Origin of the sequence: Scytonema hofmannii PCC 7110 (assembly GCF_000346485.2) — a bacterium.
Lineage (GTDB): Bacteria > Cyanobacteriota > Cyanobacteriia > Cyanobacteriales > Nostocaceae > Scytonema > Scytonema hofmannii.
The window spans coordinates 57672-115342 of record NZ_KQ976355.1 but is presented as its reverse complement, the minus strand read 5'-3'; the positions used below and the strand labels follow the sequence as shown (position 1 = coordinate 115342).

The following is a 57671-nucleotide window of genomic DNA, read 5'->3' as shown; positions in this document are numbered from 1 at the left end:
ATCTAGAGCCAATTGGTATAGGAACTCCTTATGTAGAAAGTTTAACAAGCTATGTCACTCGACTAGCTGAACAACATTGCATTACTACTAGGCGGCTATTTCTAAATGAAATTGCCCCACTTATGAGTAGAGAAACAAAATTTTTAAAATCCAACAATTCCAGAGATGAAAGTATCAGTGAAATACTGAGAATTGGTAGGGATAGAACAACAACTAATGGCATGGGCTTGATTGCCAGTAATTTAATACATGCAATGTCTACTTTGACAAAACGAACAGACCTACATTTTCTTACCCTCACTCCTTGGGTTAAAGTCCTTTCCAAAAGGTGTTTACTTCGCCATAAACGTGCTTGGTGTCCCTTTTGTTATCAAGAATGGCGTGATAATAGTAAGAGTATTTATGAGCCACTTATTTGGTGTATCAATGTAGTTGAAATTTGTCCCATCCACAATCACACGTTTGTGTCTGTATGTCCTCATTGTTTGACTCAACAACTTGTATTTTCTGGCGATTCCCAACCAGGACACTGTAATAAATGCGGTAAATGGCTGGGGAGTTCCCAATATAAAAATTGTGAAGTAGATAAAATGAATACCAGAGATGAAATTGCTTGGCAACTTTACGTTGCTAACGAGTTAGGAGACTTAATCGCAGCTACATCAACTATCAAATCTACTCTCGATTCAAATCGAATTAGTAATAACATTACTACTTTTATTAATCAAATATTTCAATCAAATCAATCTGCTTTATCCCGTACCATCATTGTAAATGAAGCAACAATTGGTTTATGGCGCAAGGGAAAGGTAATACCTCAACTAGATAAGCTTTTGTTGTTAACTCATTATGCGAAAATCAAATTGCTAAATTTTTTGACAACAGATGTGTTGTTTTTTGAGAATTTTGTTCGCGTTCCGAACCCCAATCAAACTGAGAAGTCAAGAAAATCTTATAAGAGAGTAAGTTCAGAGAAAAAACAAGTTTTCAATATAATTCTTCAAGAAGTAATTAATGAATACCCACCGCCTTCTTTAGAAGATGTTGCTCTTCGTTTAAATAAGAGTTCAAATTTTTTACAGCATCATTTTCCCGAATTATCCCAAATCATTAAAGTTAATTATGCTGATTATAAAAGCTTGATTAGACACCAAAAAATTCAACCTGTTCTTGAACTAGCACTTCAGGAATTTCCACCTCCTTCATTTGGAGAAATTTCTCGACGACTAGGCTACAAAAATAACAGCTATTTATACAGATATTTTCCTGAGCTTTCTCGTTCTATCTCCAAACGTTACCAAGAATACAATAATGTAATTGGTAAGGAAAAAAGAGAACTTGTATGCCAAGAAATACAAAATACTGCTCAATTGCTTCATTCACAAGGACAAAAACCTACACAACGTCGGGTTACTCAACTTCTTACCAAGCCTGGTGTGATGCGTAACCTCTGGGTTCGGTCTTACTTACGTGAAGTTCAACAGTCTCTTGGCTATGATTAACAAGTTTAGCCACTAGCTATAAGTTATACGCTGATGATTACGATTATAAGCATAAGTTTGCCAAACTCAATTGGAAGCACAAGCATGCGAAAACGGCAATATTATCGTCACACTGACAAGTAACATTTTCAGCCTATCTTGCCCCTGGTGACAGCTTCGCTAGATCTGGCCCTTGTTAAGGCTTTTTAGTCATCAACAAGCACTGTGCCACTTGTAGTTTTTGTACTACAGTCATAGGCTTATTTTTCGTTCTAGTTGTAGCAAAATTCCACTTCGCTGGTGAGCCTACGAATGTGCCAGTTGCCTAGACATCGATTATTGCGCTCGCGCTCCCTCTCAAGAGAGCACGCAACCCAAAACCCCCAGTACGCGCCACTGAGGGGTTTTTGATTTGGTTGCACCTGACCACACGTTTTTTGACTTTTAATAATATCACGCTTGTTATGTTGAGTCAATCAACCCAGTCAAGTATCAATAAAGAAGGTTAAAACCTCTGGAGTTATTGGAATAGGGTATAGGGCGAGTGCTCAGGCGTGGAGTAGTTTGGCTATGGCTGCAAACAAGGGCTTAGCGAGCACTTTGGGTTGCTTATACCAACATCTGCATATTTAAATTGTTGAAGCAGTGTTCCATTCAGAATTAAAAAACATCAAATCTTGTGTATCAGATTCCAAGTGAGCCGCTTCGTTTTTTGATAGGTCATTCAGAGATAACCCTATGATAAGACTTTGCCCACCACTTAAAAGCATGAAACGACGGTGTTCTTTATCAGATTTTAATTGCCGGATTTCTCCTGAAGAGTTTAGCTCTTTAAACCATGAATGAATGTAAGGCTTAGTTAATCTATTACCCACCATTTTGCTCGAGGTAAGCAGGCGTACATTTTGTGAAACAGAGACTCCAAGTGTTGCTAGTGTTAAAATGTGACTCAAGCCTTTGTTATCTAAATAAGGGTCAAAGACTGCTTCAATTGTAGATGTGGCAATTAGTCCTACTAACTTGCTAAAATTTGTCGCAGGTTCATTTTGGTAAAGACGTATTGACGTTGGAGTTGAAGACCAGTCTATACGCTTACTCTCCGTGCGACCAATCTCCCGAACCGCCATTGTGATTGCTTGTTCCAGCCCTGCTAAATTCTCTGGAAATGCGGCAATACCAGCAACGTTTATACTATCACCAAAAAGTACACACCATTTTTCACCAGAATTGTCAATATTATAATCAATAAAAACCTTTTGGTTGTCGGTGACTCTTATAATAAATTGATTTTCACTGTTCCCCTGATAAATCTGCCATCCTTTACTTGCGTAGGCACTGAGATAACCAATCACATCTGCATGAGTTAAGCTTGGGGATGGGTAGCTTGGGAAGAGACTTTGGTTAGACATATTTATTTAAGTACCATTGGGTGTAGACGCTCTTTGCAGAGGGCAGTGTAGACTCTGGTAATGAATCGCTATTAATTTAGAGTAATGTATTATAGCTGATATCGGTGCATCTAGCGCTATCATAAGCAGAAACTATAAATGGGCGCTGAAATGGCGGTTTTGCGTGGGAGTCCGACAGAGCGATTGATAAGTCGGGATTATTTTGGGTGTCACTCATTCGGTAGAATAAGGGATTGAGTCACCTCCCCTGTCTTCCTTGGAAAATATAGTATATTACGCTCATAACACTACGATTGCAAGTGCCTAATTTTTCCTTTTAAAAAAATTATATTAAAAAATATGTCTTTATCCAGTAGGCAGCAGAAACAATTACTAGAAGCACTCATTGGGGCTTTTCCTGAACGAGCATCGCTAGAACAAATGTTATATTTTGAATTCAATAAAAATTTAGACGCAATTGCCGGAGGAGGTTCTTTAAGACAAGTTGTTTTTAATTTAATTCAGACAGCAGAAGCAGAAGGATGGGTTGAAGACTTAATTCGTGGTGCGTCTCGATCCAATCCTGGATATCAACAATTAACAACCATTGCTAATGAAATGTTAGGGTCGGATTCTAAATTGCAACCGAATATTTCATCAGCAAAAGGAAATTCTGTATCTATTAATGCTTCAGATACCACTTCAACAAAGTCTCAAATAGAGCCAATTGTCTTTTTCCTACGACTAATTCCACATTTTTTTATTGGATTTACATTAACATTAGAAAATCTAAGTTTTTTCCTATTAATAATAGTAGTAGTAATCTTCTTACTCTATCCAGAAAATTTCCTAAAATTAATAGTGTGGATTCTTGATAACCTCCAGGAACAAATCCATCATTGCTCAAATATATTTGAGACAATAAAATTTAAAAATCTACTAATTACGGGTCGATATTTGCTTGCTTTAGCATTAGGTGGTTCTTTTTTTGGAGGATTAGTTGCTAGTAGTAGTGGGTCAATTTTTGGTGCTGCTGGGGGAGCTATTTATGGATTAATTAGTCTAAATATAAATAATCCTAACATATGGAAGCAAGGTCAAAACGTAATTGCTTCTGCTTTAGGAGGAGCATTCCTTGGAGGGATAATTGGTCAAATACCTGGCTCAATCTTGGGCGCTATTATTGGTGCTACTTTTAAAATATTTACACTAATTTAAAATAAAGATTGAATAATTATGAGCAATTCACACAAATTAATTCTTTGGGGAATCTTATCCTTATTCTTTATTCTACTATATTATTTTCGGACTGGAAGACAGCTTCCTAACCTAACAAGTGTGATTAATATAGCTCTAGCTTCTGGTGGTTTTGTAACAAGCATAAGTTTATTTTGGCAATTAGTTTCATCAGCGAATCTTAGAACAATTCTTGAAAAGGAGATTGGATTTGATATAACTGCATTATATTTAGGAGTATTGGCTGCAGGTTGGGTTTCATTGCAACCCATAGCACAAATTTTTCAAGCTAGCTCCTTTAAGGGTATAGTGGAAGATTGTGAAGTTTATAATGGGAAAATATTACATTATAGATTATCATGCAATAATCAGATTTATCAAGTTGTGGTAAGGGAAGACGTATTTAATCAACTCACTTTAAGAAATAGAATCAGAAGTGTAATTCAACAACCTGATGATTTAATAGGAAGGAATGTGATTATAAAAGATATATCCCCTATTAGTATAGGCAGAAATCGTGAATTGAGAGTTAATGAGGTTCAACAAATAGTAATTAGCTAATTTCCCAGTGTAAAGTCTCCTTATGAAAATAAACCGTTTCGGGCGTGCAGAAATTCTCACTCCCGACCAAATTAATCTCTTATTTACAGAGGGCTTTGTCAAGCCACGCGATAAGGCATTGTTCGGAATGTGCCTTTACACCGCTTGTCGTATCAACGAAGCTTGTACCTTGCATCTACATGATGTGTTTGGGGCAAGAGGCGTAAGGAAGGTGATAGTATTCCAAGCGCCCAACACGAAAGGAGGCAAGGACACCAGAGAGGTGCAGGTACATCCACAGCTACGGCAATACCTTGAGGAATACAACCCGGATCGGCGCAAAGAGTTTCTTTTTCCCGGTAGGCATAACAGAGGACACATCCACACTGCCAGCGCTGACGACATCTTAAGAGAAGTTTGTTATAATACCATTTCTCTAAAACTAGACTACAGATTAAAAAAGGTTCGTATTGCGCTGTCTTCGCCACAACCTTCGGATGTGTAGTGTGAATTTAGAGAATTGGTATAACTTGGGCATTGAAGGCGTTAGCACCCACAGTTTTAGGAGGACAGCACTTACCAGGATGAGTGATGCTGGCGTACCATTGCGGCACATCCAATCAATCAGCGGTCATCGCACCTTAGCCGCTCTTGAGCGCTATCTTGGCGTAACTGACAAGCAAAAGCAGGATGCGATCTCTACCCTAAATTTTTAATGAGGTACCGTATAGGAGTAGGGAATGATTAACGTTTAAAACCCCTGTTTAATTGTCGCCCAGATCCCCTGAAATTTTTCGCTTTCCTAGCAACATGGCATTAATAACTCTAGGATTGCTTATACTCGTAGAACACTGCCAATAAGCAACCCACTATCACAAATTACCAACTAAGTATGAAATCATGCCACGCATCTTTGACAACATAGATTTGCAACTGCTACCAATTTTACGCTCGACGCTGAAAGTCTCGTATCGAGCGGATTTTTGCGTTGGCTACTTCAATCTTAGAGGTTGGCGGAAGATAGATGATTTAATTGAACAGTATGTTGGTAGCGAAAAGGCTTGTTGTCGTCTATTGATTGGGATGCAAAGTCTGCCTAGTGATGAAGTCCATGCAGCTTTCACCCTTGGCACTAGTGACGGGCGTATAGATAACAGTGCGATCGTTCGTTTCAAAAAACGGATGGCAGTTGAATTTCGCAAGCAGTTAACCCTTGGTGCGCCAACTAATCAGGATGAAGCGGGGTTGCGACGGTTAAGCCATCAATTGAAAACCGGGAAACTCGTTATTAAACTCTTTCTGCGTCACCCCCTGCACGCCAAGTTATATCTTGTACATCGCAATGACCCCAACACTCCAACCGTGGGATTTTTGGGTAGTAGTAACCTGACCCTTCCAGGACTGGCAAAACAAGGAGAATTGAATGTCGATGTTTTAGATCACGATGCCTGCAACAAATTACAAAAATGGTTCGATGACCGCTGGAACGAATACGGCTGTATAGATATTTCCAAAGAACTGGCAGAAATCATTGATGAGAGTTGGGCGAGGGAAGAATTAATACCGCCTTATCACATTTACCTAAAGATTGCTTATCATCTTTCTCATGAGGCGATCGCTGGAATTTCAGAATTTCGCATCCCCCGTGAATTTAACAACTTGTTTGAGTTCCAAAAAGCAGCCGTGCAGTTAGCAGCCCGTCATGTTACCAGACGCGGCGGTGTGCTGGTTGGGGATGTGGTTGGTTTGGGTAAAACTTTAGTTGGAACCGCCTTAGCCAAAATCTTACAAGAAGACTGTTTTTTAGAAACGCTAATTATTTGCCCTAAAAACTTGGTACAGATGTGGCAGGAGTATGTTGATAACTATCGCCTAATTGCCAAAGTGCTGCCCATTAGTAAAGTGCAGAATCAGTTGCCGGAATTACGTCGCTACCGAGTTGTGTTAATTGATGAAAGTCATAACCTGCGAAATCGGGAAGGAAAACGTTATCGAGCCATTGCAGAATATATTACTGCCAACGAAAGTAAATGTATTCTTCTCTCTGCCACTCCTTATAACAAAACCTACTTAGACCTTTCGTCTCAGCTACGGTTATTTGTCTTAGAAGACCAAGATTTGGGTTTTCGACCAGAAGCTTTTATAAGTGAATTGGGTGGTGAAACAGAGTTTATGAAACGCCACCAATGCCTTGTACGCTCGTTAGCGGCTTTTGAAAAGAGCGAACATCCTGATGACTGGAGAGAGCTGATGAAACGCTATATGGTAAGGCGAACCCGCTCGTTTATTAAAGAGAACTATGCCCACACAGACGAAACTGGACGTAAATATTTAGCGTTTTCTGATGGAAGAAGTTCTTATTTTCCAGATCGCATTCCTCGTACTCTCAAGTTTACTTTATCTAGCTCTGATACTGACCTTTATTCTCGGCTTTATTCTGAATCAGTAGTAGAAATAATCAATCAACTAAACCTACCTCGTTATGGGCTAGGAAATTACGTTGTCACTAAACACAAACAACCTCCCGCAGACACTGAGCAACGCCAGCTTAATGCATTATTTCGCGGCGGACGTAGGTTAATGGGGTTTTCGCGTACCAATTTATTTAAACGTTTAGAAAGTAGTGGGATTGCCTTTATTCAATCAATTGAACGCCACATTTTCCGGAATTTTATTTATTTGTATGCCCTAGAACAAGGACTTGATATTCCTATCGGTACTCAAGATGCTGAGTTATTAGACACAAATAATAACGATGAAGATACTGATTCCATAGCAGCCACTTTATTTGATACAGAAACCGAAGATGATGTAGATGATTCATCGAGGCAAGAGGAGAGAGAGGCAGAAAGTTTAACAGAAAAGAGTTTTCGACAAAAAGCCGAATTAATTTACACTGAATATGCAACCCGATATAAACGGCGATTTAAGTGGTTGCGTTCTACGCTATTTGATATTAAAAGATTAAAACGGGATTTACTGGCAGATGCCAAAGCACTGATTAATGTGCTGCAACACTGTGGGAAGTGGAACCCTAAAGAAGATGAAAAACTTGCTGTTTTGGTCGAACTGCTAACAAAAACTCACCCTGATAATAAAGTCCTAATTTTTACACAATTCGCAGATACAGTTCGCTATCTGGTTGATAATTTACAGGCAAGAAATATTAGTCATATGGCAGGGGTAACGGGTCAATCAAAAGACCCTACGGAACTGACAGGAAGGTTTTGTCCTGTGAGCAATGGAAAACGCGATCGCATTTCACCATCAATTGAGTTGCGAGTTTTAATTGCCACTGATGTTCTCAGTGAAGGTCACAACTTACAAGACTGTGCGATTATCGTCAATTGGGATCTACCGTGGGCAATTATCCGCCTAATTCAGAGGGCAGGACGGGTGGACCGGATTGGACAAAATGCAGAAAAAATCCTCTGTTATTCTTTCCTACCTGCGGAGGGAGTAGAAAGCATTATTAATTTGCGGGGGAGACTCCGCCAGCGACTGCAAGAAAATGCTGAGGTGGTGGGAACCGATGAAGCATTTTTTGAAGACGACGCTACTCAAGTCATTCTCGACCTCTACAATGAAAAATCTGGAATTCTGGATGGTGAAGAAGATACAGAAGTAGACTTGACCTCCGAAGCGTTTCAAATTTGGAAAAAAGCTACTGATGACAATCCAGCTTTGAGAAAGACGATTGAAGAAATGCCCAACGTGGTTTATTCTACCCGCACCCATATACCCCAACCTGTGCAGCCAGAGGGGGTACTTCTTTATATGAAAACTACTGAGGGTAATGATTCTTTGATTTATGTTGACCGCAAAGGAAATAGCGTCACTCAGTCGCAATTAGCAGTTTTAAAAATGGCGGCGTGTGAAGAAACGACTCCCGCCATTCCCAGAGATGAACAGCATCACGAGTTAGTTAAAAAAGGTGCTTCCCTTCTTGCTGAGGAAGAGAAAAATGCAGGCGGTCAACTGGGACGACCATCAGGAGCAAGGTTCCGCACCTATGAACGACTTAAGAGTTATGCTCAAGAAATGAAGGGAACGCTATTTGTCACTCAAGAACTGCTAAAGGCAATTGACGATATTTACCGTTACCCGTTGCGACAATCAGCAATTGATACTCTCAACCGTCAGTTAAGAAGCGGCATTAGTAATCAGCAGTTGGCTGAGTTAGTAGTGGCACTACGGATGGATGACCGTTTGTGTATTGTAAGTGAAGAGGTGGAGAAAAGAGAACCATCAATTATTTGTTCCCTTGGTCTGTTCTATAAGTAATCGTCGATGGCACTATCAATGCAAGTCTATGCAAATGAGATTTCAGGATAAATACTGATAACTTTGTGGCTTTCACAATTGTAATAAATTAGCTTTTTTTGAATTGCTCAACATAGTCAAAGTAGTGAAATACTTATATGACTTGCCATTTGAGTATATAACTTAAAACTCTTTAGAGTTGAAAGGTCTTGAAATTATGTTTTTTATGTGACCGTAGTTTAACCGGAATATTTCGGTGATTTTAAGTATATCTTTATATACTTTTAATTTATGAGGTAAGCACTGAAGCGCATAGCGACTTAAAGCACTAAGACAGATAAGTCACAGCTGTGAAAAATAACACTTCTAATATCCCCTATACGGGGGTAGGCACTACCATGCTCCCTATTATAAGGGGCTAAATTGCCATATCCGTCTATTTTTCTTGCCAGCTAAAAGGGTAAATTATGGTACTTAATTTTCAACGAACACGTGACTTACTCTATGACTTTAAATTTGAGGAGCTATTTATAGAGGAGTTAGGATGGTCACAAACTTCAAGGAAAAAAGCTGTTTCGTTGGAGATTGAGAACAAAACTTATGAATACCAGCGCATTGCAGAATTTTCGGGTGTAGGGGTTTTTGAAGTTACAGCAGCAGATGGTGTAATTCCAGAAGCTAAGGTTCGCGCTGCAATTCATCAAGAAATTACTAAGGACAAAGCTGAAAATCTGCTGATTTTTATTGACAGTCAACGTACTCGCAGTCTTTGGTATTGGGTAAAGCGGGAAGAAAATAAAAGCTATATTCGTGACCATTTATATGTAAAAGGTCAACCGGGAGATTTATTTTTAAGTAAGCTGGGTTCTTTAGTGATTGATATCACGGAACTTGAAGATGACGAATTATCAGTTGTAGAAATTGCTTACCGACTGCAAAAAGCTTTTGATGTAGAGCGAGTCACTAAACAGTTTTATAAGGATTTTCAAGAGCAGCATCAGCAGTTTTTAGGTTATGTAAAAGGGATTCATAATAAAAATGACCGACGTTGGTATACATCGGTGCTTCTCAATCGGATGATGTTTGTTTATTTTTTACAGCGGAAGAGATTTATTGATAATGGAGATTTAAATTATCTGCAAAATAAACTTGAAGCGAGTAAGCGGCGTGGTAAAAATCTCTTTTATAAAGAATTTCTTCAAGCGTTATTTTTTGAAAGTTTTGCTAAACCAGAAACAGACCGCGATGCATCAGTACAATCATTGGTAGGAAATGTAAAATATCTCAACGGGGGATTATTTTTAAGGCATCGTATTGAGCAAGAGTATAACATTACAATAGCGGATGAGGCGTTTGAACAAGTTTTCAATTTATTTGCTCGTTATTCTTGGAACTTGGATGACACGCCAGAGGGGAAGGATGATGAAATTAACCCCGATGTGTTGGGTTATATTTTTGAAAAATATATTAATCAAAAGGCTTTTGGAGCTTACTATACTAGACCACAGATTACTGAATATCTATGTGATAGAACGATTCACAAATTAATTGTAGACCGCGTCAATGATGCGTTATCTGATAGGTATAGACCATTCGAGGATATCAACGAACTACTCATCAAGTTAGATGCAAACGTCTGCCGTTTGCTGATAAAGAATATTCTACCTATGTTATCAATTCTTGACCCAGCTTGCGGGTCAGGTGCATTTCTCATCGCTGCTATGAAAACGTTAATTCAAGTTTATAGTGCGGTGATTGGCACAATTGATTTGATGGGAGATGCCAATTTAAAAAGGGAACTTGAAGATACAAGAAAGTTACATAAATCACTATCATATTATATTAAAAAGCGGATTGTTACTGATAATCTCTATGGTGTAGACATCATGGAGGAAGCAACAGAAATTGCTAAACTACGTCTTTTCTTAGCATTGGTTTCTTCTGCTCATGATGTGGATGAATTAGAACCTCTGCCCAATATTGACTTTAACATTATGGCGGGTAACTCGCTGATTGGGTTAATTCGAGTCGATGAAACCGCCTTTGATACAGTTGGCAATTCCAAGCAGGGAAATCTTCTTCAAGCTTTAGCAGCAGCTAATTATAAAGCCATCTTAGTTGAGAAGAATAAATCGATTGAACTTTACAAAAAACACGCTTTTATATCTGGTGAGGAACAACTTCCTGGCGAACAACAGGGAACAGAACAACAATCACGATTGCAAATGCTGCGTAGTCATATTGAAAAACTCAACCGAGAATCGCAAGAGAAGTTAAATCTTCTGCTGTTGAATGAGTTTAGCCAACGTTTGGGTATCAAGTACGAGGAAGTTCAGTTAACAGGTAAATCAAAGAAACGGGTGTTGACAGTTGATGATATCGCAGCCCTCAAGCCTTTTCACTGGGGTTATCACTTTGATAAAGTGCTAAGGCGTGGTGGATTTGATGCAATTATCACTAATCCTCCTTGGGAAGTTTTTCAAACTAATGAAAAAGAATTTTTTAATGAGTATAGTGATGTCGCTACAAGAAAAATGATGGATGTATTTGAATTTATTAAAAAGCGTGACGAACTTTTACAAGATGACGAGATACAATTAGCTTGGTTAGAATATTGTAGCCGTTTTTCTTACCAAAATGCTTACTTTAAAAGAGCAGAACAGTATAAAAACCAAACTTCCGTGATTAATGGTAAAACTGTTCCTAGTAAAAATAATTTATCTAAACTTTTTTTGGAACAATGCTTTAATTTATTACGTAATGCTGGACAATGCGGTATTTTAATACCCACAAGTCTATACAGTGACGCTGGTAACAAACAGTTGCGAGAAATGTTATTCCAGGGAGCTAAAATTTATACTTTGTTTGGACTTTCGAATGAAAGGTTTATCTTTGAAGGGGTAGATCACAGCTTTAAATTTTGTTTACTTTCTTTTGAAAAAGGTGGTTCAACTAATTCATTTCGTGCTGCTTTTAGAATTGTCCCAACAGAGGCTGTGTCTCCAAAAAATCTAAATTTATTTCTAAGTAGTAAGAATGAACACATAGAAATACCACTTACAGTAGTACAGCATTTTTCTCCCGATTCATTTTCAATCACAGAGTTTAAGCATCAAATAGATATAGACATTGCTGAAAAACTGTCATCGTTTCCTTTTATAGGTGAGCAAATAACCGGGAAATGGAATTTAAAGCTGACAACGGAATTTGATAAAACTGCCACTAAAGATTTCTTTTTATTGTCTCCTTCACCTCAAAATCAACCTCTTTATGAAGGTGGTATGATTCATCACTTTAAACATAATTTTGCTCCTCCCAAATATTATATAAATATTCAGAAAGGACGTACCAAGCTTGCGGGTAAAAAGAGTACAAACTATAATACACAACTTGATTGTGATGAGTATAGACTCATCCATCGTCGGATAGCTAGACAAGGACACACAAGAACTTTGATTTGCTGCATCATTCCTAAAAATACATTTTGCGATAACTCAGTTAATTATGCTGTTCCTAGAGGGTACTCAAAAAAAGAGTTGGTTTTTATATGTGCTGTCTTCTGTTCGTTTGTCTTGGATTTTCAAGTACGTGGTCGTGTGAACAATAATGTGACAATTGGGTTAATAAATCAACTATCCGTTCCACGTCTAACAGAAAGTGATCGCTACTTTAATGAAATAGTAGAACGTGCCGTAAAACTCATCTGCACCACACCTGAATTTGACGAACTCGCACAAGAAGTCGGATTAGGTTCTCACAAGCAAGGCGCAACCGATGAAACAGAACGGGCTAAACTACGAGCAGAGCTTGATGGAATGATAGCCCATCTCTACAATTTAACCGAAGAGGAATTTGCATACATCCTCAGTACATTTCCCATCGTTCCCGAACAAGTTAAACAGAATGCATTAAAAGCTTATCACGCCTTTGAACCTAAGTCTGGAGATACAGGAATTGTGGCATTAATTGAACAAGGTGAAAATCACCAACTAGAATTTAAGTCAACTGCACGTTGGAATTTGCGGGAGAACAAACAAGATAAAGCAATGGAACATGAAATAGTCAAAGCCATTGCCGCATTTTTAAATACTAATGGTGGAACTCTGTTGATAGGTGTTGACGATAATGGCGTACCAATCGGGTTAAATAACGACTACCAGACCTTGAAAAAGAAAAATAATGACGGCTATATGCTGTTTTTGAATAATGACCTACTACTGAGGGAGATTGGTAAAGAATTTGGTACTCTCTTCCGTATCACCTTTCATCAGGTAAGTGGACAAGATGTGTGTCGAGTCGTTGTCCAACGCTCACCCAAACCTGTGTACGTCAAACTTAAAGATAAAAACGGCAAGGAAGAAGAAGTTTTTTATATTCGTAGTAATAACTCAAGCATCAAGCTTTCAACTAAAGAAGCTGTGGAATATAGCAGGAACCGTTGGGGTTAAAATTCTGTTAATTACCACAATACCTTTGCCAATTGTGAAGAGAGGTGGTGGTAGTGAAGTGAAGTTAAAGAATGTAAGAAGTTTAGTACTACAACGAGACTTTGACGAAGGGGTATGCCAGTTGTGGGTGGAGAATCAATGGGCGTGCGATCGGTCTTCGGTGAAGGGGTATGCCAGCTGTGGGTGGAGAATCAATGGGTGTGCGATCGGTCTTCGGTGAAGGGGTATGCCAGTTGTGGGTAAAGAATCGACCAGGGGTGTGCGATTAGTCTTCGGTGAAGGGGTATGCCAGTTGTGGGTGAAAAATCGACCAGGGGCATGCGCTCGGCTGTTGGTGACGAAGGTGTAGGAACTAGCTTATGTAACTCGTTATTTTTCCCGGACGCCAAATAAGAGTGTGAAGCTTTACTGTAATTGCAGAACTAAGACCGATAAGCTTAACTCCCCGCAATCAAGTTGAGAAGTGCGGAAGATCGAACAAAAGTTGCCACAAAGTAGTGCGATCGCAATTTGAGGAAGTGCTTGTCCAAAATGCTTGCTGCTACTTGATTTGACCGATTAATCTAAAAATACGAGCTAATTCGGAGCTATTCAAAAGCTAAAAGCATGAATGCCGAAAAACAGCTTCTAGTAAGGATTGAAGTAGCCTAGATGCTACTATGGCAACCCAAAGAAAACCCGTAGACGTAAGTTACGTCGATCTAAGTACAGGCAACAAGCGTACCATATGGCGGAGAGCTTTGCTCAGGCAGTACCTGGGAGTATCAGAGCCAACCTTCAAACGTGACTTGTCGATTTTGATTAGTGAATGCCCCGAATTCAACCACTTCCCCTATGGAAGAACGTTTTCAGACTTTCAGCGCCACTGCTTTGATGCAATCAGACAATGGAGGGATGAAGGTTGTATTGAGGGAGAGATTAGAAAAAAATTGAGAGAAGAAGGACTACCAGACTATGACAGTAACAAAGAAACAACTGAAACAAGAAATTGGAGCAACCAGCGTTGCGGAAGTGACCACAATTTTGCAAGTTGCTAATCGTCCTTTCTCAGCACAAGAGATTGCTGATGAGGATGCAGAGTTCGTAAGACAAGCTTACAAATTGATTAAGCAAGGGATGACTGTTGTTCAAGCAGTCCAACATATTTCTGGCAAAGAAAACTTGAAGAATGATAAAGCGACGGAAGGAGTTCACAATCAGGTGAATGAGCAGGTTTCTGCTGGCGTCTCCAGCAAGGACGAAGTTTTATCCAATATGCTGATTGATGATGTCAGAAAGAAAGCAATCCAATACAATGCTGCTTTCTTCACGCTTCTACCTGCTGCCATTAATTCGGCTGAAGTTTTAGAATCTGATGCAGTTCAAAACGCGATCGCTTACACCAATGGAGCAATAGGCGCTGCTGAAACTGGAGAATTGAACTTGGGTGACAATGATTTTTTGATGACGGCAGTGAGAACAGCATCATCCAAAAACTTGCTGCCACCAACGCCACGCAATGTGCGACTTTTATCAGACAGTACGCAAGGGTAGAAAGTGCAAAGCGAGTTAACCAGGCTCGCAATGAATTCGCGGTTGTTTCATCTGCAGCGCTGGGGGTGGAAGCTGTTGGGTGTTTCGCCGGAGTATCAGCAGCACTTGCGATATCGTCACCGCCGCCGCGCACGTTCGATCGAGTATTTGCTGTTAGTTCAATAGCTATTGGCATCAGCACTTTAATGTCGTTAGTAGTAATCGCAACTTATGTTTTTGTCCGCAGATCTTCAAACCATACAGGAGATTAATTTAATCATAGAGGCAGAAGAACCAGAAGAGGAAGAAAAAGAAGAACCTGTCGATCCTATAGAAGCCGAGGAAAACACGGTTCATAACATAGCAACGCTTTGGTCTTTGTCAGACCAGTAACCGGAAAATTTTCCTTCTTTGAAGGAGCCTAAATGTACTGGAGATACAACGGTTATTTTGAACTAGATGGCGTTCTGTATGCCAGTTTAAATGCAGAACCAGTAGCTGTAATTAATTGAACCGTCCATTACAGATTGAGGAGTAGATAATTATGTACGACCAACAGGTATATCAAGTTCAGGTTGTTGAAAATCCTTGTGAAGATAATCCTTATGAAGATTATGAAACAATTGATGACACCGATTACCCACTTGCACATGGTTCATTCTTGCCTCATCTATCAGGCTTGTTGCCAGTTGAACTAATTTTCCGCCTGGGACAAGGTGAGCAAGCGGCTTTGAATGAGGTTTATCAACACTATGGAGTCAATGTTTACACTAAAACAGTTCTTATCTGGAATAGGCTTGCTAAAGCAAATTATTGGGAGAAATGCGATCGCAAAGCAGTCCAAAAAAAAAGCGACTGGTAATAAATAAGAAAAGTAAACAGCAAAGGAAACGACGATGAACACATTATGTTTACTAGCTGAAGCATCAGTTGGAGCTTTTGTTAACAGTGCGATCGCTTGTGCAATGGGTAGCTTGTTGTGTAACCCGATCGCTATCGTTTGTGCGGGTGGATTGATTGGAGTTATGTGCGCGTCAGTGATGAAAGAGACATTAAAACTTTTGACCCCACAGCAACCTAGCAAAGTACTTAAATTCCGGCGGCGGAGTGTGTAAAGGAGTGTGAGTTATGCAATCCCCGCCAGCGAGAGGTGATGATGACTTAGAAAACAGATTAGTAAGAGCGTTGCCAAATAAACCAGTAAGCTTAGAAGCCATTAGACAGCGTAGAGAGCAAAGAAAGCTGATAGTGCTGCTGCTAGTTTGTGGCATTGGAGTAATTGGAATTGCTTTAATGTTCCTTGTCGCGGCATTTACTAGCCGCAGCAATTCAGAAAACTTAGGGGCTGTAGGCTTACCTGACAACCCAGAGGTTAACCAAACTAGAACTGCAGAAGTTGCAGCAAGAGACGCTTACTTACAAGGATTAACCCGCTTCGATAGAAACTTAGATATTGCTAGTGGTGGAGGATGGTTACAACAAACCACAGGGAACTGCGCTTCCGATCTAGGTTTCAAGATTGAAAGCCAACGCAATAACCCTAAAAGCTTTTTGTTTCGCCTTGATAGAAATGTTGGGTTAGCAGTTCACCAGGAAAAATATAATAAGTGGCTGACGCTGGCTGCCAACGGAGAAAGCGCAGAGATTCATTACACCAATAGCAACGGAGTCCGTGTCAAAGAAATTGTTAAGCCTTCGATGTTCGCTGGCATCGCAATGCTTGGGTTATTATGCGTAGATCAAGCAACTTATTTAAGTCAGTATCCGAACTACGACTTAATTGCTATCTACACCGACCTAACAGAAACGCAAAATCAGCAAAGGTTGGCATGGGCAAGCCGTGTAGCAGCGCAAAACTTAGCTGACCCAGCAGAAAAGATTCGGAACATTGAATCCTGGGAAAGGAGTATGACAGGTAAGCAATCTTTACAAAAGCGGTTAGGTCAGCCCAATTCGGAAGATACGTCAGGGGGTGATTGAAGTGTTGTGGGCAATGGTGAGAATTGGAGGGGGAGTTTTTCTGGTTATTTTTGCTGCTATTGCGGCAGGAAGCGCCAATCAAAAAGTAGAGACAATAGGCACACCAGACCCAATGTCGAACGCTCAAGCGATTGTGCGTCAAGAGCAACCGGGAAAACCGTGGCAAGTAGGTGGTGCGGCGATCGCATTTGTAACCGGCTTGGGATTGCTGGGTTCTGCAGCGTGGGATTTAATGAATGCGAACGACAAAGAAGCTGAGCAAGCCATGTTGCTACTACAGGCACAGCAGGCACAGCGTAAACCCCTACCCGTACCAATGCCTCAGCAATCGGTGCAAGAAGAGCTACAGATCGCATCTGTCCCTGTACTTCCCCCATCATCAGCACCTGTACCCAACAGCCCACAGACGCAAATCCAGCCATCTTCAGAATCACAGCCCATGAACGAAACTGTGTTACCGCCTCCGCCAGTTCAGCCACCAGTCCCACCGCCAGCCCAGCCGATTGAAATTCCCGATCCAGAAAATGTTCCAGGTGCTTTTTACCAACAGCAAGAAATTTATTTACCACCGACAGAACCAGTTATCTGGGCAACGCCTGTTGCGGCTGAAGACCAATTTTATAAGGCGCATGAACAAGATCGGTATGCCACGGTGCGTTCTCTTGTTGATGAGGGAAACGTGGGGATTATCGGAAGCCAGAAAGGCTCTGGGAAAACTTCCAAGCAGTCGTGGTTGATCGGGGAACATATTAAGCAAAAACACTTAGTTTGGAAAGTTGACCCGTTTTGTGCCGGTTACCAGTTTAAAGGCATCAAAGTCTGGGGAAGGGGATTTAACTATAACGATGCGGCACAAGGGATTAGGCAGTGGACAAACTTAGCAAAGCAACGTATGCAAAGGAGGGGAGACGAAACTTGCAGATACGATCCATTTGAAGATTACCATCTGCATTTAGCCATTGATGAGTTGTCAAACTATGGTCGGAATATCGACCAGATAGACGCTTCTATAATGCCAGACTTTTGGGAAGTCACTATCCAATTCATTAGGCAAATGAATATGAGCTGCAGCTTTTGCAGTCATGGCGACACCCAAGCGTTATTGGGAGGTGAAAAAGCTCTTAAAGGGAAATCTGAAACAATAAGGCAGGGCATCACGTGGCTGTATTGTTACGCCCAAACAGACACATCTGTAAAAGGCAACAAACGCTGTGCTGGCTATGCGGACTACGTTCGGTTTGAGAGTGGCAACCGGATCGCTGAAAGGATTGATGTTCCTTCATGGATGCAAGGACCAAATCCTGATAATGATTTTACTGAAATGGTGAAGGAGCATTGTCCACAGTATTTATATGTTCCTGGCTCAACTAAGACACCCGTTATTGGTCAAACACCTGAAGAGTTCCGTAAAAAACTAACAGATATGGAGAAGGATCTATGGGAGGACAATTGAATTCAGTTGAAATGTCTCAAACACTTGAAAACCAAATCAATGCTTTAGTTAACAAACCAATAGTTGCATTTGTTGAGACACCTGAATCGAAAGCAAAACCCAAACAAAATTGGTTTATTGGAGAACATATCAGAAAACAACACCTAGTTTGGAGAATCGATCCCCATTGTTCTATCAAGGAATATCAAGGGATCGCAGTTTGGGGAAGACCGCTCGATTACAAACAAGCTGCTATAGGTATACGCCAATGGATAAACCTTCTGAAAGAGCGGATGCAGCGCAGAGGAGACGCACTCGCTAACTACGAAACCCTGGACGATTTTCACCTACATTTAGCTATTGGATCTCTACAAAACTATGTCCACATGATAAATGAAATAGAACCAAATCTAATAGCAGAGTTTTGGAATTCAGCTATAGCTTTTGCACCACTTGTTAATATGAGTCTTAGCTTTTGTTGCGATCGCAATTTTGGCAGACTACTAGTAGCAAAAGGACGGCTCCTAACATTCATGGAAGCCACAACTTGGATTCACTGCTATGCCAGTAGCGATGACAAATATGTAGGTCACGCCAATTATGTTACTTACGAAGACAAAGACCGAATTTCCAAACCGTTTCACGTTCCAGAATGGATGCACTGCTGTAATAGTGATTTCACAGGGTTAATTAGTGAACACTGCCCACATTTTTTGTACAACCCAGGGTCTTAGGGTGGTTTGAATGAATATAAAACCATAAGCACACGATTAACAGTTTGCACTTATCGGATTCTTGCCGAATGATTTATTGATTCAAAGGAGTAGATTATGACTAATAATCGTGGTGGACAAATCGTCCACAGGCAACAAGTACAGCCAATGGTTTATCAAGGCGTACCGCAGCCTCCAGTAGTACCTCCAGCTTATCAAACAGGACCAATACAGCCAGTTGTAGTGCCGCAGCAGACTCAGATGGTCGAGTCCATGCAAGCTTATTTGCAAAGCACTCAACCCACAACAGCTACGTATGTTCCAGCTCAGTGGGTTCCGGGCGTTGATAATGGAGCAGTCAATCCTTCGTTTTTGATTCCTCGTGTACTTAAACCCCATGAAGCGTGGGATCTGCACCCCGACAATCCTAAGCGAGCATGGAAGTTGTTTCCTGCCATGCTCCGCACGCTGGTCACGCAGCCGGGGCAAAGTTCGCTCGCGCTACTGACTTATAGCGGTATTGCTCTTGGAGGATTTTGTGCTTTGATTGGTGCAATATGGCTGTTTGGCGGTGGTTGGAATCGGACGACTACAGTTATCGGTCCTGGCGCACCAGGATACAACAGAGCTGTGGAAAGGAGCCAACTGACTCCAGCAAGGTATGCACCGCTTTTCCCGGTTGTTGATTCTCCTAGAAGATAGTTTTGTCCTCAGCCGGAAAATTTTCTGGTCGAGGGTCTGACACGTAAAAAAAGGGAAGCCTTCTAAAGTTTACAATCTCAACTACAGCACGAACAATCTTGCTATTAAGGCTTCCCTTTTTTTGGGGACAATGCGAGGCTACCAATTTGACGATGAAAATACCGCACGGATTGATTGTTCAGATATGCTTTTGGCTGGTATTGGTAATGTTTGTGTTGGATCGGCTCCAGCCAGGATACATGAAATTTTACGGCGAAGTTCAATTCTTGTCGCTGTTAAAGCTGCCCCTTGAATCTTTTGAAACAATTAAAGAACCAAAAGCAGTTCCTCAACCCAAAGCACCATCAGTTAACGTAGAGCCAAATCAAGTACAGACTGTAGAAGACACGGGAGAATCACAAAAAAATTGTCGGAGACCTTCCACAGCACTAGATAAGTATTTGGCAGGAATGGGTGAACAATGCCTCTAAAGCTTAAAATCGATTTTGAATGCGGGCAACAACAGCAGTTCGTAGAACCGATTAGCACGGTTAGCTCTCAGTTACTTGTTCCGCAACCGCAACAGACCGTACAGCCAAGAAGCCGAGAACAGCTAAAACTGTGGATAATGTCGCTGACTACACTTGGTATGGCGATCGCAATTACCAACAAAGATGTCAGTGATTGGCTCAGCCAAATTAGTTCACCGCATATTCCTCGCATCATTATTGATGCTCCAAACGATCGAGCACAGCAGCCTAAGCGACTGCCAAACCTAAAAAGCGTCTTTCCTCTCACTAAGAAAGCTCCAATTACAGACGTTCCCGGTAGCTGCCGGGATAGATGCACTCGAATTCACGCAGGAACAGACTACGCCTACATTGGAGCGGTATTAAATGCTCTTGCTGGGCGAGTTGTTGAAGTGAATCCCCGTTCGAGATCTGGCGGCGTTATTGCAGTTGAGTCGCAATGGAACGGCGAGTCAGTAAAGTTGCGTTATGTGCATCTTGATAGGCAAACTGTTGCGAGCTATAAAGTTGGTGAGTTTATTCCAACTGGGAAAGTATTGGGCTATATTCGCGAAACATTTCCTGGTTCAACAGGTCCACACGCCCACATTGAAGTTTATCGAAATGGGCGTTTGGATTGGAAGGGGTACAGATTTCTGGCGAAGTTATGATTGATTTACGGAGCCAAAGGTCGTCTATTGTTCCATCGGTTATTTCATTGGCTTCACTATGGTTGTTGTTCTTCCATATAGGGACAAACAACCTGCGGTTTTTGATGACAAAGGATTCAGCTGATTCCAATGAAAAGACAGAAGAAAATTCAGAAGTAAGGTTCTTTTGTCCCAGTACGGGGATAATTTCTCAAGGTTTCCGTAGACGACAACACGAAGGACTTGACATTGCAGGAGCGATCGGAACTCCAATTTATGCTGCAGTGAGTGGTGTAGTTTTACGGGCAGGTTGGGAGGACACGGGACTTGGCAATGCAGTAAACATCCAACACCCCGACGGTCGCGTCACCGTTTACGGTCACAATCAAAAAGTACTAGTTCGCACAGGGCAAAGAGTGAACCAAGGTCAGATGATTGCCAAAATGGGTTCGACTGGTAATAGTTCTGGTCCACACTTGCATTTTGAAGTTTATCAACAGAATACCGCAATAAACCCCATAGGATATTGTAAGGATTTGCCACTAACGAGTATGCCCACTAAATCAGGGAGGAAAGAAAAATGACTGCAAGAGCCATCTTTACGTGGTCTGTAGTGTTTTTTCTACTTAGTTTGTTGCTTGGTAGTTGCCAATTAAAAACACAGATTCAGCCACAAGCGGGCATGGCAACAGTGAATAAACCTGAAGGCGGCTGCCTGGTTATTAAAAGTAATGAAAGACTCATAAACTGTACAGCCAATGATTATTCACCTTGATTCGGAAACAGCAACCGCTTGGGAAAGCTGGTTGTTTCAGCTTCATAACGTGGTACAGAAAAACCCTCAAGTCGATCCGTTAGCAGAGATAGCTAAAGCTTGTGCAGAAAACCATGCTTTTCGAGAGTTCGTTATCGAATGGTATATAGAAAGGCATGGCATTCCCAAAAAGTATGCTCTTCATCCTGGCTACATTTACCTTCTGAAAGCTGAAGGCTTCCATGGAATTTTCAGTAAATGGATTGGACGCTACAAAATAGGTTTAACCACCAATCCACAGAAAAGATTGGCAGATCTTAACCGACAGCAAGCACCGTGTCCGATCGTTTTAGTACGAACTGTGCCAGTGGCTAATATGTTGGCTGCAGAACAATGGTTACACGATCGCTTTACGGTTCGGCGGCGGCATGGCGAGTGGTTTGACTTTTGGAATCATGAGTTGAGAAGCGTTCACTCCGCTTACGATCGCTTACAGCGAGAAAATAAACCCAAGTTCAGTTTGCTCAAGACACTTACCATATTGACGGCAATTGGTGTCGCTGTTGCTGTCCTCGCATTAGCGTTATTGCTGTTATGAAAAGTTTATTACCCGCTTTGGTGTCACTAGGTTCTGTGGGATTAGTCACCTTTAATTTAGTCGCTTACGGCTACCAATCTTCATTTAGGGTTTATGTTCCCGATTTTAATAATGATGATGAAAAAGTTAACCCAGGAACTGGAAACGTTAGGATAGACGCTTTTTTAGACACAATTGGGTGGGCAGAAACTGGGACAACCGGACCGCAGGGCTATCGGAAGCTTGTTTTTAATGGAGAATTCAAAAACTTCAAATCTCACCCGAATATTTTGCAGTGCGCCAATATCAAACGACGTGCTGGCGGCAGCAGGCGTGTTTGTTCAACGGCGGCTGGAAGATATCAGATGCTCAACAAAAACTGGTGGACGCTACAGTCAAAGCTCGGCTTACCCGATTTTAGCCCTGCAAGCCAAGATAAAATGGCGATCGCGCTAATTAAGCAAGAGGGTGCTCTCGAAGATGTCAAAGCTGGGCGATTTGAAATAGCTGCTTGCAAAGTTGGCAATATATGGGCAGGTTTTCCGTGCAACGAGTACGATCAACGACCACGGAGCACGCAAAAACTGAAGCAAATTTATTTAAATCAAATCAGACTTAGAAGCTCTTAACATTCCTGGTATTGAGCTATCAGGGGTCACCGTGCCAAAACGGGAAAATTGTACGCTAAGGCTGAAACCTTTTTTCCATATGAGTTTTAAGCTTTTGTTCTGAGATTGAACTTCAAGTCAATATATGCTTAATTTTTCTGTCCAATTTTTCTTAATGCTCTTTTAGCTACTTCTCGAACTTGATTATTCTCATCGAAAGTAAGCTGAGACAGAGGTTCTACTGCTCTAGCATCACCCAATTCTCCTAAAACTTTTATTGCTAATTCACGAATAGTGAAAATCTCTGGCTTAACAATTGGTTGGTGTAAAAGTTCTAGCAAAGGCTTTATGCAGCTTGAATGTTTAGCTTGAATTGTATCAAGAATTGCAACTCGGCACAAAGGCTACTGGATACGATACTCCTTTAGAGATAGCGGCTGCACAGCAAAGGCAATATCAGTTCTTGCGAAGTCAGGATAGCGATATGGAGTTGTAAGTAGAACTTAGAGGTGGAGCGATCGCAGAAGAAAAATATAAGATAAAATCTATTACTTACTCAACGGCGAGTTATATATGTTAATGGGCAGGTATACTGAATCTAAAAATTTGTATTTTTAAGCTTTAGAGATGAAAGCTAAAGTTTTAAGAACTGCTCATGCTGACTATGCTGCTTGAGTAATTTAGCTTTGCTACATAAGTCAACCGGAAGGTATACCAAAGTAAATTTTCTTATAGAATGGTGCGTCGAGTACAGGTTTAGTCATAAATATTTATGAACATATCAACCTCTTCTCCCTCTGTAAAGTAGAATCGTTCCTCCATCTCAATGTCGCTGATGCCAAGCATTTCGGCAGCACACCGCAGAGAAATTTTCTTCTGTTGTAAGGCACGGTTGACTAATTCAAGGAAGATACGAGGCAAGCGCTCTTCAAGTGGCCACGGACGTACACCGAATTCAGCTCTATGTGGACGGTAGCCTAAAGTCTTTGCAAGGTTAACTGGCTTAACTTCATTAAATACACTACTGTCTGCATTCAGCCGACGCTCCCGTTCTAAGCGGTGCTTCATGGCTGCAAAACTTACCCCAAAATAGCGTGCCAGGTGAACTATTTCTTCGGAAGTAGCCACGGTTTTAACGCATAGAAAGCGTAATCTCTCGTATAGCGCCTCTTGAGGAATCAAAAAGTAGGAAGCGAATCGCTCAGCGAACTGCTCCAAGAAACGAAAGTCTGATGCCCGACATAATATAGTTGGGCGATTGTAGTGATAGAGACCGTGAGCTAACTCATGAGCCAAAGTAAAAGGATGACGGCTATAAGCCTGATTTTCATTAAACGCCACTATGGGTCCTAGCTGTGGGTGCAAAAAGAAAAACCCACTGAGATCATCCTTGTCTGTTCCCAACGGTACAGCAAAAATTTTGTATTCTTGGGCTTCAAGAAAACACCGAAAGTTCAAAATCGGCGCTATACCCAAGTCAAAATGACGCCGTGCCTTTTGAGCATACTCAGCAACTTCGTAATCGCTCAGTTTTTCTTCTTTCAAAGCAGCAAAAGGTGGATGAGGAGAATTGGGGAAAGAGGTTTCGTTCAGAAGGTACAACTCCTCCAGTATACGTATTTTGTTGATTAAGTACGAAATTCCAGCTTTGCCCGTCGATGAAAAGTCCTTGGACATGGAACGCAATCCTGCTTCCCAATCCGCTATAAGCACCTCATGACTAAAGAAATAGCTAATGGGGACTCCGTAAAGTTTGCTTAATGCCTCTAAGAGTAACGCTTCCACTCGCCGCTTCCCTTTTTCATACTGACTGAGTGCAGCTGGCGTGATGCCAAGAGCAACAGCTGCTTCAGCCTGACTCATCCCAGTCTGTTCGCGGGCTAACCGAAGGCGCTGACCTAGGTCTTCATAGTTCAACATACCTTTCTCAAAGAAAAATTAACATTTTGTTTATTTTTGAATAGCAACTACCTAATCTTAACACAAGTTATACTGAGTAAATTACAAAACTACTGTTGAAGTTAGTTGCTATGGTTATTAAAGTTTTACAATTGCCAGAGCTTGGAAAAAGCGACTGTAAGCACGGGAGAGGCCAAATTGCTCTGTACAGCAAAAATTTACGCTTGTCAACTGTCTACAACCAAACCACTTTCTTCTTCTGTGTTGCACTTACTTAACCAGGACTATGAGTCATCTACCATCTCTAGATTTACAAAAAATACAAGCAAAAAAGATTCTCACCCGAATAGCAGTAGGGCTAGTTGAGCAACAAGAACAAATCACTAAAAGAAATGCACCTCCTATTACCAGTCCCAATGAACACATCAAATCTGGTCTTGAACAATTATCTGTCTTGTGCCTAACCAATAAAACCATGCCACCTTTGCATCACAAAGAAGTGGTAAATTGGCTTCACCAACCTGTAGAGGATTGGCCTGGAATTGGAAAATTGATGGCTGATGCTAATCTTTTTGGCTCACTTTTATTTTTAGGACAACCTACAGATTTAGCTTATGAACTAAGTGAAAGAATGCTCTCAGGTGGCAATCCAGAGATAGAAATTCAAGACATTCCCTTCAAAGATATTCTAGAATATTGTTCTAAAAATAAGTTGGATGAGCAATATGTAAAAGCTAGACTATTTCTAGTCCAAAATCCTCATTTAGAGTGGGGAACAAAAATTGTTAACAGCGATTTAGATTGGGAACCTGAAATTCGTTCCTTGTTGTGCGCCACCTACGAACGTATCCCCTTAACTTGTCGGGTTAAACGAAATGGGGTTGAACAAATAGGGTTATGTCCTAGGTGTGGATGGCCTTTAGAGTGGCAAGGTTCTTCACGCCGTCATGCCGTTTGTTACAGCGATTTGTGTTCTCGCCTTGTTAATAATATAAACACTCCCGAAAAGTGGGTACTATACCACCCAGAATCAATGAGAACAATTCGCGGTATCCAGGCTTCTGTGGTAGCTCCAGAACAGTCATTAATTCAATTAAGAGATACTCTAGTCAAATTAGGGTTAAATTGCTCCCTTTGGCCCAGTGTAGATAATTATGATTTGATGATTAAATTTCCAACAGATGAAGTTTGGGCAGTAGATATGAAAGACCAAGCAAATGCTAGAGAAATGGCTTGGTCTTTAAAACCTTTTAAACAATTTCCTGCATGGAATAAAGCTTTCTATATTTTTCCTGATTACAGATACAAAGGTAAATATAAGAAAGTATTTCAAGCTATTTGGGATGTGAGATGTCAAGAGAACTCTGCTCTCGAAGATATAAGTGTTTTATCACTTAAACAGTTTGTCAGTCAAGTGAACAAGTTGAAAATTTCGGGTAAACAAAAATGAGAGATTGGCAAGATTGGTTAAAAGGAATTAGCCAAGAAATTATCCAATTAGGAAAAGAAGAATTAATTCCTGTTACTTTTAGCAAAACAGAAAGCAAGAGATTTTTTGAAGTTGAATTAGTAATAACGCTTTACGCCGAGATTTATCAAAGTGATAGTAACAGTAATATAAAAGAAGCTTGGAGTTTATTAACAAACTTCATTCCAACCGAATTAGGAAACAATCAGAAGTTGATAGAAGCTTGCACTAGAGTACGCCATAGAGTTCCATACATTCGCACAGCAACAGCGTGGAACAAATCCCTTTTGTGGTACAGCCAACAACCTTTAAGTATTAGGCTTTTTGATGTATCTTTGGAATCGGGAACATACATTAGACAACCTGTAGTTAATTATGTTCCGCAACGTGTAGAAGCTATCACCAAAGCATTAAATCAACCAGCCGAGCATAAACCCATATCGCGAAATTGGGCTAAATCAGAAAAAGAATATTGCTTTTATATTAATTCAGAAGCAGTTTCAGTAGTCATTCCCACTAAACTACTTGAAGGAATGAAGGACTGCTTATCTAACATTAGCACCACTGTAATACCAATTTCTGAGCAACCAAGACGCCCATCTCCTTTATCTCCTTTGACAATAAGATTATGCGATTTAAAGGACTCAGCAATAAAAATTGAAGAAAAACTACCAGGACGAAAATGGTTTGAAAGAGCGGAGCAATTAAATTCATCTCTATCTTTAATCAGAAAAAGTTTACAGCCTACTGAGGAATTCACAATCAATGGGATTTTTCACTTATTAGGACCTACAGGTTCTGGCAAAAGTACTCTCATCTATTTGCTGGTACACCATTTATGTGAAAAGTATGCAGTTAACGACAAAAATTTCCGGATCTGCATTATTGTTAATACGGTGACTGATGCCATAAATATGGCAGCAGATTTCGTCAAGATGGGCTTATCGGCTGCTCCGATACTGGGAAAAGCCAGAGACTCTCATCAGTATCAATATGGAATGGCTCATGCCAACGAGTTACAACCAGAAGATTTATACCAGATCTACGACCTCGTAGAAGACGCAAAGAACGCAAAATTATTAGATAATCCTGCTCTCCGTTGGTTAACAGGAAAATGTATCCTTTCCGGACTACTGGGTGAGGGTTCCATTCCAGCAGGTCAAGAGCCTTGCCATAGTTTAGTAAGTCCAGAAGACCTCAAAAAACAAGAGAAAAATTACTCAGACAAAGTTACATATCATAGCTGCCCATTCCTTCCCATCTGTCCGGTTCACCAAGCAAACCGGGATTTAGTCAATGCCTCTGTCTGGGTAACTACCTCCGCTGCTTTTATCTACACTGCAATGCCAATAGAATTAGTAAGAACTGAAATGCGGGTACTAGAAGCTACTTATCATTATTGTTCTTTACTAATTGTGGACGAAGTGGATAGAGTACAAGTATCAATAGAAGAAAACTTTGCTCCCTCCAATGATTTAGCAGGTTCTCAAACAGCCATACTTGATTTCATCGAACATACTATAGCGGAAAAATCTTTCTATTCAGGAAGAACACAGCTTCATGACCCTCGTTATTACGAACTTAGAGGAGTTGCTAGGGAAGCCTCGCGATTATCAGATGCAATATTTGTCCGAATATTTGACAAAATGCATTTACGGAAATGGATACGAGAGAGACCTCTTTATAATTCTCTAATTTACGAGCAGTTAATTGAGCATATACGTTCATTAGCACCTGATGATTTCCCACAAGAAGAGTTAATTAAAATTTTAATTGTTTTAGAGGATGAATTTAAAAACTACTATCTAATCCGCTCTTCATTAAATAGGTTAGAAGATAGTGAAATCAACGAAAAAAAATTAGAAAATTTAGTGACTGATGTTAGAAATGATAAGGGAGACAACTTAATTAAAAAACTGCGAATTTGGCTACAAGAACATTTACCTTGGCAGCTTTCCCAATCATCGCAAACACAACAGATATTAGAAAGACTAGAATTTAGTGTGTTGCTAACGGCAATGGATAGACAGGTAAACGAACTGCTTCGTTACTGGCTCTTAGCAACAGAGGAACTAGGCAAAGGGCTTTCCTTAAGCCAAAATCCCCCGGATGAGTACATAGATTTAAATGTAGAATCACCCCTCGGTCATCTATTAGGGTATCAATTTGTAGACCAAACAGAAGAAAAAACTCCAAAGGGCTTACTAAGATATTTATCCTGCTTCGGTTTGGGGCGTTATTTGCTATTAAAATTCCCTTACTTATATGTAAATTTAACAGGAGATTATGGACCATCAACGCTAATAACCAGTGCCACCTCATGGTCGCCAGGAAGTCCCCAATTCAATATTGGGATTCAACCCCATGCAATTCTATCTCCACCCCCTGAAGCAGTGGAAGCGCTGTCTGACAGCCATTTTGAATTCATCCGAGTTCCAGAACGCACAGGAGAGGCAATACGAGTTAGCGGACGCTTTGGGATGGGACGAAAAGAGAGTCTACTGCAACTAACTCAGTATTTGGCTTTTGGCAGTGGTAGCAAAGACCGAATAACACAAGAGTTGGAGTATTGGGAATCTCTTAGTACACCAAGAGCTGTCATGTTAATTACAGGCAGTTATCCGGAGGCACAGTTAGTCGCTAGGGAGTTGCAAGAATCTAGTAGATGGAGAAATCGGGTAGATTGCCTTCAATCAGATAGAGACGAACAAATTGCGGAGTGGCTCCTCCGGCGAGGGCAAGTTGAACAATTTCCAACTAGAGGGCGTGATGTATTGGTAACACCTCTGGGAGCCATACAACGCTTATATAACATTTTGTCACCAATAACTAACAAAGCCTACTTAGGTAGTATATTTTTCTTGGTACGTCCTTACCCAGTGCCAACAGATTTTGGCAGGCAAATTAGATCCGTAAATCGTTTGGTATTCGACAATATTTTACAAGGGAGTAATGTTTTACCGTCTAGCTTAGGAGGAACGGCAGCAGAAGCGATCGCTAAATTGCGAAGCCTATCCTACAAAAATTGGCACCGACGACTCAGAGCTTCGCATCATGGATCGGCTTCTATGGACGTTGATCTTTGGCATGAACTTCTTTGGGATCAAGCTGTTTCTGTAGTACAAGTCTTGGGCAGAGCTACCAGAGGAAATGTTCCTACAAGAGTATTCTTTTGTGACTCAGCATTTTATCCACAAGGTGCAGAACGTAGCCTTTTGAAAGGATGGGTAGAAATTTTTGGAGAGTACATTTCTCCTAATAGCAATAAACCCCAAGTAGAACAACAATTAGCCAGAATTTTATATGGTTCAATTTACGCTCGTCTAAAAGCTCTGGTAGAACATTTAGAACATAATAACAAAAGCAGGTAAATAAAATGACTCAAGTACAAAAACAATTACCTCCCATTGACAGGCTACAGACTTTGGCTTGGTTATTCGACGAGAATTTTGACCCTTCTGTTATGGGGGAAGTTTGTGGATTAAGGCTGCCAGTGACTTGGATAGATATTATAAAAGGTTTAGCAAGTGTAGACCATACTCCTCCCATACTCAGTCTTTACGCAGTTTTGAGAGGTTGTGCCTCTGATATCATTTACCTTTTTCCTAACTCCTTTTCTCGCATTCCAGAAGAGAGACCAGAGTATTGGGTAATTGTTCATACTTATAGTGATTTAATCGATTTAAACCAATTTTGGGAAATTATAAAAAATTGGTTGTTATTCAATTATGACCATAAAGTTGTAAAATCTGTCTTGGCTGAGATGGAGTCAGGCCGTGCCGAATTAAGTTGGGAACACATAGATTTAAAAAAAGCTCCCTTTAATGTTATGCAAGTTGTATTGCCTGAACTAATAGCACGTTGGCTAACAAGAAAGGGATTTCAGTTAGGTTTAAGTAATGCTAATGGTCATGAGGAATACTGGCCTCTAGTAGTGTCTCCCTCTACTAGGGAAGAAGCTTACCTAGTAACCTGGCCTCCTATTGAATACTCATTCCCCAATAAACCTGAACAAGTAGCTAGATATTCATATTACTTAAAGTTTTATATTGCTCCTCCTAACGGTAAAACTCCCTACTTGTTACTATTTCAAGCAGGCATTAGACGTTATATTTCTAAACCCATGATTGCTTGGGATAATCCAGAAAACAAAGCACTTCCAGGTGCAAGACAAAAAATTTACTTACCAAAAGGAGAAGATAGCAGTGTTTATGTTGCAATGGAAAATCTGGGATGGCTCAAGCCAAATTCTGACCCAACTTTGAAACGAGAAACTACTCTCATAAACCTTAAGTTAATACGATACGACACGGTTACTTGGAAAGGGAGAATGGACAAAATTTTGGCGATGATAGCTCCTCATATTGATATCCCAGAACCAATGCAATTCTTAAGTGACCCCGAAAAATACGCACCACAATATTTGCTATCACACAGAACACGGCTAGGTTCTCACCCAGTAGGAGTAGGGCTGGAACCAGCCGATAGATTCGAGTTATTTGAAAGATTAACAACAGCTTTACCACCAGGAGTAGTGGCAGCACCAATTATCAACAAGATAGATTTTAGTGCTAGCAGAAAACGGCAACTTCCTAAACCTAAAATAACATCCAATCAACCAACTATTACTAGCGAGCAAGTTTACCGTATTAAAATTTCATCTAATTCAGCAGATTTTCTGTTAGAGGTGTTGAGAGAATTTTTAGAAAGTAAACAAGTACAAGGTACTATTCAAGAAATAGACAATGAAACTTGCAAATTTACCAACTATTTAGGAGAAAGCTATTTATTAAAGATAGATAAAACTCCCTTGCCTAATGAATTGCTGTCTCCTTTATCTTTAGGTGGTTCTTATTCTAGTAAAGCCCAAGCAGCTGCTAGCAAAAACAGAGCTAGGCTAATAGAACGCCAACTGGCGATGCAGCCCAAACCTAGTAACGAAAAACGAGGTATTATTATTGAGTTAGTTAATTACCGCAACTTTGAGAAACGGAAAAGGTTAACTGACCCAAAAGCAGCAATTCGTTGGGGACACGCTTATGCAAATTGGGTAAGCCAATTTTTACAGCCAGAAAGGGAATATATTAATCCAGAAGACTTTGCTCCCATAGACCCTAACGATGAAAAACAAGTTAAAACTTATCAAAGTAAGAAAAACCAGTTAAATTCTCAAAATAAAGCTTACAAAGCAAGGTGTTTAAATGCAATTTTAGATTTAATGCGTCAGTTAAATTTTCCTTTAGGCATACCCTTTTATACAGGATTTTATAACACATCACTACCACAAAATCTTGATATAGTTAGCATCCGGATAATCCGTCTTAATGCCCGAAACAGAGGAGAAACCAAGGTAGTTATCCCTTTACTTATCAAAATCCCTTCAGAAAATAATTCATCTCAAATGCAAGTATGTTTACCGGGGGATTATGGACCGACTTGGATACCATATGATGAAAGTCTATTCACGGTAGCTATGTTTGAGCAGAAGTATAATTCAAACTACACCTCAGAGCAGATAAAAAACTTTGTGGAGCGGGCTTTTGCGGATTTAGAAATAAAAAATCCAACTCTACTATTATTAGACGATCAAAATCTCCGTCAAGACTTTCCTTCACTTTTAACACTTGTGTCAGGAGACGAGGCAAAAGACCCAAATAATCTTTGGCATCAAAACAAACTTCTTCCTTGCAAAAATCCCCAGCTTCTGCGTGTAGCTAGACTACGATATTCCAGTGATGGTTTGGTAGCTCATGTTTGTCCTATATCTGGGTTTAATAGGTACAGTGGTATCTATCATAACCCGGAATTTTGCTCTGCTTTTTACTCAATTGGTCGCTCCCCTCAATCTGCAAAAAGACCCGCAAATTCAAGGCAACGTGACAGAGTATTAAAGCCTGGATGGAACCAATCTGCACTGGAAATCTCTTGGTTATCTCTGCAATCAGAAGATAAACCAGAAGAATGGACATTAGTAGTACATAGACTGCGAGAAGCTTCTCCATTTATCGATGCAGAAATAGTCACTTTACTACCACAGCCAGCTCATTCAAGTCAACAAATTTCTGAATATGTATCAAGGCTAAATGTGGAGGAAGACTTCGATGATTTTGAGGATGATTTTTTAGATGAATCTTTAATTGAGCAAGCTCCAGAATACATTCAATTGAGCTTATTTTAGTAACATCATATCTGGGTGCGATGGCGCGTATCGCCCGCCGAAGGCGGGCGCATCTTTTGTTACTCGCTTGGCAGATGATTGCCTGATTGCTGATGCAAATGAGCCAAACTTTTGAGTGCTTCAGCCTCAGTAGAAAGATGACCAATTTTTTTCCCAATCTCCAGCGCTGTCTGCAAAGATTTCAGCGCCTCTGGATACTGGTTAAGCGCTGTAAGTGTGTTTCCTAGTTTACACAGCGCATACCCTTCACCTTTACTATCATGAATTTCCTGTGCAATAACTAAACACTGCTGATAGTACTCCAGCGCTTGGTGATACTCCTTTAAGGAATAGTAGGCATCGCCCAAATTACCTAACGACGTGCCGATAGGAGCACGATTACCAATTTCCCGTGCGATCTCTAAACATTGCTGGTGGTACTCAATCGCTTGGCGATAATTTCCTAGTAAGTAGTAAGCATTGCCCAGATTGTTCAGAGCCTTCTGAGTACCTGCGCGATTACCGATTTCGCGTGCTATTGTCAAATGCTGCTGATAATACTCTCTCGCACGGGAGTAATCTGCCAACAAATAATAGGCATTTCCTAAATTGTTCAATGCCCGTCCCACACCTGCGCGATCGCCATTCTCCCGTGCAATACTTAAATCCTCGTTAAGGTAATCAATCGCACGGGCATTGTCTCCGAGAGCATTATAGGCATTGCCCAGACCACCGAGCGCTTTCCCCATACTTTCACAATTACCAATTTGCTTTGCAACTTCCAAACTTTGCTGATAATGCTCAATTGCTTGACGATAATCTTTAAGGGAATAATAGGCATTACCCAGATTGCCCAAAACCTGCCCAACACGTTCATGTTCACCATTCTCCCGTGCAATTTCTAAATGCTGTTCGTAGTACTCTACAGCTTGACGATACGCGCCTAAATAAAAGCAGACGTTGCCCAGATTGCTTAAGGCTGTCCCAATACCTTTGCGATCGTCAATCTCCCGTGCAATTTCTAAATGTTGCTGATGGTATTTAACGGCATGAGCATAGTCCCCAAGTGAATTACAAGCGTTACCTAAACCACTTAATGCTTTCGCCATCTCAGTGCGATCGCCAACCTCATATGCAATTTCCAAATGTTGCTGGTGATACTTAATAGCTTGATGATAATCCGCTAGCGCATGGTAGCTGATACCCAGATTGTTATAGCAGAAACACTCCCCTCTAGAATTTAATTTGCCTAAAAGCCTGCTATAAATTTCAATGCGTTCTTGATTGTAGCCCCAAATTCGCATTAGTATTTGCAACTGGTAATTAGTAGGGGTATCGAGGCGAATATCAAGTATTGCAATGGCTCTTAACCAGTCTTCCACTTCACAAAGTTGGTAAAATGCTTCCAAATAACCGCGCACCTTCTCTAAATTTGTCGCATCTAAGGGAGGTTCATCATTATCCATAAGGTAATTTTCAACCGCTATATAATGGTCAAGTTGCTCAAGCGGAACGTCATCTAAATTGATATTCCAATTCAAAAAAATTAATTTTCCTGTTTCTTTGAAGTTGCTTGCCATTTTGACTCAGTTTTGTATTGTTTGATTCAATAATTTTTCTTTCAAATTTTGACAATCTTTGGCTAGGGTAATACCTAATTTATTAGCAATGGCTAAAGCCTGACTACAATACTCGAAACTTGTTTCACGTCTGTCTACCTCTTGATAAAGTCTTGCCAAGTTATAAAGAACATAAGCTTCCGTAGAATGACTGCCAATTTGTTTACAAACATCTAGTGCTGCCTGTAAATTCTCTAAAGCTTCTAAAAAGTTATTAAGTTCTATAAAAGTAGCACCTAAGAGGTACAGAGAGATTCCTTGACTGTGACGGTTACCTATTTTTTGTGAAATAGTTAAACTTTGCTTGTAGCAATCGATTGCTTTCACATATTTTTCCATAGAATAGTAAACATTTCCTAGATTTCTCCAGAGTATCTCCTGTCCTAAAGACTCTTGCGTAACCTTAGCTATGGACAAACTATTTTCAAAATACTCAATTGCTTTAGCATAATTTTTGAGTGAGTAGTAAACTTCTCCTATGCTGCCTAGAAAATGCCCTTCCAAGCGTTGGTCATGGATTTTTCTTGCAAGGGCTAAATTCTGTTGATGAAACTCGATTGCTTTCTCATAGTTTCCTTTACTATTATAGACAAATGCTAGCACTCCTAAAGCACGTGATTCCTCTCGACGATCTTTAATTTCTCGAACAATTAACAAGCTTTCTTCTAGATATTTAATTGCTAGACAGTATTCTCCCAGAGCACTGTAAAAAATTCCTATACTTCTTAAAGATTGGATTTCTAATTTTATTTCTTGATGTTCTCTAGCAAGTAGCAAACTTTGTTCTAAATATTCGAGTGCTTTTTCATAATCAATTGAGATATAAGCATTGCCTAAACTTTGCAAAGATAAAATTTCACCTGTGCTGTATTTAATATTTCTTGCAATCTTTAAGCTGTGCTTATAGTAATTAATAGCTATTCTGCTATCTTGCATTATACTGAAAACAGTTCCTAGGTTCCATAATGTATTTTGTTCACCTAATTTATCATTACTTTTCCATGCTAACGCTAAGCGTTGCTGGTAAAATTCAATTGCTTTTTTATATTCTCCAATAATCAGAGCAATATTCCCTATGCTACCAAGTGCTAACTCCTCTATCATTGGGTTGGCTATTTCTCGTGCAATTGCTAAACTTTGCGAATGATAATTTATAGCTTTATTACTATCTCCGATGAAAAAATAAATTTCGCCGATACGATTTAGAATAATAGCGTTTAAATTAGGATTTAACTTACCTACAAGACGGTTATATATGCTCAAACGTTCGCTATAGTAACTCCAAGTTTCTAGTTGCTGGTGGAGTTCTTCATTGGTAGAAGTATTGAGGCGAAGAAATGTGATTTCGCTAGCTTTTTCCCAATCTTCCGCTTCACAAAGATGGTGAAACGCTTCCAAGTAGCCATGCACTTGCTCAATTGGGAGAGCCTTTGGCAGTATTTCATCTTCTTCCGTGAGAAAGTTTTCTACTGCTATGTAATGGTCAAGTTTATCCATTGGAATTTCATCTAAATTGATGTTCCATTCTGCACAAAGCAATTTCCCAGGATCTTGTAAATTAATCGCCATCTTAATTCAAACCTATACTTTATAACTGAAGAATTTTTCTTTTAACTCTTGGTATTCATGCAAATCTGGTAAATTTAACTCTGTAGCAATTTTCAAAGCTTTATCGCAAGACTCCTTAGCCATATTTTGATGACCTAATTTCTGGTAAACTTCTACCAAGTTATAAAGAATGATGGCTTCAGTAGGGCGCTCACCAGTTTCCCTAACAATATTTAGAGCAGTTTGTAAATATTCCAAAGCTTCTGTATACTGACCAATTTGGACTATGGTAATGCCCAAATTACATAACGTCCTCCCTTCTTCCTCGCGATTCCCAATGTGTCTAGCAATTTCTAAACTCTGATGATATGCCTGAACTGCTTTATCAACCTCTCCTAGAGCATCATAAATATTACCTAAGTTAAGTAATGCCGTTCCTTCTCCTCGACAATCACTAATTCGCCGAGTAATTTCTAAATGTTGTTGAGTATATTCAAGGGCTTTTAAGTACTCCCCCATAAAGTAGTAAGTATTACTAATATTTCCTATGCCGTTTGCTTCTCCTTGAGTACTACCAATTTCTCTTGAAATATCTAAATGTTGCTGATGGTATTCGATAGCCTGAGAATAATTACATTGAGAGTAGCAAACAAGACCTAAATTTCCAAAAGCATTCCCTTCGCCTTCACGATCTCCGATTTCTCTCGCTATCTCTAAAGCTTGTTGATGATATTTAATAGATTGGAAATAGTTACCAAGCGAATAATGAGCAAGACCTAAATTCGCCAGTGCATTCCCCTCTTGCCAGCGATTTTTGATTTCTCTTGAAATATCTAAATGTTGTTGATGATACTTAATGGCTTGAGTATGGTTACCTAGATTATCGTAAACGTTGCCTAAATTTCCTAGCGCAATTCCTTCTGCTTCGCGATCGCTAATCTTCTGGGCAATCTCCAAATACTGTTGGTGACATTTAATAGCTTCAGTATAATTACTCAAATGGCGGTAAGCGCACCCTAGACCCCCTAACGCTCTTCCTTCCGCTTTAAGATCCCCAATTTCTTGCGCTATGGTTAATGATTGATTGTGGTATTCAATTGCTTGGGCATAGTTACCTATAGAATCGTAAGCATTACCCAAATTTCCAAGAGCATTCCCTTGCCCTGGTTGGTCACCAATTTCCTGTGCAATCAGCAAAGCCTGCTGAAAGCATTCAATAGCTTGAGAATAATTATTCAAAGAATAGTAAGCATTACCTAAATTTCCTAATGTTGTCCCTTCTCCTCGTCGGTCATTGATTGCCCTTGCAAGTATTAAATCCCGATCGTAATATTGAAGGGCTTGAGGGTAATTACTTAGAGAGTCATAAGCCATACCCAAGGTATTCAAACAAGTAGAATCTGTTCTGGTATCTAATTTGCCCAAGAGCCTACTACACAGATCAATCTGCTCTTGGTAGTAACCCCAAGTTCCCAGTTGAATGTGTAATTCTTCATTAGTTGGTGTACTAAGTTGAATCCTAACAATTGCCTTAGCTTTTTCCCAATCTTCCACTTCGCTGAGATGATAAAAAGCTTGTAAGTAAAAACTTACTTCCTCTAAATTATCAGCATCAGGTGGTGCCTCATCCTCATCCGTCAGGTAATTTTCTACTGCTATATAATGGTCAAGTTGCTCAATTGGAACTTCATCTAAATTGATATTCCAACTAGCGAAAAGTACATTACCTAGTTCTTTAAAGTTAGTAACCATCTCAATTTAGCCCTATGCTTCCTCACTCAATAATTGTTTTTCCAACCCCTGACACTCTTGTGCTAGCGGTATACCTAACTTTGTAGCGATGGCTAAAGCCTGATTGCAGTACTCAAGGGCACGAGTGCGATCGCCTAATTTTTGATACAGTTCTGCCAAGTTTCTGAAAGCATAAGCTTTAGTGTATTGCTCGCCAATTTCTCCGCAAATCTCCAGTGCTTCTTGCAAATTTTCTTGGGCTTGTGAATATTGCTCAAGTTTTATGAAAGTACCTCCCAAGCAACAAAGTGCCCTTCCCTCAATGTGGGGATTACCAATCAATCGTGCAATAGTCAAACCTTGCTGACAATAATCTATTGCTTGGAGGTAATCTGTAAGCGAATGATAACATATTCCCAAACATAACAATGAGTTTGCCTCGCCGTAGCGATCGCCAATTTCCCGTGAGATATTTAAACTCTGTTGCTGATACTTAACCGCTTTAGCATAACTTTCTAGACAGTAGTAAGCATTTCCCAAATTCCCTAGCGAAATTCCTTCCCCAGCGCGATCGCCAATTTCCCGTGCGATTGCTAACCGTTGCAACTGATACTCAATCGCTCGCTCGTAGTAGCCCTGTTCTCTACAAGCACTGCCCATATTACCTAAGGTATTAGCTTCTAATACCCGATCACCAATTTCGCGTGCGATGGCTAAGGATTGATGGTAATACTCAATTGCTCGCTCGTAATAACCCAAGTGCTTGTAAGCAATACCTATATTACCTAGGGTTTTCCCTTCTGCTTTGCGTTCACCAATCTTCCGTGCAATAGCTAAGGATTGATGGTAATACTCAATCGCTTGGTGATAGTCTCCTAAAGACTTATAGACAATTCCCAGACCACCAAGTGCCCTACCTTGCCCAGAGTGGTCGTCAATCTCCCGTGTAATCGATAACCACTGCTGATAATAATCAATAGCTTGGTGGTAGTTTCCTTTTGAATAGTAGATATTGCCCAGATTCCCCATTACACTTGCTTCGCCAACACGATCGGCATTGGCTCTTGAAAGAATTAAGCGCTGCTGCTGATAGTCAATCGCTTGGTGATAGTCTCCCAGCAACCTGTAAACAACCCCCAGATTGCCTATTGCTATCCCTTCCCTATTGCGATCGCCTATTTTTTGTGCAATGGCTAAACCTTGTTGATAATACTTAATTGCTTGGCGATACAGTGCTAAAGCCGAGTAAGACCTACCTAGACTTATTGAAAAAACGACTTCCTGATTGAGACTTAATTTGCCCAACATTTTATTGTACAAACCAATCAGTTCGCTATCATAGCCCCAAGTTTGTAGTTGACAGTGTAATTCTTCCTTGCTTGGAGTATCAAGACGAGTAAAAAGGACTTTACTGCCTCTTTCCCAATCTTCTACCTCGCAGAGGTGATGAAACGCTTCTAGGTAGCCACGCACTTGTTTAATTGGGGGAGCATCTTGCAGTGGCTCATCTTTTTCTGTGAGGAAGTTTTCTACTGCTATGTAATGGTCAAGTTGCTCAATTGGAACTTCTTCTAAATTGATATTCCAACTAGCAAAAAGTAAAATTCCTGCTTCTTTAAAATTATTAGCCATACGACTAAGTATCAGTTTTTAAACTTTTTAGCAATAGATTACGGTGTTCTATTGCCAAACTACGAATTAAATTGTGCTGCCCAAGAACACGCTTCTTATTATGATTCAATGATTCTTCAACCAAGAAACGGTTACCCAGTTCCTCTAAAGCTCTATCTTGTCTGTTTTTAGCACAATCTTGTTTTTCTAAACGTTTTAGCCAGTAAACTAAATGCTTCAGCCAAAACTCTTCCTTTTCAGGAGCGCGATAAACTGAAGCAGCGCACAGTAAGATATAAGCGTCCTTGACATCTCTTGCCAATCTTTGAAATGCTATTTGCAAACGTTGTTTATTAACTTTTTCTCGAACTTGACGGGTAAGTTTATGTAGCTCCCATTCATCTTTATCTCCCAAAGTTTTTCCTTGCTCTGCTTCTGCTAAAGCTTTTTCCACATCTTCTATCTTTTGACGTGTATTTTCACGTTCATCATTCCAATATGCCTGCACATCCCCATTAAAAGGCTCACTCCAAATTTCCCCGATAATTACCCGCAAAACTAGAGGATGACCTTTATAGGCTCTACCAATTCGTATCAGCAGAGGTTGATTTAGTGAATCATCGCTGACATCTAATCCCGTTGTCTTAAACAATGCCGCCTGCTCGGATTCAGTTAATCCATATAAAACTACTTGATGCCAGAAATTTCTCCAACGGTCGTTTACCAACTTGACTGGGCGATCCTGGGACGTGATGATTAATCGGCTTTGACACGATTCTACTGACAATAAGCTGAGAAAGAACTTTTCCCACCACTCATCAGCAAAATCACCCCAGCCTTCTTCCTTATTTTCTGTCAGCAGTCTTTCTAGAGAATCAATTAGCACTAACACCTGATGTTGCCGCAGGTATGCCACCAACCTTTGCAACAATAGTTCTGGCTTATGTTCCTCTGGTAAAATTCGCTCTCCCCATTCCTCTAGCCATTGCTTAGCGACACTGGCAAATTCTGTGCTTTTTTCCTGGTAGTCAAAATTAGCTCGCTTGAACCTATTCTTCCAGTTCTCCCCGAACCAGTCTTGCATTTCTACTGCCAATTTTTCTGCCAAGGCAGTTTTACCAATGCCCGTCAGTCCCAGGATTAGCAAAAGACGACACGAACCACGAAGCTTTGTACTTAGTTCGTTAACTAGCTGCTCTCGACCTACCCAAGCATCATCATAGGAAAAAAAGTCTGGTCGAGAATCTGCTTGGAGCATTGGAGTATCATCGACAATGACTTCCCAGTTATTTATCCCGACAGCTTTACAAATAGCAACAAATACATCTCTATCAATTGGTATCCTTCGCCTAAACCGCTTTAGGGTTGCAACTGAAGTATTGGCAGCATCATACCAAGCAGGAGCTGTTGCGTTCCATCCTTTCTTTCGTCTTGCTTTATCAACAATTTCTAAACCTTGTTTCGATGCTTTGAGAGTAACCGCCATAGGGTGCTTCTCGCTTGTGTAGACATTCCTAAATAACTACTAATCCAAGTTTTAGCTTTTCGGAATTCTGTACCAGCCGATTTATGAAAATGAGACGCTTCTCCTACATATACTTTACAGGAGTAATTTTGAGGTTCAATCTTGGCTCATTTTTGATAGCAGTGGCAAGGATGAGCCGAAACTGCGGATTTTTCGCCCGTTTGGGTTAGGCATTCTAAAAGTATGGAAAGCAAAGTTGGCGCTAACAAGCTTCTCCTTATACCAAAGCAAAATTTTTTACGGGAGAAATATCATGCAATCTCAACTCGAACAGGCAATCCAAACGGGCGAACCAACCATCCTTGTACCGACTCACGTAGAACGAAATATACCATTGTGGTCTTGGGGTACTGAAACAGAAACCATTTTGGCTATAGCTATCTTAATTCGTTCATGCGCTTTACTCATTCAAGCTCTAGCCCCACTAATAAAGAAGCAAGCGTAATCCAAAATAGAGGTTCTCAATAATACCTGTTAGCCTCACGTTCAAAGGAGCGCCAATTTTTCTTCAACAAGCGCGATAAAAGAGCTAAGCCAGTCTGTCGCTAGACTGGCTTAGGGTTAATACCTTAATCTAGATATCAGTGGTAACAGCAGTCCGTTTTAAAAACTTTCTGACCGCATCTAGCGAGATGTGCAGACCTCGTTTGGAGAGGAATAAAAATTTAGAACCGGAGGATAGCCGCTTTGACACTGTTGGCGAATTTGTCAACTCTACCCCTCCTTTGTGAGCCGAGGTGATTATAATTGCAAGCCGATGCACCTAAAGATCTGGGAAAATTTTCCCAGAGCCACTGCCGTATCAATTATCCCGGTTAGGGGAGAATAAACCTGCTAGGTTCATTAGCAGAGATTGTTCTGGTTCTGTACAAAAAGTCCCACTTGCTGCCAATGTTCGGTGAGTAACTCGATTCAGAAATCAGGATGGTTCCGTCTGAATTTATCTTTTCTACTACAGCTACATGACCCAAGGGGTACATTGAGCTTTTGTCCCATTGAGCGATCGCGCCAATTTGAGGTGTGTTTGATGTTGGAATCCCAGCATTAGCGGCTTGGGTACCCCATTCAAATGCATTGCCCAACATTCTATTTACAAGACCTGGATCGCGACCTAGTTCCTTAGCACGTCCATTAGCGGGTTCTGATTACGAATTAGCAGATATTGGCTTTGAAGAAGGGATCTATCTTTATTCTATCCTTAGAAAACTCAAGCCAGAGACTGCTGTTGAAACAGGAGTTTGTAATGGGTTTTCAACAGCTTTTATATTGCTAGCACTAGCGAAAAATCAAAAGGGGCAACTTTACTCTTTAGACTTCCCTGAAGTTGCCGGAGTGGATTATGACGATGGAACTTTTTGGGAAGGTAAGCGCGGTGCTGTGATTCCTAAAGACCAGGAACCTGGATGGGCTATTCCTGAGCATTTAAAGATAAGGTGGGATTTAACATTAGGAAAAAGCCAGGAAAAGTTACCAGAATTATTGGCGAGACTGGGAGAAATTGATTTTTTCATCCATGATAGTGAGCACTCCTACGAATGTCAGTGGTTTGAATGCAATGAATCGTACAAATTTTTGCGCGAAGGTGGGATACTTATGATGGATGACATGAGTTGGAATAATTCATTTGATAATTTTGCTAATGAGAAGGAAAAACATATTATCAAGATTGGGCATGACTTAGGATTTTTAATTAAATAACTTCTAATAACAGTTTCATTTAATTTGGCAGCATCTATAGACAAGATTGCTACCACAACGTTGCGAGCGCACCCTAGCGTATGTATATTTCGAGATTGGAAATATTGCAGTACAAGCTTTTTGGGGTGGTTAAGCCAAACTTACAAGCATGGAACAGTTTCAGTTCCATTACGGAATCGCCTCACCAGAATTGGGTGGGGCTTTCTCTTTAATCATTATTAAACACGCCAAAATTGCCGTGTCTAACTTGAAAGACATCGCTTGAAAATTTTGAGATCTGAATTAATTTCCCCATGATTCAGGATAATATTTATTGCATCTTGAGTACTAATTTTATACTGTGTGGCAAGTTTATTGATATTTGCTTCACCAGCTGCATGAGTTTTAATAACTGCATGAATAATATTTGGTGGAAGATTAACCTCACGAGTTGTCGCTATTGGTTCGGGGAAAGTTTGAGTCAGAAGTAATTCTTTCTTTTTTAAAAGATGTATTTGACGATAACGCTCTTTTCTTTGTACCCACAAACAATTACCAGGAGCAAAGTCACCTTCTGTATCAATACGCGATATAATTGTTCCTTCAGGTGCAGATCCCATATCTTTTAAAAACTGGGTAAAGTCGTCACGCCAAGATGCATCAACTTCAATTCCACATCTGCCATAATGCTTGTACTGATAGTGATTTTTGTTATAGCAGATACGCTGGCAGCATTTAAACGGCTTTCCTTACTTATTAAAAATACATCTCCACCACCTCACCAGAGATATCCAGAAAGTGCTACGCACATACAGAATTGAAAACCCCTTAGACTCTGGTTGCGCTAGAGACTAATGGGGAAAAAACACATTTGGTATGAAGCAATGGTAGCACTTTCTACAGGACTCACTCAAACACCGCCCCAACCAATCCTTCTTTCAGGAACAAAAGTCACAACAGTAGGTAATAAGTTGGAAGTCCCTCTAACAGAAGAGGAATACTTGGAACTAGAAGCAAACTGGACACAAGAACGCAACGACTATTTCCACTTAGGTCATAGCAGCTACTAAGATTATCCATTTCCGTAAATCAGCTTGGAGTGACTTGGTGTGAACCCAGTCACTCCAAGCGCCTATTAAAATGCAAAAACCCAAAAATACCATGACACAAGCAATTGACAAAACCGAACTCGCGCTAACTGTAGCTGAAACAGCGACTGAGCCTAACACAGAAGCACTCGCAAGAGACATTACGAAACTTTCACTAAGAGAACTTTGTCTGGAAGCAAGCAAACTGTGGTCTCAACTAGAAGAAGCTTCAGACTCTGAAGGTGCTGTTGAAGAAATAATCCAACAACTATTTTCGGTTCAAGAAGCCATTCCCAGGAAAATTGATGGCATTGTGTGGGTTGCAGAAGGTCTTCAGGTAGAAATCGAAGATTGGAAATGCAAGAAAGATAGAATTTCAGAAATGTACGATAAGGTTATAGCTAGAAAAGTGAGGCAACTAGAAGAAATCAAACAAGGGATTCTAAAGTTAAATGAAGTTGGATTGCTCCCTGACCTCAACCTGGGGGAAGAAAGGGCATTCGAGATTCAAGATAATCCTCCAAAAGTTGTTCCAACAGTAGATCCGTCATTAGAAGAGTTTCCTGACGAATATAAAGTTGAGAAGATTAAGTATGAAGCCGACAAAAAGAAAATTTTAGATGCTCATAAAGAAGGTGTAGATGTCAGCGGCTTTGCTGAGGTCACAGTAGGAAAGCACGTCAGGTTCAAAATGAATCCCGAGAGGACTAGAAAAACAAAAGCGAAAACAAAATAATCCTGACTCTCCAATTAATTTTAGGACAACGAGCCTGGGCTACGCCCTGATTTCATAAGCAAGGCGCGAAAACATAGTAGAAAATCCCATCGAATGCTCAAGCATCACCACACGCCTGCGAGTGTTGTCAATAGAACTTTGGTTGGATCTAAAAATCCACCCTTTTTTTTCAAGGCTTCACTCACAATAAAGCTTTATCAATACAAGGAATAAAATGGTGCAAAAGCTATTAACAATCATCCTAATTATATTGAACTTAACACCCCACCAAACTCTCGCTCAAAAGGTTGAAAATAAGAAATCAGAACAAGCAAAGCCAGAATTCATCATCTTTTTTTTATCAACGAAACAAATACGCTCCCTAATGTTGCACTGTTCTTGTAAACCTTAGACCAGAGAAAGACAATGCGTGAACTTTCTGTAAAGACAGCGATCTATAACCAAAAAAGGTCTATATTGAATCTTCAAAAATTATTTTAGCATATGAGAGTAAAATAGACTGAAACGAAGTAGAAAAGAAAACCACGTATGTAAACATTGGCAAAAATATAGCCAGCATAGCTAATGTGTTCAATATCATTTCCCAGCAGAAAGCTGAAAACTATACACAAGCTGCTGCTGGAGAAAACATTGTTAGCACAATTGAAGACGCCAACAGAATTTAAACACAGGTTAAATCAAGGTAAACAGCACACAGGTGCTAACAGCCATTAAAGATATAACCATTGAGAATTCAACATCAAACAAATCCAAAAACTAAGTTTGTATTCTTGATTAGGACTGCTGACAATCGCCTATTACAGGTACAGGTTAACTAATAATACAAACTCTACATCCACAAACAAAAATCAGAAAAAAATGAACATTAACTTGAATTCTCTAAGCCCACAAGAAAAGATTAATCTCAGAAACCATTTGCTCAAAAGAAGCTTAGTTATCATCTGGACATTAGTGAACAGAGGTCTTTACTCCCTATTCCTATTTACAGTAGGGGCTGGATTGATTCTCTACAACAAATGGGACTACAATCCCTATATTGTTGGGTATTTGGTAGCCGTCATACCGTGGGGAGGGCTAGCAAGAAAAGAACATAAGATGGACTTCAGAACGGGATTTTTTTTTCTCATAGCCTCAAAACCAGTTCAGGTTGGATATCTCTTATACGAACTTTTGATGAATATAATTTATGGCGTCTTTGTAGCTCCATTGGTCATATATAGAATGGTTAGCGAGTTTATATACAACAGCACTATACTTTATCACCTTTTCTAAACAGAAAATAAACGAATATGACACACGCGCATTGCTATCAACTTAAACAATAAATATAAAACCTATTGATTTTGCTTTATATTTTTCGAGATAAATATAAATGTTTTTTTAAACAATCGATCTTAACTAGATATGGAAGATAATATTATTAATTATTGACGAATGGAACGCTCCCCAATCCACAGTTTCTCCAATGCGAATTCATCTCATCAAAAGCTTCTGCAAGCAAAGCAACATTTTTCGCAATCAATTCGGGAAGACATTCTTCAAGACTCATTTTGCTCTAGATCTAGGAATGCGATCGCTATACTACTACTTTCCTACCTATTCCTGCTCAATTACCAACTCCAAGAGGGCTTGCTTGTATTTCTTCCCCGCCTCATTAAGCGATTCCTTCAATGGTATTAACTTCAAAACAACACCACGCTTGCTACGCTAAAATGGCTTGAGCCAAGAGAAGACGCGCTTATAACTAACTTCACGATTGTAGAGATTTTTGTGTAACAACATATATATCAAGGGAATTCTACTTGCACAGACGACGCAAATATCAGATAAGTCGTTCCTGTTATGGCTGAGGTGATTTTAATTGTAGATTGTCAATAAGCATTATTATAAATAAGAGCTACGCTCAAATAGGGTAGAAAAAAGCTGGAACCTCGCTACATCATTCATCCAGTATTATCAATCCAAAGAAAAAGACAATGAACTTACAAGCAATTTTGACCGCACTTTTAACAGTAGTAATCTACACATTCTCTACATTCTTAATTTGGCAATTTGTACTGGGAGCATCTGTTGAGTTTTCAAAAATCGGTGAAAAGATTGTCAACCTAAGCCCTAAGATAGTTGCAGATGTTTCAGCCACACCATTAATAGAAAAAGCTGACATTGAAATGTTATATCATCCAGCCAATTCCGAATCACAAACAAATGTTCAACCATTACTGCAACCTGACGAAATCATTACAACTGCCAAGAAGACATTTGCTGTCTCACAGAAAACATCGCTAAAGCGTACAAAACAACCAAAAGTGACAGTTGCTAGCCTGAGGAAGCAATGCGATGAAAATGGCATCAAATGGTCAAACGCAATAATAGACCAAAATACGGGGAAACCTCGCCACTTAAAAAAAGAAGAAATGAAAACTAAGCTTGCTCTCTCTTATTAGCAATTAGCCAGAGCTTTTACCTACCGCACGGTCTTGAGGCTCTCCACACTGGAGCTAAACATATCAGTAAAAATGCTCATGACCGTGCGCTCCCTAATCTTAATATTGGTACTGACCGACATCCCCGATTGCAGTTGTATTTTGCGTCCGTTCGCTAAAAGCGACTGTTGTGACAATCGGACTTTAGCGGGAAATCTGTAGTACGGATAAATTTGGTCTGGTGGCAAAGCATCAGAGCCAATCGAAATGAGTTGACCTTTGATATCGCCAAATTCACTAAAGGGGAACGAGTCAATTCGCACATCCACTGTCATTCCCTCAAAGACAAAACCAATATCTTTGTTGGTGATATATACCTTGGCGATAAGTGCATCATCAGGAACAACCTTAAGAATTGGTTCGCTAGAAGTGACAACAAATCCTGGAGTGTGCGCCTTGATCTCAAAAATTGTACCAGCTACCGGGGATTTGATTTCTTGATATTTCAAATTCATCTGAGTTTGACTCAGTTGAGAATCAATTTCTGCTATCTTTTTGTGATTCTCAACTATGGCTTTAGTTAACTGAGAGTCAATTTCTGCAATGCGTTTGTTGTTATCTGCAATCTGCTGTAGCCAATCTTGACGAGAGAGAGCGATTGTGTTTTGTAGCTTGGCTTGTGCTTGAAAAATAGCTGAATTTAAACGCGCTCGTTCCTGAACGAGTTGGTCGATTTCGGACTGACCGTTTCTCACTTCTTGTTGCTGTTTAAAGTATTGAATTTTGGAAATCGCTCCATCTTGCATCAATGGAGTGACACTATTCAAAATGCCTTTGTTCATTGCCAAGGTATCAATAGTGGAAGCTTGTTTAATTTCAGCTTGTTGTCTTTGGTGCTGCAATTGGACAATTTCTAACTTTGCTGCAGCAACACGAGCATTCAATTCGGATCGGTTTGATTGCAGGCGTTCTTTTTGTTCTATTGTTAACCTATTGGGATCTCTCAAACCATCCAATTGAGCGCGATACACTTGGTTGTCAGCAATTAACGCTGCTCGACTTTTGGTCAGGTCAATCATTTCGTTTGGAATTTTTAAAGGGATAACACCAGAAGAAGCACCGCGCAATTGGGATTGATAGAATTGGTTTTCTTGAACTAAAGAAACACGTATTTTCTGTAAAGAAGCAAGCTGTGCTAAAGCTGTTGTAGGGTCAAGACTCAGGAGACGTTCTCCACTCTTTACGTGCTGTCCGTCCTCTATATGGATTTGTTTTACCACTCCACCTACAGGGGCTTGTACTTCTTTCACAGTACCTGTTGGCTCCAACTTACCTGTGGCTGAAACCGCTTCTTCAATCTTGGCTACGTTTGCCCAAATGATAGCACCCGCAGTGACTGCCATCAAACTCCACAATATTGCTCTTGACCACTTCCTTGGTTGAGTAAGAATTACGGGTTGGTCAAATTTAGGAATATAGCGCGGTGCTGTAGATGGTGGTTTCGGTTCAATAGTCGATTCCTTATTGGTATTCTGTTCTAATTGTTGGATATTCGCGAGCGCTAACTTAGGTAAACGAACATTGCCATTGCCGTTGCCGTTGCCGTTGCCGTTGCCGTTGCTATTTCCATTATTAATACTCATAATCAGTTGTTAGGTAATATATGCGATAAGTAATAATTAATAATTCGCGAGCAGTGATAAGTAAGAACCCTGTTAGTTGTTGGTAATGAGTGGTTGCGACAACTGCTGCTCGACTTTTGAATTGAGCGCGAGCTTTGGAGAACCACATCCCCCATCACCCTTGTGCTTCTTGCTGTTGGTACAAGCAGTAGTAACGTCCCATCATCGCCATCAGTTCTGCATGGGTTCCTTGTTCCACAACCGAACCCTGACTCATCATCAAAATGACATCGGCACTACGGATAGTAGCAAGACGATGGGTGATGAAAAATACTGTTCTTCCCTTGAATGCTTGTGCTAGATTCAAGCACACTTGGCGTTCGGTGTCGTAATCCAAAGCACTGGTCGCTTCATCTAGAATCAATAATGGTGGGTTTTGCAGTACTGTACGAGCGATCGCAATCCGTTGTCTCTGTCCACCGGATAGAGCAGAACCCCTCTCCCCAACACGGGTTTCATAACCGTTGGGTAAATTCATGATAAAGTCATGAGCGCAAGCAATCTTGGCTGCTTCTACAATCTCTTCTGGAGTGGCATCTGGCATAGTTAGGGCAATATTTTCTTGTACTGTCGTATCGAAGAGTAAGGTATCTTGCAGCACCATGCCAATTTGACGGCGTAAGGAGTAAAGTTCGACCTTATTGATGTCGTAGCCGTCAATTTTAATCCGACCGGAATCGAGTTCGTACAAGCGGGGTATGAGTTTGGTGAGCGTACTTTTGCCAGCACCACTAGGTCCCACCACTCCAACAAAAGTACCAGCACTAATATCTAGATTGATATTGACCAATTGGGGATTGGGACTCTTGCTAAAGCTGAAGGTCACATTTTCGTACTTGATAGCTCCAGTCATTGCTGGCATTGGAATATTGTTACGCCCTGCTATCTCGCTTTCAGTAGGATTATCTAGAATATCAGCAAGCCGTTCTAGGGATAATGCCGTTTCTTGGAAGTTCTGCCACAGTTGTATCAATCGTAACAAAGGACTGGTGACATAACCTGCAATAATACGAAATGCGATTAATTCTCCCAAAGTGAGTTGACCTTCAAGTACTAGAAAAGCACCAACCCACAGCAACAGTAAGCTAGAGAGTTTGTTGAGGAAGTTACTGAGGGAACTTGCGGTATTGCTCGTCAGCACGTTCTCAAAAGAAGCACTAATGTAACGTGCGTAACGGGTTTGCCACTGCCATCGGGAATTGAGTTCGATGTTCTGTGCTTTGACAGTTTGAATGCCAGATACTACCTCCACAAGATAGGATTGAGTTTCGGCATTGCGTTCTGCTTTGGTTCTGGTTTGGCTGCGGATGATGGGAGCAAAGATATATGTGAGCAGGGCAAATAGGGGTACTGTTGCAAGTGCTACGATAGTGAGCAACCAGCTGTAGATGACCATCACCGCAATGTAGATGACAGAGAAGATAGCATCCAAGACTACGGTTAGGGCAGTTCCCGTAAGGAAGGAGCGGATGTTCTCCAGTTCGTTGATGCGGCTAGAGATTTCACCGACAGGGCGCTTCTCGAAATAACGTAGGGGCAAGCGCAACAGGTGGTCAATCACCTCCGAACCCAAACTTAAGTCGATGCGGTTGGTGGTATCGACAAAGAGGTTGGTTCTCAGCCAAGTAATAACCCCTTCCACTACAGCCATTGCTATCAATAGAAATCCCAACACATGGAGGGTATTGACACCGTTTTGGATGATAACTTTATCAATGATGACTTGGGTAATGAGGGGGTTAGCCAGTCCCAAGAGTTGTACAAATAAGGAAGCAATAAAAACTTCGATAAGTACTGTACGATGTTTTTTGATAGCAGGAAGAAACCAACTCAAACCAAAGCGACTTTTGGGCGTTTCTTTTGTGGGTTGCAGCAGTAGTACTTGACCTTCTTCCCCCCAAATATCGGCAAATGCTGTGGGGTTTAAACGTCTGATGCCCTGTTCTGGTATTGCCAAAACCAATTCTTTAGAAGTGGCTTTGTAGAGAATGGCGAAACTGTCCTGCCAGGGAAGGAGTGCTGGTACTGGTAGGCGACTGACACTGAGGGCTGGAACTTGTACCAGTTGGGAGGTGAGTCCCATCAGTTCGGAGAGCGCACCACACAGTTGAATGGAAATGCCACCCGTGCGCTGAAAGTTGTTGACCAAGGCACGTTTGATGACATCTCGCTTGAACGGCATTCCCCAGTATTGAGCTAACATCTGGAAGCAGGCAACGGATGCATCCACCGGACCCCTGCCACGAACGTGAGGGTATTTGACCGATTGGGGACTTGGTTCTTCTGGTTCCTCCGGGCGTTCTGGAGCGTAAGGTACATCTTGCCACAATCCGGAGGGAGGGAGTGAGGGAGTGAGAGAGTGAGGGGAAGGGGAAACAGTGTCCCCTGATATTGTTAGTTCCCGCAAACCAATGAGACGAACTGGTTTGTCAGCTTCTACTTTAATATATGCTTGTGGGTCATGGGAGTTGAGGCTACAGCCTACAGCATAATTGGAACTACCGCCACTTACCAGCCATAGGAAATTGGGGTCTAGCTGTTGAAGTGGCGTTGTGCCTGGGGGCAAGTTGAGGACAGTAGCTGATGCGTGATGCTGAATTGCCAGTTCTTTGAGATTGACATTCCCCTTAGCCCTTCTTTCTAGTTCTGCACCCAAGAGGTCATACACTTCAATTAGGGAACAGTGATTGCTATATGTATCTCTTAAGACTGATTCAAGTTCTAAAAGTTCTCGAAAATCGGCTGCACTTAGGGTAAGACAGAGGGTTTCACCAGAGGAGATTGCAGTTTCACTTGCAACACCTCTCACCAAGCTGGCAGCACCCAAGAGTGCTCCTGATTTCAACGATTGCAGTGTTTCTGGAACTTTAGCTCCGGGTGCGTAACCGATAAGACGCGCTCCACCTGAGTAGATAATGACAATTTTATCGGGCATCGTCTCTCGCACAAAGATGGCTTGCCCCATGCGATAGCGTAGTGGTTGGAGTTTAGAGGCGATGCGTTCAACAGTCCTGACATCCAGCTGGTTGAAGGGGTGGTGTTGAGCGAGAAAATCAATAATAGTAGTCGTGCTGGATGTCATCGCTTTGAAGAGGGGGTAAGGTAGTGAGGTGGTGAGGTGGTGAGGTGCGTAGTGGCCGAGGTGGTAGAACTCTCCCCATCTCCCAATCTCTCCATCTCCTCATCTCCCCATCTCCTTATCTCCTCATCGGAGCGAAGCGACAATGGGGCATTGCGAATGGCTTCTGCAAGCATTGTCTCAAACATCTGATTGAGCAAAAACGCACGCATGGCATCGTCCAACTGGGCGCTGATAAATTTCTCCAATCGCAGGATGACTACCCATTCTCCTAACTTGGTTGGTGGTAGCAGTTCTCCCGGTTGGGAGGTGGAAAGCAATTTGGCGATGGTAGGATGGGGTTGTGACAGGGGAACCGGACCTAGCAATCCTCCTGTTTGTGCTTCTGCACCTTGTGAGTATTCTTTAGCACATTCAGCAAAGGTCTGTTCTCCTGCTAGTATGCGAAAGAAGAGTTCCTGAGCAACTTCCATGGAAGGAGTGCGGATGAGGGAATAGACAACTCTGTCTAATTGGGATTTGTTATTGAGAAATATGGATTCAATCTTCGCTCCCCATGTGGCAATTTTGAATTTCTCAATCCTAAGTTCTTTTGTTGCTAGTGCTTCGAGTTGCTCGGTTGTCATCCCATAAGTTAGCAACTTTGTTTGGAGTAGGTCAGGTGTGGTAATTTGGTTCTTCTGGTAGAACTGCTCTATGGCGCTCTTTCTCTCTTCCACAGTCAGTGTGACAGGAGCAATAGCAGAGTCGATAATCATGGAGCGACATAACTGGGGTAGCATTTGGTACTCAGCTAGCAGGCGAAAAACCTCTGCTTCTGTAATTGTGCGATTCCCGAATTGGAGAATTTGAGCCATAGAGAGTTTGGGTAGATGACACAGCAAGCAATTGGGAGTGTTATTTTTGTTACAAGCTCCTGATTGCATAATGGCTTATTGGTTATCTGTATCACAACGTTGAGTATACTTAATTTGGTTGTGAGGTTGGCAGTTGAATGCGTGAAAATACTGTTAGTAGCTGTGGAAGGTGTTTACAATACCAATGTAAAGTTAACTGTGAAGACGATAACCCTTGCATAGTAAGACTTTTAGCCGTTACGTGGCGGCTCATGACAGTTTGGCCGACACTGTCTTCGTCACTTTCCCCTCCATGTTATTGTAAGTGAAGGAAAATAAAGTATTTAAAGCCCCTATTTCTGTTTTCGTCCATATCTCGGCTTAACCTCTTATAAGCGTAAGCACCTTAGTAGTCTTAGACCTCAAGAATACTATTACCATTTCCCCAGTGCGTTAACGACTTCTTCAACTTCTGCCCAATCTTTTTCTTGTCTAGATTTAGCAACGAGCAATCTGGATAATGAAAGTGAAAAGGCCATTCAAGATTCATTGGAGAAGTTAACCGACAACCGCACAACACTTGTCATAGCCCATCGTTTGTCAACAGTCAGAAACGCACAAAGAATTGTTGTGTTAACGGATAACGGAATTGATGAACAAGGAACGCATGAAGAGTTAATCGCAGTGATGGTACTTATGCAAATTTATACAATATGCAACTAAAAATATAAGACCAGATTTAAGGTAAAGGGTGGAAGAAGCTGCCGAACGTTGTCCATCACGATGCTGGCTGATTATTTAATTAGAAAAATATCCAGCACTGCTTATTTACGGTTTCCGTATTCTTGCAGTAGCTGGAATAATATTTATATTCTTAGGCTATTGTGGCAGCACTCATAGTAAATAAATCGGGAACTGTAGCCGGAACGGAAACTGTAGAGTCATCAGAAGCTACTCTTAAGCTAGAAGATATTTTCTTCAAAAATTTGTGATTAATGATATCAGAGTAAGTATTTAAGTCAGTTTGCCAGTTTTCAATGCAGTTATGCAAGTTGCTAATTTTTTCTGCTCCATTTTCACCACTCAACTCGTAGCTAAAACTGCCAGAAAACATGACAATTGGAGTGCTTGTTTCGTCTTCATTACGCAACGCGGCTTCAGTGATGCCTAGATAGAAAGGAGCGCGTTGGAATTTGTAAACTAAGTTGAGTGAAGCTCGCATGGGGGAATCTCCTGACTCTTGCCAAGCACCGGGCGATAGTAGAGTTTCTGCCATGTAGAGGCGAGCCGCATCTGGAGAGCTTGCAAAAGAAACGTAGCCTCTGGGATTGATACCTACAGCTTCATATTCTACGTTGGGTAGGGTTTGTACGTATTTGCGAGCAATTTCTGCAATGTTCAATTCTGACATTGTTTTGTCGCCAATGGGTTCCATGAAAATCACTCGATTTGGTTCGGCAATAATGCTAATTCCATTAGTGAATATTACCTGAGCCGCATTGTTGGTGTAAATTGGCTGTCTTGCCAAATTCCAATCTTGAGGAACAATACCACTGCACTTGAGGAAGTCTGGGTTCAGAATCGAAGGGGAATGGTTTTTGGCAGCAACGACAATCACCAAATCTTGAACGATTAGTTGTTGAGTCATGAAATTCCTTTAATTAATTTTAAGATTGACAAAATTCAGATTTTGAGCGGCACACAAATATATACCGGATGACTTTGGGTTTCATCCAGTTTCTCAGTTCCATGCTATCTAGCAGTTGAATCCAGATTATGAGTATTTCTGTGTGGGGACGGTGAATCGGTAAGAGCGAAAACTTCGAGCCGATTCAATTCTTATTCCTATTATTAAATGGCTCAATGGATAAAAAACAGCGAAATTTTACTGACAAGTGTCCGGATGAGAAAAATTCAGTAGAAAGGCTGAAGTTGTTGAGAAGGTTTTTAAATTCTTCTCATAAATGGTAGGGGATTTTGTGAAGAACGTGTAAAGTTAGAGGGTGCATTGACATCATAGTAAATATGTGTGTGTTTTTTTTTAAAAGTGTTTCGCTCTTCTTCTTATAATGACTATGTGACATTCTCTTTGAAGAAGAAAAACTCCACAATCATGCTTCTAGGGCAGACTTTCTTTTTAAGTTGTGACTGAGACAAAAGTTTTGATGCTGACAAGCGCCTACCAACAACCAACCGATAGTTGCTTCTGGACCGCAACCCAAAATATAAATGAAGAACTTATGGGGGAAATGAAATTCAGTGCTTCGTTAAAATAGTCCAGTGCCCAGATTAGACATCTTAGTCTAAGACAAAGGAAAAGAGAACCTGTTTGTAAAATTTCATCGGGATAAGGTACGGACGCTATAGAATCCTTACCTAAAATTTTTAACTGACTCAGAATTTTGACATTTACTAAAACGTTCTACAGTCAAAATCAAACTGTCAGTCGCTAACGGTTTGAGATTTTGCTTAATATCGAGCAGCCAAATTTTTGATGGCAAAGAACCTCTTGCTTTTTCGGGATTTTGAATCTCCCGATACCAATCGGGAGTCCGGAGGTATTTCTTATCCGTCCAGCCAACTTGTTTGTCAAATTGTCTGGCAAATTGGTACGATTCACTAGAGGGGATTGCCAACAAATCCGGTGTCATAGATCTAGCAATTTCACTTTGCACCATAAAGCCGAAGTTTCCTTGACTGTATTTTGACCAAAGCTTATCTATTTTTTGCAGTTCGCTACAAGAATAAAGCCCTGAAAAAGCCACACTATATTTTCTCCCTCCAAAAGGATCTATTGCAGAAGAGCCGAAAAACGAGCGCTCGTCTACAGCTTTGCTTGTGAGCTTGGACATAATCCTACTTGTTTCCTGGTCTGCTTCCATCCACTTACCGTTTGAAAGCAGTTTTTCCAGTTGAACATAATCCACTTGTAAAGATTGCCAATGCCACAAGCAAAATAAGCCCATAAAGATAGCAAGGCACGAACCACAAATTACGAACTTCTGTAGCAGACGTTTTAACATTAAATCAGTTGTTAAATAGAGGTGAGTTTTTTCACACCGCTACCCCGAGAGAGTACTTGAATCGTGTCAAGAGCCCAACTCAAGCCAAAGGGATAATATTGCGCTTTCACAATGTTAAACAAAGACCCCTTACTTGGTAAACTCTCTGTAACAAACGTTGTACAATTATTTGCGTAGGAATCGTAATAGGGTATTCCCGTAACGTAATCCCCTGACCCCCCATCTCTTAATTTTCCAGATCTCTTATAAGTTGTATCCAATTTTGTTTCCAGAGTAAGTTTCAGCAACTTCTTTTCGGCAGGAGTGTAATTAACGGAGTGGCGATACAACTTATCATATTCCTCCTGCTGCTCGTGCATATAGTGATTCCTATCTGCACCAGTATACCTTCCTCCTGGGAAAGTGTAGACAATGCCATCGACTTCTATAAAGGCATGACCGAGAGCATAATTAGAACTCCCAGCACCAACATAAACGATAACATCATCACTCGACTGACTATCCCGAGTCGAAGATCCAGTAATAATTCCAGGCGTATAAGTTGGGATTGACGCAAGAATGCCAACTATTGACAAATCACGACCCAATTCTAACAAAGTAAATAATCCTGTCGGGTCAATCCCGTTAACGGGATTATCGTGAGCGTACACATATTTGTGCAGTGTCTGTGGCTCTCCCAACCTACCCTCATAATCGTCTCTTCTAGTAAACCGCCCAGTTTCAGTGTCGTAATAGCGTTGTCTTAGATAGTAATCACCTAAATTGGAGTCATACTGTTCCCCAGCAAACATATACTTATTACTAACACTGCCAGTAGAGTTCAGCAGTTCCCCGTATGCCTCATAGTTGTAGGTGTTTACAACGCTACCACTTGCGTCAGTGAGCGCTCGCGTGCTGCCCAATCCATCAACATGGTAGAAGGTGCTCTTGATACCCTGTTTCTGGGAAATCAAGTCATTGCCGTAAGTATAGGACACTTGCACCGCGCCATTGGGGGAATACTCTTCTAACACTTGACCGTAGGGCTGAACAGTATCAATCAGATAACGTGTTTCTTGATTGTTCACCACCGATGCAACCCGAATGCCATTGTCGTTGTATCGATACTGCATTGATTGAAGCACGATACCTGATGAATTCTTAAGCGTTGCGGCACCCAGACGATTTTCGTAATCCCAGGTATATGTGGAAGTCATACCATTTTCGGTCTTCATTAAGGTATTGCCATTGTTGTCATAGGTATAACTGGCGACAACTACCTGGTTAACCTTCTCGTTCTGTAAGCGGTCATTGTTATCGTAGTTGTACTCTGTAACCGTTGTCACACCATTCACGGCTTCCTTGAGTGTCTTGCGGTTACCAACTTTATCGTAGGTGTAGTCTTTGATGCGATTCCCGTTGACTGTATCGGTAATTTTTTCTTGGGTCAACCGATACAGATCGTCATAAGTATACTCAACAGTACGCCCATTATGTTCCACAACTTTAGTACGATTGCCACCCGCATCTAAGGTATAGGTGTAGCTGGAAATTATATCACCACTAGCTTTTTTGTTTTCCAGGGACTCCAGGCGATTGAGATCGTCGTAGTGGCGAATTTCTTGTGTCCCGTTGGCAAATTTTGTCAGAACTAGATTGCTCACTCCATCGTAGTCGTAGTCTGCTGTGACGATGTTGTTCTCAATCACTCGATCGAGGCGGTTGCGCTTATCAAAGGTGTAGTTCACCGTACCACTCGGTGTGGTAACTGATGTGCGATTGCTTGCAGCATCGTAGGTGTAGCTGATGCTTCGGCTCACTCCACTCATGGTGTCAGTGCGCTGTATGAGGCGCGAGCGCTCATCGTAATCACTGTCATAGGTCGCCGTTGTCACGCTACTCGCATTTATGAACTTAACAACGTCCTGTAGCCCGGTGTTTGTGTAGGTGTAAGTGACCTTTGAGCCATCCCCAAACAGCTTTGAGGTCATGCGATTTTGGGGGTCGTAATCGTAGGTAATGGTACGGCGATTGAAGTCAGTATAAGTCTTGAGATTGCCTACCGCATCATAGGTCGTGTCAGAGCGTTGACCCATTGGCTCAATGACTGCCGTGCGCCGACCAAGCTTATCGTATTCGTAGTTGGTGCGGCGATCGAGAGCATCCTCCATCCATATTAAGTTACCGACCTCATCGTAGCCGTACTCAGTCCAATCTCCCAGAGCATTTTTCACCCCAGTTAGACGACCCAGCGCATCGTAGCGATACTCTGTGGGCTTCCTGTTTTGGTCAATAGTCGCGATACGCCGACCTAATGCATCATACTCCTGAGTTGTGTAACTCTTGTCGTGGAAACGAGTTTCTTTTAGTCGTCCGAGATCGTCGTAGACAAAGGCGGTGGTATGGTTAAGAGCATCAGTGACCGCTATTTGCTGACCCGCTTTATCGTACTTATAAATTGTTTTGGGATTGTCAAGTAGGTTTGCAGGGGTGTCATCCGCGTAGATAATTTCAGTTTGCTGACCGACTGCATCGTAACGAAACTCAGTACGATTGCCACGCTCATCAATTTGCGCTTTCACTAACCCATCAGTGTAGTAAATGGTTTCAGTTTTAGGATTGTCCCATAGTTCTGGTGAAAGATTCTGGTCATCTGGTGTCTTATCTGGATAAACCGTAAAACGCAAACGACCGACTTTGTCATAAATATACCTCGTTACCCGCCCCAATTGGTCGATAGTTTCAATTTGGCGACCCGCAGCGTCGTACTTGGTCTTTATGCGTGGATTGTCGTCAAGTGTGGTGCTCGTGTTGTCGG

General features: G+C 40.9%; 48 protein-coding genes (2 of these 48 cut by a window edge). 31 read left to right on the top strand and 17 right to left on the bottom strand.

Translation table 11 applies throughout. The features are described from left to right. Positions 1–1502: the 3' portion of a TniQ family protein gene (locus tag WA1_RS49400; RefSeq protein ID WP_017740943.1), read on the top strand. Its footprint begins 88 nt before the window's first position; only the last 1502 of its 1590 coding nucleotides appear in the window; the start codon falls outside the window, past its left edge; its stop codon occupies positions 1500–1502. A 608-nt stretch (positions 1503–2110) separates the two neighbouring features. Here WA1_RS49400 and WA1_RS49395 read toward each other — a convergent pair. Then, positions 2111–2890 (bottom strand): hypothetical protein, encoded by a 780-nt coding sequence (locus WA1_RS49395; RefSeq protein WP_017740942.1) that lies wholly within the window; start codon positions 2888–2890, stop codon positions 2111–2113. A gap of 339 nt (positions 2891–3229) precedes the next feature. On the opposite strand from WA1_RS49395, the gene WA1_RS49390 reads away from it, so the two are divergent. The 21 genes from WA1_RS49390 to WA1_RS49300 all read left to right on the top strand — a co-directional run bounded on the left by WA1_RS49390 (position 3230) and on the right by WA1_RS49300 (position 22793). Next, positions 3230–4087: an effector-associated domain EAD1-containing protein gene (locus WA1_RS49390; protein WP_017740941.1), complete on the top strand. Its 858-nt coding sequence runs from the start codon at positions 3230–3232 to the stop codon at positions 4085–4087. A gap of 18 nt (positions 4088–4105) precedes the next feature. After that, a complete protein-coding gene (locus WA1_RS49385; protein ID WP_148663080.1) occupies positions 4106–4666 on the top strand; it encodes a CbtA family protein in 561 nt (186 codons plus the stop codon). Positions 4667–4688: 22 nt separating this feature from the next. Continuing rightward, positions 4689–5150: a tyrosine-type recombinase/integrase gene (locus tag WA1_RS49380; RefSeq protein ID WP_081403184.1), complete on the top strand. Its 462-nt coding sequence runs from the start codon at positions 4689–4691 to the stop codon at positions 5148–5150. Between the two features lies 1 nt (position 5151). Beyond that, positions 5152–5361: a tyrosine-type recombinase/integrase gene (locus WA1_RS49375; RefSeq protein WP_419183638.1), complete on the top strand. Its 210-nt coding sequence runs from the start codon at positions 5152–5154 to the stop codon at positions 5359–5361. 184 nt (positions 5362–5545) lie between these two features. Beyond that, positions 5546–8929, top strand: a complete 3384-nt coding sequence (locus WA1_RS49370; RefSeq protein ID WP_017740939.1) for a helicase-related protein — start codon at positions 5546–5548, stop codon at positions 8927–8929. A gap of 446 nt (positions 8930–9375) precedes the next feature. Beyond that, positions 9376–13356 (top strand): Eco57I restriction-modification methylase domain-containing protein, encoded by a 3981-nt coding sequence (locus WA1_RS49365; protein WP_017740938.1) that lies wholly within the window; start codon positions 9376–9378, stop codon positions 13354–13356. Between the two features lie 25 nt (positions 13357–13381). Then, positions 13382–13576 carry a hypothetical protein gene (locus tag WA1_RS59110; RefSeq protein WP_201789252.1) on the top strand — a complete coding sequence of 65 codons (195 nt, stop codon included), beginning with the start codon at positions 13382–13384 and terminating at the stop codon, positions 13574–13576. Positions 13577–14310: 734 nt separating this feature from the next. Continuing rightward, positions 14311–14889, top strand: coding sequence for a hypothetical protein (locus WA1_RS49360; protein WP_017740937.1), 579 nt, complete (start codon positions 14311–14313; stop codon positions 14887–14889). Positions 14890–15105: 216 nt separating this feature from the next. Continuing rightward, positions 15106–15261 (top strand): hypothetical protein, encoded by a 156-nt coding sequence (locus WA1_RS57910; protein WP_158516801.1) that lies wholly within the window; start codon positions 15106–15108, stop codon positions 15259–15261. Positions 15262–15412: 151 nt separating this feature from the next. Continuing rightward, positions 15413–15730: a hypothetical protein gene (locus tag WA1_RS49355; RefSeq protein WP_017740935.1), complete on the top strand. Its 318-nt coding sequence runs from the start codon at positions 15413–15415 to the stop codon at positions 15728–15730. Between the two features lie 34 nt (positions 15731–15764). Continuing rightward, complete coding sequence (locus WA1_RS49350; RefSeq protein WP_017740934.1) at positions 15765–15983, top strand: hypothetical protein; 219 nt, start codon at positions 15765–15767, stop codon at positions 15981–15983. A gap of 13 nt (positions 15984–15996) precedes the next feature. Continuing rightward, positions 15997–16848, top strand: a complete 852-nt coding sequence (locus tag WA1_RS49345) for a hypothetical protein (protein ID WP_017740933.1) — start codon at positions 15997–15999, stop codon at positions 16846–16848. A gap of 13 nt (positions 16849–16861) precedes the next feature. Beyond that, positions 16862–18301 carry a hypothetical protein gene (locus WA1_RS49340; RefSeq protein WP_158516800.1) on the top strand — a complete coding sequence of 480 codons (1440 nt, stop codon included), beginning with the start codon at positions 16862–16864 and terminating at the stop codon, positions 18299–18301. A gap of 11 nt (positions 18302–18312) precedes the next feature. Further along, positions 18313–19014, top strand: coding sequence for a hypothetical protein (locus WA1_RS49335; RefSeq protein WP_158516799.1), 702 nt, complete (start codon positions 18313–18315; stop codon positions 19012–19014). Positions 19015–19110: 96 nt separating this feature from the next. Then, positions 19111–19695, top strand: coding sequence for a hypothetical protein (locus WA1_RS49330; RefSeq protein WP_017740930.1), 585 nt, complete (start codon positions 19111–19113; stop codon positions 19693–19695). A 152-nt stretch (positions 19696–19847) separates the two neighbouring features. Then, positions 19848–20165: a hypothetical protein gene (locus tag WA1_RS49325; protein ID WP_148663079.1), complete on the top strand. Its 318-nt coding sequence runs from the start codon at positions 19848–19850 to the stop codon at positions 20163–20165. Further along, a complete protein-coding gene (locus tag WA1_RS49320) occupies positions 20156–20854 on the top strand; it encodes a M23 family metallopeptidase (RefSeq protein WP_017740928.1) in 699 nt (232 codons plus the stop codon). The genes WA1_RS49325 and WA1_RS49320 overlap by 10 nt, the downstream gene beginning before the upstream one ends. A 104-nt stretch (positions 20855–20958) precedes the next feature. Further along, positions 20959–21417 carry a peptidoglycan DD-metalloendopeptidase family protein gene (locus tag WA1_RS49315; RefSeq protein WP_081403192.1) on the top strand — a complete coding sequence of 153 codons (459 nt, stop codon included), beginning with the start codon at positions 20959–20961 and terminating at the stop codon, positions 21415–21417. Beyond that, positions 21414–21608 carry a hypothetical protein gene (locus WA1_RS57905; protein WP_017740926.1) on the top strand — a complete coding sequence of 65 codons (195 nt, stop codon included), beginning with the start codon at positions 21414–21416 and terminating at the stop codon, positions 21606–21608. The genes WA1_RS49315 and WA1_RS57905 overlap by 4 nt, the downstream gene beginning before the upstream one ends. Next, positions 21592–22185 carry a GIY-YIG nuclease family protein gene (locus tag WA1_RS49305; protein WP_017740925.1) on the top strand — a complete coding sequence of 198 codons (594 nt, stop codon included), beginning with the start codon at positions 21592–21594 and terminating at the stop codon, positions 22183–22185. The genes WA1_RS57905 and WA1_RS49305 overlap by 17 nt, the downstream gene beginning before the upstream one ends. Next, complete coding sequence (locus tag WA1_RS49300; protein WP_017740924.1) at positions 22182–22793, top strand: glycoside hydrolase family 24 protein; 612 nt, start codon at positions 22182–22184, stop codon at positions 22791–22793. Before WA1_RS49305 ends, WA1_RS49300 begins: the two co-directional genes overlap by 4 nt. Positions 22794–22921: 128 nt before the next feature. On the opposite strand, the gene WA1_RS49295 is transcribed toward WA1_RS49300, so the two are convergent. Continuing rightward, the gene (locus tag WA1_RS49295; RefSeq protein WP_017740923.1) at positions 22922–23173 is read right to left on the bottom strand and encodes a HEAT repeat domain-containing protein; all 252 of its coding nucleotides are present in this window, start codon (positions 23171–23173) and stop codon (positions 22922–22924) included. A gap of 355 nt (positions 23174–23528) precedes the next feature. Beyond that, the gene (locus WA1_RS49290) at positions 23529–24692 is read right to left on the bottom strand and encodes a helix-turn-helix domain-containing protein (protein WP_017740922.1); all 1164 of its coding nucleotides are present in this window, start codon (positions 24690–24692) and stop codon (positions 23529–23531) included. Positions 24693–24957: 265 nt separating this feature from the next. Between WA1_RS49290 and WA1_RS49285 the strand changes: the two genes are divergently transcribed. From WA1_RS49285 to WA1_RS49275, 3 genes are read left to right on the top strand one after another with little or no spacing between them, the layout of a single operon-like run. Then, positions 24958–26121 (top strand): restriction endonuclease-related protein, encoded by a 1164-nt coding sequence (locus WA1_RS49285; RefSeq protein ID WP_017740921.1) that lies wholly within the window; start codon positions 24958–24960, stop codon positions 26119–26121. Further along, positions 26118–29510, top strand: a complete 3393-nt coding sequence (locus WA1_RS49280) for a pPIWI_RE_Z domain-containing protein (protein WP_017740920.1) — start codon at positions 26118–26120, stop codon at positions 29508–29510. The genes WA1_RS49285 and WA1_RS49280 overlap by 4 nt, the downstream gene beginning before the upstream one ends. 5 nt (positions 29511–29515) lie before the next feature. Beyond that, a complete protein-coding gene (locus WA1_RS49275) occupies positions 29516–32317 on the top strand; it encodes a pPIWI_RE module domain-containing protein (protein WP_017740919.1) in 2802 nt (933 codons plus the stop codon). A gap of 59 nt (positions 32318–32376) precedes the next feature. Here WA1_RS49275 and WA1_RS49270 read toward each other — a convergent pair whose 3' ends face one another. From WA1_RS49270 to WA1_RS49250, 5 genes are read right to left on the bottom strand one after another with little or no spacing between them, the layout of a single operon-like run. After that, positions 32377–33876, bottom strand: coding sequence for a tetratricopeptide repeat protein (locus tag WA1_RS49270; protein WP_066613523.1), 1500 nt, complete (start codon positions 33874–33876; stop codon positions 32377–32379). Between the two features lie 6 nt (positions 33877–33882). Beyond that, positions 33883–35484 carry a tetratricopeptide repeat protein gene (locus WA1_RS49265; protein WP_066613521.1) on the bottom strand — a complete coding sequence of 534 codons (1602 nt, stop codon included), beginning with the start codon at positions 35482–35484 and terminating at the stop codon, positions 33883–33885. Between the two features lie 12 nt (positions 35485–35496). Next, positions 35497–37215, bottom strand: a complete 1719-nt coding sequence (locus WA1_RS49260; protein ID WP_066613518.1) for a tetratricopeptide repeat protein — start codon at positions 37213–37215, stop codon at positions 35497–35499. Positions 37216–37227: 12 nt separating this feature from the next. Then, positions 37228–38826 carry a tetratricopeptide repeat protein gene (locus WA1_RS49255; protein ID WP_017740915.1) on the bottom strand — a complete coding sequence of 533 codons (1599 nt, stop codon included), beginning with the start codon at positions 38824–38826 and terminating at the stop codon, positions 37228–37230. A 4-nt stretch (positions 38827–38830) separates the two neighbouring features. Further along, on the bottom strand, positions 38831–40291 hold the full coding sequence (locus tag WA1_RS49250) for an AAA family ATPase (protein WP_017740914.1): 1461 nt from the start codon (positions 40289–40291) through the stop codon (positions 38831–38833). 292 nt (positions 40292–40583) lie between these two features. Here WA1_RS49250 and WA1_RS49245 point away from each other — a divergent pair, with 292 nt between their 5' ends. Further along, entirely contained in the window at positions 40584–40775 is a 192-nt protein-coding gene (locus tag WA1_RS49245) for a hypothetical protein (RefSeq protein WP_033336855.1), read from the top strand. Positions 40776–41145: 370 nt separating this feature from the next. Here the strand turns inward: WA1_RS49245 and WA1_RS49240 are convergent, their stop codons facing one another. Next, a complete protein-coding gene (locus WA1_RS49240; protein WP_066613515.1) occupies positions 41146–41415 on the bottom strand; it encodes a CHAP domain-containing protein in 270 nt (89 codons plus the stop codon). Here WA1_RS49240 and WA1_RS54310 point away from each other — a divergent pair. Beyond that, on the top strand, positions 41405–42028 hold the full coding sequence (locus tag WA1_RS54310) for a class I SAM-dependent methyltransferase (protein WP_158516797.1): 624 nt from the start codon (positions 41405–41407) through the stop codon (positions 42026–42028). The genes WA1_RS49240 and WA1_RS54310 overlap by 11 nt on opposite strands. A 242-nt stretch (positions 42029–42270) precedes the next feature. Here WA1_RS54310 and WA1_RS61150 read toward each other — a convergent pair whose 3' ends face one another. Then, positions 42271–42627 carry a hypothetical protein gene (locus tag WA1_RS61150; RefSeq protein ID WP_017741199.1) on the bottom strand — a complete coding sequence of 119 codons (357 nt, stop codon included), beginning with the start codon at positions 42625–42627 and terminating at the stop codon, positions 42271–42273. A 234-nt stretch (positions 42628–42861) separates the two neighbouring features. On the opposite strand from WA1_RS61150, the gene WA1_RS49225 reads away from it, so the two are divergent. From WA1_RS49225 to WA1_RS49210, 3 genes are all read left to right on the top strand, one after another. Then, positions 42862–43077, top strand: a complete 216-nt coding sequence (locus WA1_RS49225) for a hypothetical protein (protein WP_017741198.1) — start codon at positions 42862–42864, stop codon at positions 43075–43077. Between the two features lie 91 nt (positions 43078–43168). Beyond that, positions 43169–43831 carry a siphovirus Gp157 family protein gene (locus WA1_RS49220; protein WP_148663078.1) on the top strand — a complete coding sequence of 221 codons (663 nt, stop codon included), beginning with the start codon at positions 43169–43171 and terminating at the stop codon, positions 43829–43831. A gap of 1976 nt (positions 43832–45807) precedes the next feature. Next, positions 45808–46275: a hypothetical protein gene (locus WA1_RS49210; RefSeq protein WP_017741193.1), complete on the top strand. Its 468-nt coding sequence runs from the start codon at positions 45808–45810 to the stop codon at positions 46273–46275. Positions 46276–46295: 20 nt separating this feature from the next. On the opposite strand, the gene WA1_RS49205 is transcribed toward WA1_RS49210, so the two are convergent. From WA1_RS49205 to WA1_RS49195, 4 genes are read right to left on the bottom strand one after another with little or no spacing between them, the layout of a single operon-like run. After that, positions 46296–47897 (bottom strand): beta-barrel domain-containing protein, encoded by a 1602-nt coding sequence (locus WA1_RS49205; protein ID WP_017741192.1) that lies wholly within the window; start codon positions 47895–47897, stop codon positions 46296–46298. Beyond that, positions 47887–48045 (bottom strand): hypothetical protein, encoded by a 159-nt coding sequence (locus tag WA1_RS57900; RefSeq protein WP_017741191.1) that lies wholly within the window; start codon positions 48043–48045, stop codon positions 47887–47889. The genes WA1_RS49205 and WA1_RS57900 overlap by 11 nt, the downstream gene beginning before the upstream one ends. A 6-nt stretch (positions 48046–48051) precedes the next feature. Further along, positions 48052–51018, bottom strand: a complete 2967-nt coding sequence (locus WA1_RS49200) for a peptidase domain-containing ABC transporter (RefSeq protein ID WP_017741190.1) — start codon at positions 51016–51018, stop codon at positions 48052–48054. Then, entirely contained in the window at positions 51015–51872 is an 858-nt protein-coding gene (locus WA1_RS49195) for a peptidylprolyl isomerase (protein WP_419183639.1), read from the bottom strand. The genes WA1_RS49200 and WA1_RS49195 overlap by 4 nt, the downstream gene beginning before the upstream one ends. Positions 51873–52400: 528 nt before the next feature. Here WA1_RS49195 and WA1_RS54305 point away from each other — a divergent pair. Further along, complete coding sequence (locus tag WA1_RS54305; protein ID WP_201789251.1) at positions 52401–52574, top strand: hypothetical protein; 174 nt, start codon at positions 52401–52403, stop codon at positions 52572–52574. Positions 52575–52725: 151 nt separating this feature from the next. Here the strand turns inward: WA1_RS54305 and WA1_RS49190 are convergent, their stop codons facing one another. The 3 genes from WA1_RS49190 to WA1_RS57895 all read right to left on the bottom strand — a co-directional run. Beyond that, positions 52726–53499, bottom strand: a complete 774-nt coding sequence (locus WA1_RS49190; protein ID WP_017741188.1) for a hypothetical protein — start codon at positions 53497–53499, stop codon at positions 52726–52728. Positions 53500–54223: 724 nt separating this feature from the next. Then, positions 54224–54874, bottom strand: coding sequence for a GUN4 domain-containing protein (locus tag WA1_RS49185; protein ID WP_081403182.1), 651 nt, complete (start codon positions 54872–54874; stop codon positions 54224–54226). Positions 54875–54885: 11 nt separating this feature from the next. Next, positions 54886–57671, bottom strand: the end of a protein-coding gene (locus WA1_RS57895; RefSeq protein WP_017741186.1) for a putative Ig domain-containing protein. Its footprint extends 8485 nt past the window's final position; only the last 2786 of its 11271 coding nucleotides appear in the window; its start codon lies beyond the right edge, outside the window; its stop codon occupies positions 54886–54888.

Coding starts and splice junctions, on each gene's coding strand:
- WA1_RS49395 (WP_017740942.1), bottom strand. CDS start 2,890: ATGTCTAACCAAAGTCTCTTCCCAAGCTACCCATCCCCAAGCTTAACT.
- WA1_RS49390 (WP_017740941.1), top strand. CDS start 3,230: ATGTCTTTATCCAGTAGGCAGCAGAAACAATTACTAGAAGCACTCATT.
- WA1_RS49385 (WP_148663080.1), top strand. CDS start 4,106: ATGAGCAATTCACACAAATTAATTCTTTGGGGAATCTTATCCTTATTC.
- WA1_RS49380 (WP_081403184.1), top strand. CDS start 4,689: ATGAAAATAAACCGTTTCGGGCGTGCAGAAATTCTCACTCCCGACCAA.
- WA1_RS49370 (WP_017740939.1), top strand. CDS start 5,546: ATGCCACGCATCTTTGACAACATAGATTTGCAACTGCTACCAATTTTA.
- WA1_RS49365 (WP_017740938.1), top strand. CDS start 9,376: ATGGTACTTAATTTTCAACGAACACGTGACTTACTCTATGACTTTAAA.
- WA1_RS49360 (WP_017740937.1), top strand. CDS start 14,311: ATGACAGTAACAAAGAAACAACTGAAACAAGAAATTGGAGCAACCAGC.
- WA1_RS49355 (WP_017740935.1), top strand. CDS start 15,413: ATGTACGACCAACAGGTATATCAAGTTCAGGTTGTTGAAAATCCTTGT.
- WA1_RS49350 (WP_017740934.1), top strand. CDS start 15,765: ATGAACACATTATGTTTACTAGCTGAAGCATCAGTTGGAGCTTTTGTT.
- WA1_RS49345 (WP_017740933.1), top strand. CDS start 15,997: ATGCAATCCCCGCCAGCGAGAGGTGATGATGACTTAGAAAACAGATTA.
- WA1_RS49340 (WP_158516800.1), top strand. CDS start 16,862: ATGGTGAGAATTGGAGGGGGAGTTTTTCTGGTTATTTTTGCTGCTATT.
- WA1_RS49335 (WP_158516799.1), top strand. CDS start 18,313: ATGTCTCAAACACTTGAAAACCAAATCAATGCTTTAGTTAACAAACCA.
- WA1_RS49330 (WP_017740930.1), top strand. CDS start 19,111: ATGACTAATAATCGTGGTGGACAAATCGTCCACAGGCAACAAGTACAG.
- WA1_RS49325 (WP_148663079.1), top strand. CDS start 19,848: ATGAAAATACCGCACGGATTGATTGTTCAGATATGCTTTTGGCTGGTA.
- WA1_RS49320 (WP_017740928.1), top strand. CDS start 20,156: ATGCCTCTAAAGCTTAAAATCGATTTTGAATGCGGGCAACAACAGCAG.
- WA1_RS49315 (WP_081403192.1), top strand. CDS start 20,959: ATGACAAAGGATTCAGCTGATTCCAATGAAAAGACAGAAGAAAATTCA.
- WA1_RS57905 (WP_017740926.1), top strand. CDS start 21,414: ATGACTGCAAGAGCCATCTTTACGTGGTCTGTAGTGTTTTTTCTACTT.
- WA1_RS49305 (WP_017740925.1), top strand. CDS start 21,592: ATGATTATTCACCTTGATTCGGAAACAGCAACCGCTTGGGAAAGCTGG.
- WA1_RS49300 (WP_017740924.1), top strand. CDS start 22,182: ATGAAAAGTTTATTACCCGCTTTGGTGTCACTAGGTTCTGTGGGATTA.
- WA1_RS49290 (WP_017740922.1), bottom strand. CDS start 24,692: ATGTTGAACTATGAAGACCTAGGTCAGCGCCTTCGGTTAGCCCGCGAA.
- WA1_RS49285 (WP_017740921.1), top strand. CDS start 24,958: ATGAGTCATCTACCATCTCTAGATTTACAAAAAATACAAGCAAAAAAG.
- WA1_RS49280 (WP_017740920.1), top strand. CDS start 26,118: ATGAGAGATTGGCAAGATTGGTTAAAAGGAATTAGCCAAGAAATTATC.
- WA1_RS49275 (WP_017740919.1), top strand. CDS start 29,516: ATGACTCAAGTACAAAAACAATTACCTCCCATTGACAGGCTACAGACT.
- WA1_RS49270 (WP_066613523.1), bottom strand. CDS start 33,876: ATGGCAAGCAACTTCAAAGAAACAGGAAAATTAATTTTTTTGAATTGG.
- WA1_RS49265 (WP_066613521.1), bottom strand. CDS start 35,484: ATGGCGATTAATTTACAAGATCCTGGGAAATTGCTTTGTGCAGAATGG.
- WA1_RS49260 (WP_066613518.1), bottom strand. CDS start 37,215: ATGGTTACTAACTTTAAAGAACTAGGTAATGTACTTTTCGCTAGTTGG.
- WA1_RS49255 (WP_017740915.1), bottom strand. CDS start 38,826: ATGGCTAATAATTTTAAAGAAGCAGGAATTTTACTTTTTGCTAGTTGG.
- WA1_RS49250 (WP_017740914.1), bottom strand. CDS start 40,291: ATGGCGGTTACTCTCAAAGCATCGAAACAAGGTTTAGAAATTGTTGAT.
- WA1_RS49245 (WP_033336855.1), top strand. CDS start 40,584: ATGCAATCTCAACTCGAACAGGCAATCCAAACGGGCGAACCAACCATC.
- WA1_RS49240 (WP_066613515.1), bottom strand. CDS start 41,415: ATGTTGGGCAATGCATTTGAATGGGGTACCCAAGCCGCTAATGCTGGG.
- WA1_RS61150 (WP_017741199.1), bottom strand. CDS start 42,627: ATGGGATCTGCACCTGAAGGAACAATTATATCGCGTATTGATACAGAA.
- WA1_RS49225 (WP_017741198.1), top strand. CDS start 42,862: ATGGGGAAAAAACACATTTGGTATGAAGCAATGGTAGCACTTTCTACA.
- WA1_RS49220 (WP_148663078.1), top strand. CDS start 43,169: ATGACACAAGCAATTGACAAAACCGAACTCGCGCTAACTGTAGCTGAA.
- WA1_RS49210 (WP_017741193.1), top strand. CDS start 45,808: ATGAACTTACAAGCAATTTTGACCGCACTTTTAACAGTAGTAATCTAC.
- WA1_RS49205 (WP_017741192.1), bottom strand. CDS start 47,897: ATGAGTATTAATAATGGAAATAGCAACGGCAACGGCAACGGCAACGGC.
- WA1_RS57900 (WP_017741191.1), bottom strand. CDS start 48,045: ATGTGGTTCTCCAAAGCTCGCGCTCAATTCAAAAGTCGAGCAGCAGTT.
- WA1_RS49200 (WP_017741190.1), bottom strand. CDS start 51,018: ATGACATCCAGCACGACTACTATTATTGATTTTCTCGCTCAACACCAC.
- WA1_RS49195 (WP_419183639.1), bottom strand. CDS start 51,872: ATGGCTCAAATTCTCCAATTCGGGAATCGCACAATTACAGAAGCAGAG.
- WA1_RS49190 (WP_017741188.1), bottom strand. CDS start 53,499: ATGACTCAACAACTAATCGTTCAAGATTTGGTGATTGTCGTTGCTGCC.
- WA1_RS49185 (WP_081403182.1), bottom strand. CDS start 54,874: ATGTTAAAACGTCTGCTACAGAAGTTCGTAATTTGTGGTTCGTGCCTT.